The sequence below is a fragment of the Synechococcus sp. R55.4 genome (genome assembly GCF_047461935.1).
GTDB lineage: Bacteria > Cyanobacteriota > Cyanobacteriia > Thermostichales > Thermostichaceae > Thermostichus.
This window is the reverse complement of the sequence record NZ_JANSIF010000010.1, coordinates 1-56,962: the sequence shown is the minus strand read 5'-3', so window position 1 is coordinate 56,962 and position 56,962 is coordinate 1. Positions and strand designations below refer to the sequence as shown.

Sequence of the window (56,962 nt, the reverse complement as noted above, 5' to 3'; positions counted from 1 at the left end):
ATCGGCGATAAAAAGTGCTGTTGTAAAACGAGAGCAAGCCCGCCACCCAGGCTACCCCGTCATTCAGTTTTGGGCTGGCAAAAGCGGTGCGGTGTACACATTCGTGCAAAGCAGCAAACATCGTCGCCAAACTGGCCCCGTAAACCACCAGCGCCGGCAGGGCAATCCAGCCATTGACACCTTTCTGGGTCACCCACAGGCTGCCACTCACCGCCATCACCGCCAAATGTCCCAAAAGCTGCCGGAGCCCGGCTGAATTGGAGCGGACATTCAGTTGTCTGAGGCGCTCGCTCGGGATCAACCGTTGCGGATCCGGCAAAATCGGTGTTGTCTCGACAGCCATGGCCTGTTCTTGTGAGCTACGAGAATGGATAGAAGTTATCCAATATCAAACCGAGGCCAGACCTTTCCGCCTGTGTCCAAGACAACAAAACCCTGGACCAAACTCCTAACCATGACTGCGGGGATCCGGCTGATTGGGGAGGATAGGCCCGCTCCGCTCCAGCGCAGACACTGGCCCGGCATTGGTCAACTGCAGGGGCTGTCCAGTTGCCAGAGCCAACACATTGGCTCGCAGAATCGACGGCGGCTGTTCGCCAATCGCCGATCCCAGCACTTCTCCCTGCCGATCCAAAAACAGAAAATGAGGGATGCCGTTCACCCGGTAGCGGCTCAGCTCCGGCAGCCACTTGGGATTATCCACATTGAGCATGACAAAGTTGACTTGATCGGCAAATTCCTGTTTCAGGCTGGCCAGGAGGGGCGCCATCGCTCGGCAGGTGGTGCACCAATCGGCGTAGAACTCCACCAAAGAAGGCTTGCCATTGGCCTGAGCTTGCTCCCAAGGTATGGCTTCTTGGGCTAGAGCCTCTAGGTTGCTGCCCGCCTGACGCCCTTGGTTAGCCAAAAACAGTCCTGCTGCCAAGAGCACAGCTACTGCGGCAATCAACCCGTTGCGCAACCGTTTTGCCCAGTCTTTCTTCATCCTTCCTCACCTTGCTAGGCGCTGGATCTGACCTCAGCCCTCGCCTTCACTGTTTTAGCATCCCACCCTGTCCCACCGGTTCCGGCCAGAACCGGGTCTATGCCATCCCACGATCTTGGGCCGGGATCCCGGCTGGAGAAGAGGGCCAGGTGAGCGATAATGGGTGCGGCGTTTGCACCGATGGCTCAGCGATGCGCATCTCCTTGAAGTGGCTGCGAGAACTGGTGGATTTCCAACTTTCACCCGAAGAACTGGGGGAGGCCCTCACCCTGGCGGGGTTTGAAGTGGAAGAGATCGAAGACCGCCGCACCTGGGCAGATGGGGTGGTTTTGGGCAGGATCCTGGCTGCCGAGCCTCACCCCAACGCCGACAAGCTGCAGGTTTGCCAGGTGGACTTGGGATCCGATCGGCCTGCCACCATTGTCTGTGGAGCTGCCAACGCCCGCGCCGGGATCCTGGTAGCAGTGGCCACGCCCGGCACCCATTTGCCCGCCCTCTCCCTCACCATTGCCAAAGCCGACAAGCGGGGGGTGATCTCGGAGGGCATGATCTGCTCTCTGGCAGAGCTGGGGCTGGAGAAATCTTCCGAAGGGATCCACGAATTCCCGCCCGACTTGGATCTGGAGGTTCATCCGCTTGGCTCTGATGTGCGCCCCCTTCTAGGCTTGGACGATGTGGTGCTGGATCTCACTTCCACCGCCAACCGGGCCGATGCCCTGAGCATGGTGGGGATCGCCCGCGAAGTGGCTGCCCTCACCCGCAACCCGCTGCGCCTGCCCCCCGTCCAGCCTCTTCAGGCCAAGCCCATCCCCAACTTTCAGTTGCGCATTGCCGACGCCAAAGCCTGCCCCGCCTACAGTGGCGTGTTGATCGAAGGGGTGAAAGTCGGCCCTTCCCCCGACTGGCTAAAACACCGACTGGCCGCTGCCGGCATGCGATCCATCAACAATGTAGTGGATATTACCAATCTGATCCTGCTGGAATGGGGCCAGCCTTTGCACGCCTTCGACTGGGATCGCCTGCTCCAGGTCATGGGCAAGAAAAAACCCACCATCGAGGTGCGCTTGGCCCAGCCGGGAGAAACCTTAAAGACCTTGGACGGCCAAACCCGCACCTTGCAAGCCGACAGTCATCTCATTGTGGCCGGCAGCCAACCGGTAGCTCTGGCCGGGGTCATGGGAGGGGAAGAAACCGAGGTCGGCTCGACCACCACTCGCATTTTCTTGGAAGCAGCCCTATTCGATCCAGCGGTGACGCGGCGCTCGGCCCGGTCTCAAGGTCTGCGCACCGAGGCTTCCACCCGCTATGAGCGAGGGGTTAACTTTGCCACCCTCGATCAGGCCCGGGATCGGGCGGTGCAGTTGATCCTGGAACTGGCAGGGGGAGCAGTGGCCGGCCTCACCACCTTTGACCAGCGGCCCCCCCTGGAACGCACCCTGAAATTGCGGCTGTCGCGGCTGATCGATGTGTTGGGGGACGAGGTGCAGGCGGCGGATGTGGAAGAGATCCTGTCTGCCTTGGGCTTTCAGCTCTCCCGTTGCGAAGAGGCCAGTTCCCAGGATGCTCTCTCCCCCGCTACAGAAACGGCAACTGTGGCCCGCTGCGTCTGGCAGGTCGCCGTTCCCCCCTATCGCCTGCGGGACATTGAGCGGGAGATCGACCTCATCGAGGAGTTTGCCCGTCTCTACGGCTATGACCGCTTCTCGGAAACCCTGCCCACCGAGCCGCAGGTGGGATCCCTTTCGGCGCGGGAAACATTCACCCGCCAGATCCGAGAAGTGCTGCGGGGCATTGGCCTGACAGAGGTATATCACATCTCCCTCTGCCCGGCGGAGGAGGATGGATCTTTGGTGAGGATTGCCAATCCACTTTCGCCTGAATATTCAGCCGTGCGCAATGCGCTACTTCCCGGCCTGGTGGAGGCCTTCCGCTTCAACTGGGATCAAGGCAACGGCCCGCTCCAAGCCTTTGAAATCGGTCGTGTTTTTGCCCATGCCCTTCCCCCCAACCCCCACCCTTACCGGGAAGCTGAGCATATCGGCGGTATCTTGGGCGGGGATCCCAATCCCCACGATTGGCAGCACCGCAACCGACCCATGGACTGGTTCGAGGCCAAGGGACTGCTGGTCTCTGCCCTGGAGCGGCTGGGATTTGGCCCGGAGTTTCGTCTGGATCCCCCTGAAGAGCAATCGCCGCTGCTGCACCCCGGTCGCCAGGCCGGCCTGTGGCTCGAGGGATCCCGCATCGGTTTGTTCGGGCAACTGCACCCCCGCCTCTGTCAGGAAAAGGGGCTGCCAGATCAGGTCTATGGGTTTGAGCTGCAGTTGGATCCCTTGCTGGAAAGCCTGGAGAGACGGGGCATTGTGCAATTTGTCCCCTTTTCACCCTTTCCTGCTGCCGATCGGGATATCGCCTTCTTTGCGCCACTCGACCTTGCCGTTGGTGAGATCGAGAAGGTTATCCGTCGAGCGGGCGGAGAACTTCTCCAATCGGTGCAGCTTTTCGACGAGTACCGGGGCCAAGGAGTACCTGCAGGGCAGCGCAGCCTTGCCTTCCGCCTAGTGTACCGCGCTCCCGATCGCACCCTCACGGATGCGGAGGTAGAAGCTCTGCAAAACCAGGTGAGGGCGCAGTTGACAACACAATTTCCGGTTACCTTGCGCAGCTAGCCGACCACTTTACCCCAGCCGCGGCGGGCTGCCCTTCTCTGGCAGCATCTTCATCAGCAGTTTGGCCCGGCGTTGCTTGCTTCTGTGCCGGACGAATGGCTAGGACGGTTGGTGGGGGTGTCGGGAGATCTGATCCAACGTTGCCGTCGAGAAATGAGGATCCCCGCTGGCGCTTTGGGCTGCGGAGAGCAGAATTGAGACGGGGGGAGCCTCGGAGAGAAACTCGAGCGCTTGTCTCGCCAAAAGACAGGCTGCTGCCGCCTCAACCCCAGCAAAAGGACAGCAAAACACTTGGTCAAAGGAATTGGTGGCTTTCAGGCTGCAGCACGATCTCGCTCGGTACAGCACCGGCGGGCGCTGTGAGGGCAAAGTGGATGGCTTCCGCAGCCGTGGCAGGGCTGAGCATCTTGTCTCGCTGCACCTTCAGGCTGATGGGATCCCAGAAGGGTGAGTCGATGCCCCCGAAGTAAAACAGCGTAAATCTGACTCCAAAGCGCTTCAGCTCATCGGCCATGCACTTGCTAAACCCGACCACCCCAAACTTGGCCGCACAGTAAGCAGAGGCCATCGCCATGGGATGACGTCCAAGGACGCCGGGGAAATTGAGGATGTGGCCGGATTTTTGCTCCCGCATGGGGTTGGCAGCCAGTTGGCTGGTGTAGAAGCTGCCCTTCAGGTTGACCGCTATCATCCGCTCTAGGTCTGCGGGGGTTAGTTGCGGAGCAGGTTTCAGGATCCCGGCCCCGGCCAGGTTGATCAGCACGTCAATGCGCCCATGCGTTTGCACCGTTTGGTTGACCAGTGCCTCTACCTGGGCATAGTCTGTCACATCGGTAGGGATCCCCACTCCAGAGGCAGCCCCCAAAGAGGCTGATTTCTCCACCAGAGCTCGCAGGGGCTCTTCTCGCCGAGCGGCCAACACCAGATGGGATCCGGCCTGAGCCAGCATGGGCACCAGGACGCTGCCGATACCCCCTGTTGCCCCTGTGATCAAAATAACTGCCTGCGATAGCGGAGAAGACACGTTACGTTTCTTAAACTCTTTTTCCCATCATACACAGGGATCCCGACAAGCCAGTCACAGCCCCACTGGATCCCTCGACAGAGGTCATCTGAGCGGTGGAGAAGACAGGAAAGGCTGGTACAGCCACAACCCACTGAACCCCAGGGTTAGGAGAGTGAGGGGCAGGCCAAAGCGCAGATGTTCTCCAAACGAGAGCACGTAGCCTTTTTTGGCCGCTGCCTCGACTGTGATCAAATTGGCCACCGCCCCAAATAGTGTCAAATTGCCTGCCAAAGTGGAGCCAGCAGCCAGCAACAGCCAAGCGGTGGTCTCCTGTCGGGGCAGGAACGATTGCAGCAACAGCACCGCCGGCACATTGGAGATGAGGTTGGATAAAACGGCCACACTGCTCAGCAGGGCAAGAGGGGATCCCGCCAGACTCTCTGCCAAGGATCCCAAGCCCATCCCCCAAGCAGTGACCAGCTCTCCCGTTGCCCGCGTCAGGATAAATAGCCCGGAAAACATCACCAGCAGATTCCAGTCCACCTGCTCCAAAAATCGCTCCGGCTTCAGCCTACGGGTAATCAACAACAGGGCCGCCGCCACCAAGGCCGATTCTGCCAAGGGAAGTCCGGCTACAAAGGCCACAAACAGCCCCCCCGTAATCACCACGCTCTTGCGCAACAGGGGCGGGTAGAGCCGCAGCGGCAGCCAAGGCACCTGGGCAAAGGGTTTCAACGAGCGCACCTCAGGGTAGTACAACCACAGCAACCCCACTTCCAGCAGCAGCCCTACCACGGCAATGGGGGTCATCTGGGCAGCAAACTCCAGATAGCCGATCCCAGAGAAGGAGCCGATCAGGATATTCTGCGGGTTGCCGCTCAGGGTGGCGACGGATCCCAGGTTGGTGGCTGCCGCCAAGCCCAGCAGATAGGGAATCGGGTTTAACCCCAGCACCGTTGTGACCTGCAAAGTCAGGGGAGTAAACACCAGCGCCAGCGTGTCGTTGAGCAGGAAAGCCGAGAGCAGCCCGCTGCCGAACACCAGCATGATCAACAGACCAAAGGGGCTGCGGCTCACCCGAATCAAGCCCAGCAAAGCCAACTGAAAAGCCCCCCCATAGGACAAGCTGGCATTTACCACCATCATGCTCAGGAGAAACACAATCGTGGTCGGGTCAATGGCTTCCCAAGCCTGCCGTAGCGACAAGGTCCCCAAGCCAATCAACAGGGCGGATCCCACCAGGGCGATGGTGGCCCGGTTCATACGCAACCTAGGCAGGGATCCCAGTCCCAGCCCGACATAGCTCAAACCCAACACCAACCAAGACAGCCCCTGCACCCCCCGATCCCTCCCGCACTTCTTTCAGGATCCCTGATGGGTTCAGCCAATGGCAAAGGCTGGAGTTGAAACAGGCCCAACATTCCCGATACTCAATAAGTCACAAATAAGTCACAAGAACCAATCATGGTCAGAAACCTTTCGGGATAGTCCAAAAGCTCCGCTGGATCAGCGCGTTTGCCTCGGCAAGCTGCAGGCTGAGCAGAGGTGGGGAGAATATCCAAGGTTCGGCCATCGTTCGTAGGATAATGGGAGCCCGTAGGCACTAACCCGCAAACATTGAGTTACCCGCCGTTCACTGAGGAGTTGTCCCCTTGGTCAAAGAACGCGTAGAGGTGATCGTCCCGGCCACCACCGCCAATTTGGGGCCAGGGTTCGACTGCATCGGTGCAGCCCTAGAGCTCTACAATCACTTCTATTTTCGCGAGATCCCTTCTGGCCTCAGCATCCACTACCGCGGCAGCGACCACATTAGCCAGAGCAAGGACAACCTGGTGTACCGGGCTTTTTGCCGCGCCTTTGAGCTGCTGAGTAAGCCTGTGCCGGGGGTAGAAATCGAAATCACCCTCAACGTGCCGCTGGCGCGGGGGTTGGGCAGTTCTGCTACCGCCATTGTCGGCGGCTTGCTGGGGGCCAATGCCATTGGGGCGCTTAACTTAGCTCCCGAAACCCTCCTACAACTGGCCATTGCCCTAGAAGGCCATCCAGACAATGTGGTGCCCGCCCTGCAGGGCAGTTGTCAGCTTTGTGTGCAGGGACAGCAGGGGCAGTGGGTGTTCTGTCCGGTGGAGTGGCATGAGAGCATTGGCATCCTGGCTGTGGTGCCCAACTTTAAGCTTTCCACCCAAGCGGCCCGCGAGATCCTGCCCAAATCCGTCAGCTTGGCGGATGCAGTTTTTTCCAGCAGCCATCTGGGCCTACTCATCCGCAGCCTGCAGTCGGGGCGGGTGGACTGGCTGAAGGTGGCCCTGCAGGATCGGCTGCACCAGCCGGCGCGTATGGAGCTGATCACCGGGTTCAAAACGGTTCAAGCTGCAGCCATGGCTGCCGGAGCCTATGGAGTGGTGATCAGCGGAGCCGGGCCTACCCTTTTGGCCCTCTGTGCTCCCGAGAATCGGGAACGGGTGGGATCCGCGATGGTCAGCGCTTGGGCGCAGTTGGATATTGAAGCAGAGGCCAAACTGCTCAATCTGGATCGGCAGGGGGGGCGGGTGGTGATCCACTCCCAGCAATCTGGATAGGAAACTTCCTGTCCAATCGGGGAGCTACCCTGCTGCCGGGAAGCCGTCTTGCAGCAGCAACACCAAAGGCGGAAGAAATAGCCAAGCCGCCACCATCAAGGATGCCGCTGCCGCCATCAACACGGCTGCTGCCGCGCAATCTTTGGCGATCTCGGCCAAGAGGTGATACTTGCTGCCCAGGGTGAGATCCACCACCGCTTCCAGAGCGGTATTGACCAGCTCAAGCGCCATCACCAAGCCGCTGGTCAGGCTGATCAGGGCCATTTCCACAGCGCTCAGCCGCAGGCCCAGCCCAAGGCCAAAGGCTATCACCGCCACCGCCATGTGGATGCGGAAGTTGCGCTGAGTGCAGATGGCATAGACCAAGCCCTTGCCCGCGTAGTAAAAACTTTTGCCCAGGTTGTCAGCCACTTGCCAAGAGGGGGGGCGTCGCCAGGGATCCATCCCCGAAGGCTCGGCAGTTGCTGCGGGATCGGCCTCAGAGATAGGCGCTGGGTCTACACCGGTGGGCCCGGAATGGACGCGCCGCCGGAACACCGCCAGGTGAGAACGCTCCGGCAACCGACTAGGGCTGTTGGCCATGGGCCACCTCCCCATCCAGTTGGATGGCTGCGAGCAACTGTCGCTGTTGCTGCAACATGCGCTGCAGGGACAGTTCATCCGGGTGATCCCACCCCAGCAGATGGAGCAACCCGTGGCTGGCCAACCAGGCCAACTCTTGCGAAAGACGATGCCCCTGCGCCTTGGCTTGTGCGCGGGCGGTGGGCACCGAAATCACAATATCCCCCAGCAGGCGTACCCCCGTTACGTCTTGGATCTCAAAGGGGGCAAACATCTCCTGCGCGGCAAAGGCCAACACATCGGTGGGCTCGTCGAGATGGCGAAACTCGCGGTTGAGCTGGCGGATGTGTTCATCGGAAGTGAGGCAAAGGCTGAGCTCGCATGGCTCCTGGACTCCCAGCTCTTTCAGCCAGATCTCAAACCAATGACGCCAAGTGGCTTCTTCAACCGGGCTGGGGATGTTGAATTGCAGATAGAGATCTAGAGATCCATCCATGCGGGCCTCACTCACACCACGCCCCCTATTCTACTAGTTTGCCCGGGTTGGGCCAGGTTTTGTTTCTCTGCTCCGCAAGCTGCTGCAGCACCTGTCGCAGTCGATTCTCCAACAGATGGCAGCCTGAGTCCAAATCCTCTGTCGGGAACAGATCCCCGGCAATGCCCACTGCCCAGGCCCCTGCTTGCAGGTATTCCGCTGCCTTGGCCAAGGTGACTCCCCCGGTGGGGATCAACGGCAGGGATCCCAGCACCGATTGTAGATGGCGCAGGTAGCGGGATCCCCCCATGCTCTCCACCGGAAACACCTTTACTGCCGTTGCCCCCGCCTGCCACGCCCTCCAGATCTCGCTGGGGGTGAGGGCACCGGGCACGATGGGCAGCCCTACTTCCCGACCCCAACGGATGACTTGCTCATCGGTGAAGGGGCAAACGCAAAACTGGGCTCCTGCCTGCCAAGCCTGCTCCGCCACCTGCCGATCGAGAACAGTGCCCACCCCTATCCAACACTGCGGGTGGTCTTGCCGCAGTTGGGCAATCAACTCCAGGTATTGGGGAACTTGCGTGGTGATTTCAATGTGGCGGATCCCGGCTCGGATGGCCAGCATGGCTCCCTCGAGAGCTTGGGCTGGGCTGGCCCAGAGGCGGATCACGGCAATCAGCGGCTGCTGCCACAGATGGAGTAACCAGGGGTGCTGTGACCCTTTTCTGAAACTGCACTCAGCATCCTCGAATGCCATCTGTAGGAAAATACCCGCTCAGTGTTTTGCAGTTGCTTGGGTTTAGCTTAAGTTTAATTGCAATCCAAAAACGAAAAAGTCAGCCTGCCAATGAAATAATGACAAACCATAAAGCCTAAACGTCTTTTCTTTCAAGGGAAAGCCTAGCAGATGACTCAGGAACAAGCAAAGCCGGTGTTTTATAGGGGCAACTGTTTGCGCGTTCGTGGCCTTTGCCGGAGTGTTTGCTTTTCCCAGCTTTTCACGGCGTTGCTGGTTCCTGCTCTGGCCTTGTTGTCTCCCTAACCGGTGCTGAACTCAGCAGAGAAGAGGAGGAAGATTCCTCAAACCAAAGGTGCCGCAAGGTATCCCGTCTGTATGAGGCAACTTTTTGGTTGGCCTTCTAAGCGTGAGGTTTGCCAGCAGGTGAGCGGCCAGTTTATCGTCATTTCCTAGTTTTTCTAGTCCGTTGAGGTTGCTGCCGCTTGAGTTGCATGCCGTCAGGCCTGTGGGATCCGGAGGTGGAGTCGCTACTGTCTGGCTCTTCTGTTGCTGTTCGGAGTAGCCCTAAATAGCCAGCTCAGGCCCGATTCAGATCCGTGGGGATCTTTGTATCCTTAGGGTCGATGGGTCGGTTGCAGAGGGTGTGAGGAGTGACGAGTCTGAGTCGTGGGGCACGCAGACTGAAAGTGTGGGTGATGCTTGGATTGCTCACCCTCTTGCTGTTGGGGGGACTGGGGGGGGTTGCCCCGTCTCAGGCGCAGAATGTCAACCAATTGCAACAGCGGCAGCAGCAGATCCAGCAACAAATCCAGAGCACTCAGCGCCGCTTGGGAGAACTGCGCCAAGCAGAAGAAGAAGCCCGCCGCCGCATGGGATCCCTGCAGCAAAACCTTCGACAGACCGAATCCAGCCTTCGCGACAATCAGTATCGTCTGGAACAAGCCCAGAAAGCCCTGGAGCAAGCTCAAAAGGAGCTACAGGAGCTGGAAGACCGCCTGAGACGGCAGCAACAGGGCACGGCTGCCCGTTTGCGCTACATGCAGCGACAGGGGGCCGAACATTGGTGGGCTTTGCTGCTCACCAGCCGTGACTTGAACGAGTTTTTCGACCGCCGCCACCAACTGCAACTGTTGATCGAGGCGGATCGGCAGTTGATCCAAGAGCTGCAAGCAATGGCCAAAGAGGTGGATCAACAGCGCATTGCCCTGGAGATGCAGCGCAACGAGATTTCCTTGATTTTGCAGGAGCTGGCCGCCCAGAAGAATCAACTGCAGCAGCAGGCTGCCGCCCAAGAGCAACTGGTGGGCCGCTTGGCCAACGAACGCGCGGCCTATGAAGCAGCCCAACGGCGGTTGGAAGCCGATTCTCGACAGCTCACCAGTCTGATCCAGCAACTGATCGCCCAGCAGGCCCAACAGCAAGGGGGCAGGGATCCCGTTCAAGGGACAGGCCGATTCATTGCTCCGGTGCGCGGGCCGATCACCAGCGGCTTTGGCTGGCGGGTTCACCCCCTCTACCGCAGTCGCCGCTTTCATGCGGGGATCGATTTTGGTGTGCCCACCGGCACCGCAGTCAGAGCTTCAGACCGGGGCACCGTCATCTACGCCGGTTGGTACGGCGGCTACGGCTATACGGTGATTGTGAATCACGGCGGCGGCATCACCACCCTGTACGCCCACAACAGCCGCGTTGCCGTTGGGGTAGGCCAGCAGGTACAGCGGGGGCAAGCAATTGCTGCTTCCGGCTCCACCGGCCTCTCCACCGGGCCCCATGTTCACTTTGAAGTGCGCGTCAATGGCCAACCGGTGGATCCCCGCCGCTACCTGTGAAGCAAAGCCTCCGTCGGCAACAGCTTCAGGGATCCCGCCTGCAATGTCCACCGCACATCGGCAATGGAGGACAGCTCCTCCGGGTCGTGGGAAACCACCAACACCGTCCAGGTGGACTTTAGCCGAGCCAACAGCTCGATCAACTGCCGTCGCACCGACCAATCCAATCCTGCCGTCGGCTCATCCAGCAACAGCAAAAACGGGCCACGGATCAACTGGACGGCCAGGGCCAAGCGCCGCTGTTGCCCGCCGCTGAGGCGGTTTGGGGAGGTATGTAGAGGGATCCCTTCCAATCCCACCTGTCTGAGGGCGTTTTCGATCTCTTTTCTCTGTAGCTCTGGATAACCAAAGCGCATTTCCTCCAGCACCGTCAAGCCGCAAAAGTGGCGCTCTGGAAACTGAAACACCAACCCCGCCATGCTGCGCAAGCGGTTGGGGGAAAGTTCTGCCCCTCCCCAGGTAATCCGTCCTTGGGTGGGCCGCGCCAAGCCAGCCAAAATCTCCAGCAGGGTGCTCTTGCCCGCCCCACTTTTGCCCACGATCAGCCCCAACTGGTTCAGGCCCAACTCAAAGGAAAGATCGTTGAGAATGGGCTGGGAAACGCCTGCCGGATGGTAGGAAAGATGCTGAACTTGCAACATGGGGGGCAAAAGAGGGGGATGCTGTCGTTATTTTGGCACCGGAAGATCCCCGCGCGACAGCTATGGCCCTTCTTCAGCGGGAAGGTCGAAGCTTGGGAAACACCTCTATCCGGAGGAGCAGATTAAGCTAGCCTGAAGGTAGGGTAAATTATCGCTCTGGTTATCCTGATGGCGCAGCCTTCTTCTGCAGATTCTCCTTCGGTTGGGGCGGGATCCCCCCCCCAGCTGAGTTACACCCGCCTGGCCATGCGCAACATGGTGCGCAAAGGCAAGACTTCCCTGCTTCACTTCACCCTGACAGCGGTGGGGTTGGTGGCCCTGCTGGTGGGGCTGGCCTACCTGTTTCACTAAGTTTTCACTGAGTTCCGCGAGAGTGTCCTGGCTATACCCTCTTGCAGTTGTTCCTAGGGCGGGAAAGCCACACCCTGAAAGGTCTTTCTTGTTACACTCCATGTCGCTTCTTAAGCTTTTCCCAAGATTAGGTGTTAGGAAGGAACAAGCAGCAATGGCTCCTACGGTTGGACCTACGGTCCGCTTCCGCGAACGAGCGCACGGCAATCCCGGCTGCTGAAACGCCAACCTTTGGCTTTAATGCTACGCAATGTGCTACGCACCGCTATCGCGAGCGCTAACGCGACTGGACTTTGGCCTATGCAGACTTCGCCAGACCTCACCTCCGCTCGTTCTGTCATTCGCCTGCTGCTGTTCGCCAAGAGTCGAGCTGTTGTTGCCGAGCTTGAGGAGCATCTGCGCCAGCACATCCAGGGGTTGCCCGGCCAATACCCTGCTCAACTGGAAGTGGTGCCGCTGGAGGAGCACCCCTACCTGGCAGAGCATTACAAGCTGGTGGCCACTCCGGCTCTGGTCAAGGCTGAGCCCTTGCCCGCTCAAGTTTTGGCGGGCGCAGACTTGGCGACGCAGTTGGAAGTGTGGTGGCCTCGTTGGCAAGGCCAAGCGGCTTTGGCCGCCCATCAAGAAGGAGCAGGACGGGATCCCGCCTCCCCTCCGACCACCGAGGCACTGTTGCAAATGTCGGAAGAGGTGTTTTTGCTGCGGCAGGAGCGGGCCCAATTGCGGGAGCAGTTGGACTTCAAAGATCGCGTTCTGGCCATGCTGGTGCATGATTTGCGCAGTCCCCTGACGGCCACGGCTCTGGCGGTCGAAACCCTGCAGCAGGGGCGCGAGGGATCCCTGGACAAAGCGCTGGAACGGCAGTTGTTCGACCACGCGCGCCAGCAACTGCGCAAGATGGACAGCATGATCACCGATATCCTGGAGTCGGCCCGTGGCGCTGCCTCGGAGCTGAGGATTCGAGCCGTAGAAACCCAGTTGCCCGGCTTGTGTCAGGCGGTGATCGAGGAGCTATGGCCGCGCATTCAAGGCAAGCGGCTGCAGTTTCAAGCGGATATTCCCGTGGATCTGCCCTCCGTCCATGTGGATCCCGACAAGATCCGCCAAGTTCTGTTCAACCTGCTGGACAACGCCATCAAGTACACCCCTGCCGAGGGATCCATCCGCCTCGATGTCCTCCATCGCACCAGCCAAAAGGTGCAGGTGACCGTCAGCGATACCGGCCCTGGGATCCCGGAAGCCGACCAAGAGAGCATCTTCTCCGATTCCGTCCGCCTGTCCCGGGATCAGCAGCAGGAGGGCTATGGCATCGGCCTTTCCCTCTGCCGACGGATTGTGCGTGCCCACTACGGCCAGATTTGGGTGGAGTCTTCCTTGGGCAAAGGCAGCAGCTTTCATTTCACTTTGCCTGTATATCGGCTCTGCAAGCGCTAGCCGAGAGCTGGCTCCCCAGTGGTGCAAGCCCTCAGAGACTGACGGTTTTCCAGCATCAAGGAGTTGCCAACAGCCGGCAGAATAGGCACGTACGGAGTCCTGGGTTTACTGCTCGCGCTGCGCGACGCTTCCGCGTTGGAGCGGTTCCGTCTTTCAGGTCTTTTGCGTTTGAATGGGTTAAGGATCCCTTGGCTTTTTCCTCTTCATCTTCTTCATCTACAGTAAAGTGCTTCTCGATGAGTGCTTCTGGGATGAGCCCCGTAGAGACGAGTCGTTGTGCCGCTGAGCTGCCCCTACTGCTGGCTCCGGCAGGGGATTGGGAGTGTGCCAAGGCGGCAGTGGAAAACGGAGCCGATGCCATTTACTTTGGGCTGGAGCGCTTCAACGCCCGGATGCGCGCCCGCAACTTTACGGAAGCGGATTTGCCGGAACTGATGGCCTGGCTGCACCGGCGGGGGGTACGGGGCTATGTTACTTTGAATACTCTGGTTTTTCCAAGAGAGCTGACGGAAGCCGAGGGATACATCCGCTCGATGATTGCGGCGGGGGTGGATGCGGTGATTGTGCAGGATATCGGCATCGCCCGCCTGATCCGGCATCTTTCCCCCGATTTCCCCATCCATGCTTCCACGCAAATGACCATCACCAGTGGAGTGGGAGCGGAGTTTGCCGCTGAGCTGGGCTGTGAGGTGGTGGTGCTGGCGCGGGAATGTTCCCTCCAGGAAATCGCCCAGATCCAGGCCTATCTGCAAGAGAAGGGATCCTCCCTATCTCTGGAGGTCTTTGTGCATGGGGCGTTGTGCGTGGCCTACTCGGGGCAATGTCTGACCAGCGAGGCGCTGGGGGGGCGTTCGGCCAATCGGGGGGAATGTGCCCAAGCCTGCCGCATGCCCTATGAGCTGGTGGTAGATGGGATCCGCCGCGACTTAGGCGAAAAGCGGTATCTGCTCAGCCCTCAAGATTTGGCCGGGCTGGAGGTGCTGCCGGAGCTGGTGAAGCTGGGGATCCGCTGTCTGAAAATTGAGGGCCGACTGAAATCCCCAGAATATGTAGCCAATGTAACGCGGGTGTATCGGCAGGCGTTGGATGCGCTGGGAGCGGGGCAGCCGTGGCAGCCTTCGCAGCAGGAACGCTACGAGCTGGAGATGAGCTTTTCTCGCGGGCTTTATACGGGCTGGCTGCGGGGCATCAACAACCAGGAGCTGGTGCACGCGCGGTTTGGCAAGAAACGGGGGGTTTACCTGGGGCAGGTGGTGGGGATCCAACAGGATCAGGTGGTGATCCGGCTGGAGGCACCCCTCAAAGCCGGGGATGGCGTGGTGTTTGACCAGGGGCAGCCGGAGTTGCCGGAGCAGGGGGGACGGGTTTACCGCGTGCAAGAGAAGCAGGGGCTGGCCTGGATCAGCTTTGGAGAGGGGGCCATTGACCTCAAACGTCTGCGGGTGGGGGATCGCCTCTGGAAGACCAGCGACCCGGAACTGGAAAAACGCCTGCGCCAGAGCTACGCCGGGGATCACCCCCGCTTTCAGCGGCCCGTCCACATGGAGGTTCACGGCCAAGTGGGATCCCCGCTGACGTTGATCGTGCGGGATGAGCAGGGACACACGGTGCGGGTGGATTCGCCGCTGCCTCTGGAGGCTGCCCACCACCAACCCCTCACCACGGAAAAACTGCAACAGCAACTGGGCCGTTTGGGCTCCACCCCCTTCAAATTGGAATCTCTGCACAATGCCCTGCAAGGGGAGGTGATGCTGCCGGTGAGCATGCTCAACCAGATGCGCCGACAAGCGGTGGAACGCCTACAAGCTCTGCGGGCCCAGCCCCCGCGCTGGCAACTCAACCCTGAAGCTCGCTGGCAAGATCTGGTGCCTTCTCAGGAGGAGCCCGCAAGGGGATCCCCGCAGTTGGTGGTGTTGGTGCGGGATCCGGCGCAACTGCCGGCGGCGATAGCCAGCGGTATTAGGCAGATCTATCTGGAGTTTGAGGATCCCCGCCGCTATCGGGAGGTGATCCGCACAACCAAAGCCGCCCATCCCGAGGTGGAACTGTGGGTCGCTCCGCCCCGCATCACCAAGCCGGGAGAAACCTGGATCCTAAAGCAAGTGTTGGTCGGCGGAGCCGATGGCTACTTGGTGAGAAATTACGATCATCTCCGTTTCTTTGCCGGGCAGCGCTGCATTGGGGATTTTTCGTTAAATGTGGCCAATCCCATCACAGCCTACTATCTCAAAACCCGCTACAACCTAGAGCGCTTGACGGCTTCCTATGACCTCAACCATGAGCAACTGGGATCCCTGCTGCAAGCCGGCCCCGCCGGTGGGTACGAGGTTACCCTTCATCAACACATGCCCCTGTTCCACATGGAGCACTGCGTCTTTTGCGCCTTTTTATCCAGCGGAACGGATTACACCAATTGTGGTCGCCCATGTGAAAAACACGAGGTGAAGCTGAGGGACAGAGCCAATGTCGAGCACATTTTGAAGGCCGATGCCGGCTGTCGGAATACCCTCTACAACGGCAAGGCCCAAACGGGGGCAGAATATGTGCCGAAATTATTGGCCTTGGGCCTGCGCTATCTGCGCATCGAATTTTTGCATGAATCCCCCGCCGAGATCCAACAAACCCTGCACCGCTATCAGCAACTCCTACAAGGTCAACTCAGCGGATCCCAACTGTGGCAGGAGCTGAAGCTACACAGCCAATTGGGGGTTACGCGCGGGTCTTTGGAGAGTTAACGGCTGCGCTGTCTTTCTCTAGGGCGCCGGCTCTGCAGCTGTGCTCCGACCGGAGCAATGCGAAAAACATTCCGGCAAAGTTGGCGTAAAATTTCCTCAGGGTATTGTTATTCCCAGGTGCTTCCCCAACCTCTTCTCAGCTTTTTCTCTATCCTCTGGTTGCCGTGAAACACACCCTCAGCGCCCTCGTGCAGGATCAGCCTGGCGTTTTAACCCGCATTGCGGGGATGTTTGCCCGTCGCGGCTTCAACATCGACAGCCTTACCGTTGGCCCCACCGAACGACCGGGGATCTCTCGTATCACCATGGTGGTGCAGGGCGATGAACACGATGTGGAGCAGATGACGAAGCAGCTCTACAAGCTCATTGACGTGCTGAAAGTAACCGACATCACCCATGTTCCCTGTGTGGAACGGGAGCTGATGCTGGTCAAAGTTAACGCCAGCCCCGATACCCGCTCCGCCATCATGGATGTGGCCCAAATGTTTCGTGCCCGGATTGTGGATGTGGCAGAGGAGTCTTTGACTCTCGAGGTAACCGGGGATCCCGGCAAAATGGTGGCCATCATCAAGATGTTGACCAGCTTTGGCATCCGCGAGATCGCCCGTACCGGCCTTGTGGCTCTCACCCGCGAGTCCGGTGTGAATACGGAATACTTGAAGCAACACCCCACCCTAGTCACCATCTGATGGCCCCAGGAGAAGCGATGCCGAAGTCGGGGTGGAGGGGCCAGGGATCGGTTGTGCGCGGCGCACTCAGCCTTGTGGCTATTGTGCTGGTGGGGCTGCTGGTCGGCTGTGGCCCCAGGCCGCCAAAACCGATTGTGCAGCAGGCCCTTGCCTATCAGATCGCTCATGTGTCCGGGCCGGTGGGATCCTTAGTGGGCAGCGACCGGTTGTCGGCACATCTGGAATTGCAGGATGTGAAAATCCGCCAAGATCGCCGTGAACCTTTGCTGTTAGTCTCAGGAGAAACCCTGGAAGGCCATCACCTCAGCGGTACCTACACCCTAATCGTGCATCCGCCGGGATCCCGCCGCCCCTATCGCCGCAAAGGGGATCCCTTCCAGATCACCCTGGCTCACCAAAAGCCACGAACTGCTGCTACCCAGCGCTCGCGGGATCAGGAGCCCGACCGCGTTGAAACCGCGCCCGAACGGTGGCTGCTGGCCTACAGCTCACCGGATTCCAAGACTTGGGAGGTCATCGACTTTCTGCCTCAGCCCGCACCGGCACCGGAGTTGCCTCCTGCCGGGCCAGAACCTACACTGCCGGCAACTGCACCTGCTGCCGCCGACGTTGGCAGGACGGAGTCCGATGGAGCTCCCAGCCCTACCAATACTTCTACTCCCACCTGAAGCAGAGTTATGGGGATGTCCCAGCTCACCGCAGCAGAGCTGCCCCCCAGCCAAATAGCCCATCCACCAACAGGGTATTCAGCACTGCTCCCGCAAATGCCCAATGGTGCAAGCGGCGGGATCCCTGGACTCTCCACAATCCAACACCCAGCAACAGAAGGCCCAAGCCGATGCCCCAACCCAGGCCCCAGGGGGTAGCCATTTTGTCGAGGGCCGCCCTAAAAGGGACAACCGCCTGCTCCAACCGGTCAAACTGCATCGCCTGCCGCCACTCAGGCAGCAGCCCCACCGAGTGAATGTAGAGATCTGTAACCGCCGTACCCCACAGGGAGCCGAGATAAAACCAGGTACCGATGCGGGCAAACCGTCGCCGTGTCCCCCACCAGACAATCGGGATCCCCAAGGCTTCCATGGGCATGTGCCAAAGAGGCTCAAAGCGCAGCCATCCCCAATACAGGGATCCTGCCAGCCAAGTCAGGGTAAAGCCGTACAGCAAATCTCCCCACAGGCGGGTACGGGGCTGGGAGTAGAGATGCAAGCTAAGGCCCAGCCAGCCCAAAGACATCACCAAGCTGACCCAAGGGGCATACCGCACCAGGGGCGCTTGCACAAAAACCGGCAGGCACACCAGCAGAGCTGCCATTCCCCCAATAACATGGTGGGATCGGAAACGCCTTTGAACTGGGAAAGGATCCAGCCCGGCCAAACGCTCAGAGGACAGCCAAGGCTCATCTTGGAGAGGGGGTAAAAAAGGTGTAGAAGACAAAATGCAATATTAAAAACCTTTACATCAGTTAACATAGCACTTTTTCGCCCTTCTTTCTTCTCGGCAGCGGATGTTCGTTTGCAGAAGGGAGGAAGCCCTGGGATCCCTTGGGGGCTGAAATTGGCATTCCCTCTCCAGAAATGCCAGGGTGGGAAGGAGGTGCTGGCCGGAGGAAACCGTATGGACTTGCTTTTGGCAGGAGATATCGGGGGCACCAAAACCAGCCTCAGCCTTGTCAATGCCGAGGATCCCGAGCACAGCCTTTACCACTGCCGCTATGCCAGCCAAGATTACGCCAACCTCGCCTCAATGGTGGGAGAGTTTCTGGCCCAGGCTCGGCGGGAGCTGGGGCGAGATCCACAGCCTGCTGCCGCCTGTTTTGCAGTGGCCGGCCCCGTCATGGAAACAAGGGGCTCAGGGTCTGAGGGACAGACTGCCAAAGTGACCAACTTGCCCTGGGATCTGCAGTCGAGCCAATTGGCCGCAGAGCTGGGGATCCCGCGCGTAGCCTTGATCAACGACTTCAGCGCTGTGGGGTATGGCGTGCTTGCCCTCGGCGACCAGGATCTGGACACCTTGCAAGTGGGTGAGCGTCAACCGCGGGCTCCGATTGGCGTGATGGGAGCAGGCACGGGTTTGGGGCAGGCTTACCTTACCTGGGGAGAAGGGGGTTACCAGGTTCATGCCAGCGAGGGAGGACACGTGGACTTTTCCCCGCGCACCCCTCTGGAGTGGGAGCTCTTGAGGTATTTGCAAAAACGGCACGGACGTGTCTCCACCGAGCGGGTGGTCTCGGGGCAGGGGATCGTTGCCATTTATCAATTTTTGCGGGATAGCCAGTGGGGCTCAGGAGAAGAACAGCTGCTGGCCCAAATTGAGGCTTGGGAAAAGGGAGCTAAGCATATTGACCCGGCAGCCCAAATTGCCAATGCTGCCATGGAAGCACGGGATCCTCTGGCGGTGGAGTGTCTGCGGCTTTTCATCAGCCTGTACGGGGCTGCAGTCGGGAACTTTGCCCTACACCTATTGCCGCGCGGGGGCCTGTTCATCGCTGGGGGGATCGCGCCCAAGCTCTTGCGCCTACTGCATCAAGGGGAGTTTTTGTCCTCGTTTTTGGATAAGGGGCGGATGCGTCCTCTTCTGGAGCAACTGTCGGTGCAGGTGGTGGTGAATGCGCAGGTAGGGCTGAGGGGAGCTGCTCGCTACGCCGCCAACCTTTGGTAGGGAGCAGCCGCTGCTACTGAGGTTGCCGCCCCGGCCCAGCAGGCGATCGCAGCAATCCCAATGGGTGCTGGAAAATCTCGCCCAGCTGCCCTTTGCCGGGATCCCAGACTTCTTCCTTGAGCCAGCAGATGGGTCAAGATGGGATTGCGCCTTTGCTTGGCTGGCCCCATACCGGAAAGCACTCCGCCTGGGGCTGCGCTATCCAACCGACAATGATTGCCACCACGCAGAGGGACTTCATAGAAACTTCATGGTTGATCCGATGAATCCAATCTTTTGGGCTTTGGGCATAGCTGTGCTGCTGGCCGTGGGCTTGGCAGCCTATCTGTTGACTGCTCGCAAATACGAGTCTCCCGCCTCTGTGGCCAAGTCTTACGACGAGTGGACTCGGGATGGGATCCTAGAGTTTTACTGGGGCGAACACATTCACCTAGGACACTACGGCTCTCCTCCCCAACGAAAAAATTTTCTGCAGGCCAAGCACGACTTTGTCCACGAGATGGTGCGCTGGGGGGGGTTGGATCGACTGCCTGCAGGGACAACCGTGTTGGATGTGGGCTGCGGCATTGGTGGGAGCTGCCGCATCTTGGCCCGCGACTACGGCTTTGTTGTAACCGGTATCACCATCAGTCCTCAGCAGGTGAAGCGGGCCCAGGAGCTCACCCCCCCTGATCTGCCTGTCCAGTTTCAGGTGGCAGATGCCCTCGACCTGCCCTTCCCCGATGCCAGCTTCGATGTGGTGTGGTCCATTGAGGCAGGGCCTCACATGCCGGACAAGGCCCGCTATGCCCAAGAGATGCTGCGGGTGCTGAAGCCAGGGGGGATCCTGGTGGTGGCCGACTGGAACCAGCGGGACGACCGGCAAAAGCCCCTGAACTTTTGGGAGCGGCTGGTGATGCGGCAACTGTTGGATCAATGGTCACACCCTTCCTTCTCCAGCATCGAAGGCTTTGCCGAGCAGTTGGAGGCTACTGGCCTGGTGGCGGGACGGGTAGAAACCGCCGACTGGACTCAGGAGACCCTTCCCTCTTGGCTGGATTCCATCTGGCAGGGCATTGTCCGTCCCGAAGGGTTGCTGAAGTTTGGCTTGGTGGGCCTGATTAAGTCGCTACGGGAGGTGCCCACTTTCTTGCTCATGCGCCTGGCCTTCGGCACAGGGCTGTGTCGCTTTGGCATGTTCCGAGCGGTGCGGGCAGCTTGTGCTCACAGCCCCAGCTCGGACTTAGCCTGTTGGGCGGCCAGGAGCACCTCCGCATCCTCAGCCTGAGACCAGTCAGGATCGGCAATTTCGGCGTAGAACCGCTGGTCGTAGGGGCGGGTTTGCACCACCACCGGCATGGGCACGGCATGGCCCAGAATTAGGGCTTGCTGTTTGGAGTCCAACTTGGCCAGCACCGTTTTCAAGTTCTGGCTGCCCGCCACCCCTGTGAACACCGCCTCGATATCTTGGTCGTCGTTGAGGAGTGCCGTAATGCGAGTGCCCAACTGCGACATCACTTCGCTATCGATGCTGGAAGGGCGTTGATCCACCACCAGCAGCGTGACAAAGTACTTGCGCATCTCGCGGGCAATGGTGCCGAAAATGGTCTGCTTGGCTGCCCGCGGATTCAAAAAGCGATGGGCCTCCTCAATGGTGATGCATAGTTGACGGGGCTTGTCGAGGGGATTTTTGGATTGCAAGTACCGCTCCGTCTGGTGCACGTAGGCCTGGTGAATGCGGCGGGTGATGACGTTGGCCGCCAACATGTAGGAGAGCAGGTTGGACTGGGATCCAAACTCGATAACCACGTGAATGCCGCGGCTGAGGGCATCCAAAATCTGGCCGATGTAGTTGTGGGGCAGGGTGCTGCGGATGTACTTGAGGTTGTCAAGGCGGGTGAGCTTGCGCTGCAGGGCCATCATCGAGGCTTTGTTGCCCATTTTCTGTTCGCAAAACTCTTGAATCTCGGTGTTGGAAAGGCTCAAGAGGCGGCTGATCCAGTCGCGGCCAAACTCGTTGCGCAGGATGATGGCATTTTCCAAGCTGGCTTCCGATAGGTTCAGCTCATCTGCCAACAGGGCCAGATCCTCCACTTCGATTTGGTTGTAGGCAATAAACAGCTCCTGCGCATCCCGCACCCCTCGCCGCCGGGTGGAATCGGGATCCAGGGTGTAGATTTGCACCTGACCGGGAAAGAGCTGCCGCAAGCCTTTCACAGTAGTGGCGTGCTTGTCTTCGCTGGCTGCCTCCCAGCCGTACTCGGAGTGCATGTCAAAGATCAGGTTCACCGCCGCCCGTTTGCGGATGATACCGGCCAGGATCAGGCGGGCCAGAAAGGACTTTCCGGTGCCCGATTTGCCGAAAATGCCGTTGCTGCGCTCCACCCAGCGATCCAAGTCCAAACAGATGGGCACAGCCATGTCGAGGGGCTGGCCGATGGCAAAGTTGCGCCGCTCCGGGTCGTCTTCCCAGCCGAAGACGGTGCGAAAGTCCAGTTCCCGTGCCTCATACACCTGTGAAAAATGGGCGGGCACCGTTTTCACGGGCAGCAGCTCCATCGCGTAAGCGGGACGGAGTTCTCGGCTGGGGGTGGTGGAAGCCGTTTGAGTCTCTGCCAAGTCAGGATGGATCGGAGGATACTCCCCCTCCATCTCCCGCGGCACCAACATCAACATCGGGGTGAGGGCAATGATGCCGTAGGTGCCGGTACCGGCCAGCACTTCCCGCAGCAGGGTCTCTTCAGGACGGGGGGGGTTGACCAGGATCTGGGGGTTGCTGGTTTCTAGGGTAACGTCGGTGAGCAGGCCGAAGAAGCGGTTGCGCTGCCCCTGGATCACCACGAATTTGCCCACCCGCAAGTCTTCTACCGAGACGCCGGGATTGAGGCGAGCCTCCAGTCCCCGACTCAGGGATCCCTGGATCACGGTGGCCAAGGGTTGAGGAGGGGTCATGGCGTTGGGGCTTGAGTTCCAGATGCCTTGTCAGTTGCCCATCTGTAAGCGGGCGCTGGTGCGAGGGGCGCCATCCTGCACAATCCAGGTGCGAACGATCTCCACTTCTTCAGGTGTCCAAAAACCCAGACGGGATAGGGGCAGCCCACGGGCCTGAATGTAAGCAATCTCAGGGGATCCGCCGCGAGCTTGGGGGCGGTTGGGGTTATTGGCGTTGAGGATGTAGGCGTGGCGGCTCGTCCACCGGGGATTGATCAACTCGCTATTGGGATCCCCGGGCCTGACATAGGCCATCGTGGCCTCATAACTGTCCAGCAACTGGGTGCGCTGCCGTCCTGCCGGCTGATGGCAACCCACACAACTGGCTTCTAGCAGCAGTTTGACATCCCGTTCGTAGGTAAATTGCGGTTCGGTGCGAAAACTCAGCTGAATGGCCTGCTCGAGGGGCAGCCCCTCTTGGGGAGAAAGCGTGAGGGTGTAACGGGTGCTAAAGCGCAAGGGATCCCGAGGCTTAAGCAACAACTCGTCTCCCTGCACATCAAAAATAACCGCTGCCGGCGGATCCAACTGAACCGCCAGACGTTGTAGATTGGGATCCAGTGGCCGATTGAATTGCAGCCGAATGACTCCATCCACAAAAACATCCTGCTGTTCGGGAGTAGGCTGGGAAGACACCCACTCCAAAAATGCCTGACTTTGAGAAGCATTCGACTGAGGCCAAACTTGCCGATGAGACTCGATGACAAAGAACGCTGCTGCCAACAACAACAGCCCCGCCCAAGTTCGCCACCGCCGCCAATGGCGAAAGACATTTGGCACGGTCGGAGTGTTCATTGTTGCAGACTCAATTCAACTGTTGTCAGAATAGCGAGCTTGCCCACACTTCAGCCATTGATGAGGTACAAACTGCCAGGGATCCCCAGCGGATCATGAGGATCCCTTGTTCTGAAAAGTAGAAAGACAATGAGCACCGGAGCGAAAGGAAGAAGTCGCTGCTCCCAAGCCCCTAGAGGCCGAAAGGAATACCAAAGGCTTTACCCAAGCTGAGATGAACTCACCAGCAGGGAAAAGCATCCAGGGAGATAGCAAATCAGTTGACCCGCTCCAGCTTGATGTTGTGGTGGCCCAGCTTGATCTCGAACTCATCTCCGGGCTTGAGGCCCATCTTCTTGGTGTAGGCAGCTCCGATCAGGAGATTGCCATTCTTATGAACCGAAACCCGGAAGGTAGGAGCGCGGCCACGGGATCCATTTTCGTCACTAGCGCCGAGATCCACGCCAACGGCCTTCAACAGGGCGTTGTTAAACTGCATCAGATTCACTCGCTCCTGACCATTCTTGGTGTAGGTGACATAACCACAGGCGCGAGCTTTTTCCTTGCGATCCGCATTTCCCATTGAAGTTACCTTGTCGAGGAGCTCTTGGCCAGTGAGTGGTTTTGGTTTACTGGTTGTAGCCATATCGAGATGGTTTTAGGGACAACTGTTAGTGTAGCCAGAAACAAACAGGGATTGCAACAGAGTTTGATCCAATTCCTTCTTGTTACAGGGAATAAGTCAGCGACCGCAATGGGATCTGAGGGCTGGTTGCGCAAAACAGCAGTGGGGAATTCCCTCTAAAGGCCAGAACCTGTGGGGGAGACTTTGGCTGAAATTGGGTAATGACAGATCCTCAGGCCCTATTCTCGACAGGGTCAAAAGTATCTTTGGACGAGGGATCCCCGCTTTGCCGCCGGAATTGAGCAAAAGCAGGGAAACTGGAAACAAGGCTGTTTGCGTGTCACTCAATATGGATCCCTTTTGGTCGGGGCGGCGTCTCCTCATTGGGGTGAGCGGGGGGATTGCTGCTTACAAAACGGCAGCTTTGGTGTCTGCTCTGGCGCAGCAGGGAGCAGAGCTCAAGGTGGTTTTGACAAAAGCTGCGGAACATTTTATTTCTCCTTTGACTTTTGCCACCTTGTCCCGCCAGCCGGCTTTTACGGATGCCGCCTTTTGGCAAGCAACACGAGGACGACCGCTGCACATCGAGTTGGGGGAATGGGCGGAGGCTCTCCTCATTGCACCCTTGTCGGCCAACACCTTGGGCAAGTTGGCTCATGGGCTGGCGGATAACTTGCTCACCAATGTGGTTTTGGCTTCCCGGTGTCCGGTGGCGGTGGCACCGGCTATGAATACGCAGATGTGGAAGGCGGAGAAGGTGGCCGAGAATTGGCAGCGGCTACACCAGGATCCCCGTTTTTGGGCCTTGCCGACGGCCAGTGGCCGCCTGGCCTGTGATGCGGTGGGGGAAGGGCGCATGTTGGAGCCGGAGGCCCTGCAGGAGTATGTGCGGGCTTTGCTCTGGACAGGGGGGAAAAAAGATTGGCAGGGCAAGCGGGTGTTAGTGACGGCGGGGGGTACACGGGAGCCCATCGACGCGGTGCGTTTTATCGGCAACCCGGCCAGTGGTCGGATGGGAGTGGCGCTGGCGGTGGCGGCAGCCTGCCGGGGGGCGACAGTGACGCTGGTCCATGGGCCGTTGGGGATCCCCTTTGATCCAGCGCCCTTCGCCATTCGGGCCATTCCGGTGGAGACGGCAGCCCAACTGGAGGCGGCTTTGCAGGCGGAATTTCCCCAGGCGGATCTCTTGTGGATGGCTGCTGCTGTGGGGGATGTGCGCCCCTCTCAGGTTTACGCGGGGAAGCTGCCCAAAGCCGATCTACCCCAGATGTTGCCGTTGGAGCCGATCCCTGACCTGCTGGCAGCTCTGGCCCGCCACAAACGTCCTGGCCAACGCCTCATCGGCTTTGCCGCCCAAAGTGGGGATCCCTTGCCGCCGGCCAGAGAAAAGCTCCGCCAAAAGGGCTTGGATGCCATTGTGGCCAACCCCATCGACCAGCCGGACAGCGGCTTCGGCAGCAGCCACAACCAAGGCTATTGGATCCCCCAGCAGGGAAGTCCAGAGCGGATCCCATTGGCGACCAAGTCAACCCTGGCCCACCGACTGCTGGATCTGGCCCTGCACTTGGAGTTGGGCTGACTTCGACACCAAGACTAACGATCTTGCCAAAGATCAGGTACCTTTGAGGCTAAGCGCAGAGGGATCCCATGGCGATCATCGTCCTGAAAGCCTGGTATTTGGATTCGGTGTTGTCTGCTTCCCAAGTCCAACAGAGGGCCCCCGACCTGCGCCTGAGCCGTACCGGCCTCTTGAAGACGGCGATGCGGGCCGACTTTCTCGACGATGTGGAGCAGGTGAAGGCTTCCGTATGGTGGCAGCGCTACCTGGAAGGAGAGCTGGTGGAGTTTTACATCGAGGGCAGCGGCGCCTACAGCATCTCCAACCTCGATTTGATCAGCCGTGAGATCTACTTTAATAAGCGGGCCACTCTGAACATGACCGAGCCCGTCATCTACTTCTGCGGCCAATCGGATTACCCCAACTCCAGCGCCACTCTGTACCGGGCATTGCAAGCCGTGGTGGAGGCTCTCAATCGCGACCACAGACCGGTCGTGCCCCTGCAGCTGCAGGGATCCCTTCCCGCTGAGGCTGAGACCCTGCTCATCGATGCGGCCTTGATTCGCAAGCTCAAGCACGCGCTGCTGGTGGTGGCCGATGTAACCCCTGTGCAGGTGAATGGTCGGGGGCGTCCCCTACCCAGCTCCCAGGTCTGTCTGGAGTTGGGCTATGCCCTGCAATCGAAGCGCCCCGAACAATTGCTGCTGGTACAACTCCCCCGCGACGGCATCGAGGGATCCTTTCCCTTTGAGGTAGAGGGCAGCAGTTTTTTGAAAATCGCCGATCCCCAGCATCTGTCCGATCAATTGGGAGCCGAGATCGCCCGGCAGTTGCAGCGCAACCGGGTTATCTCCCTCTAGCCAGCAGCACCTATCCAACCTCCCCTCGCAGCCGTTAGACTCTTGGAGATGGTCACTCCTGGCCATGGGGGATCTGGCTCCCCGAAACCCAAACAGCCTCCATCGTCGCTACCTTTTCTCCCCTTGTGAACCATGACCCTGGCTAATGCAAATCCTTTGATTTCCCCGGATCGCTCTGCGGCAGGTTGGCAGAGAGGTCTGAACAGCATAATGTTCCTGCTGCTGTTGGGGGTTCCCCTATCTTGGGTGGGGCACTTCCGGAGCTGGGATCCCAACCTGGTCTTCCTCTGTGCGGCTTTGGCGGTGGTGGCCTTGGCGAAGTTTATGGGTCAGGCCACGGAAGAGATCGCGGCCTTGACAGGGCCGACAGTCGGGGGGCTGATCAACGCCACCTTTGGCAATGCAGCGGAGTTGATCATCGGCTTGGTGGCACTGCGGGCGGGGTTGGTGGATGTGGTGAAAGCCTCCATCACCGGCGCGATCATCAGCAACCTGCTCTTGGTGGCCGGCTTGGCCATGTTTTTGGGCGGGATCAAGTTTCGAGAGCAGAGCTTTCGACCCGAGGTGGCCCGCATGAATGCCTCGGTGATGAACCTGGCGGTGGTGGCCTTGATCTTGCCCAGCGTGGTCACCTATGCCGATGCCAACTTGGGGGAGATCTCCATCCAAGAGCTATCCACGGCGGTAGCCCTGGTGCTGATCGGAGTTTACGGTCTTACTTTGCTGTTTTCCCTCAAAACCCACAGCTACCTCTACGCCCTTCACGAAGCAGAAGCCGCAGAAGATGAGGCGGCCAATCGCCTGGCCCCCAATCCGGTTTTGCAGGCGGAGGGATCCATTCCCCAGGTGTTGACGGCTCCGCCCGAGGGAGCCGGTTTGGGGTTTTGGGTGCTGATCCTCTTGGGGTTGACGGTGCTGGTGGCGCTGGAGTCGGAACTGTTGGTGAGCACTCTAGAGGATACGCTGGAACACTTTCACATGACGCCGCTGTTTATGGGGGTGATTTTGTTGCCGATCATCGGCAACGCGGCAGAGCATGCGACGGCGATCACGGTGGCCATGAAAGACAAGATGGATCTCTCCTTCTCGGTGGCGCTGGGCTCGACGATGCAAATTGCCCTGTTTGTGGCACCTCTGCTGGTGCTGGCCGGGGATGTGCTGCATCAGCCCATGAACTTTAACTTCGGCATGGTGGAGTTGGTGGCCATTGCAGTCTCGGTGCTGCTGATCAATTCCGTTAGCAGCGATGGGCGATCCAACTGGCTGGAAGGGCTACTGCTCTTGGCCACCTACGCCATCCTTGGGATTGCCTTCTTCTTTCTGGAGTGAGGCGTTAAAGTGTTCTGCACCGCTGACGCAAACGGCTCATGCTGCGAAGCTGCGAATGGTGCCCCGCACCGCTGACGGGAACGGTAGGCAGGCCGAAGCCGAGGAAAACGGGATCCCTGTTGTGGCCTCTCCTTTTCGGTGCATCTTTTGCCCTATCCCCCATAGGCGGGCCCGCATGGGGGCAGGAAACTGCTGAAAACAACGGCACCGCCCCCAACCTGCCTTTGCTCAACCGTTTGGATGCCCTAGAAGAGCTGCGGCAAGCGCTTAGCCTCCCCACCTCTTCTATCCAGGCGGAGGCCGTGACGCTGGATGGGCGGCGTTTGTTCGTGGTTACCGCACCGCAGGGGGATCCCGGCAGCCTGCCGCCGGTGTTGCAGCGGGTACGCTCCATTGAACAAACTCTGCACCAGTTGGCCAGCGCCGGATTCGATCCAGAGGCGCTGCAGGTTGAAGTCACCCTAGACGGCCAGACCAACCAGCCTGTTATCCGGGTGAATGGGCGACATTTGCTGACCATCACCTCCCTCGATGCCCAATTCCAGGGCGCCCAACCCATGGACTGGGCTGAGCAAGTAGCCGGCATTGTCGAGGAAGCGCTGCGCACCTCGCAACGGGAGCGGCAGCCTCAATTTTTGCGCCGCCAAGCGGTGATTGCCCTCGGCATCCTGGCTGTGGTAGGGAGCCTGAGCCAGCTCTGCCAGCGAAAACGGCGACGGCTGCAGCAAAAACGCGATGCCCTGCAGACGGAATACCAGACCATCCAAGCAGAGATTCAGGAGCGCCTAGCGGGGGAAGAGCAGTCGGGTGTGGATCCCGTCTTAGTCGAACAACAGGCCGGACGCAAACGGCAGGAATCCTACTTGGAGCTGCAAATTCGCCTGCTACGCCTGGTGCAAATTAGCCTGTGGGTGGGCGGAGTCGGGGTGAGCTTGGGCCTTTTCCCACAAACGCGACCCCTGCAAAGGTTTTTCCTGGTTTCCCTGCGCGGCCCTCTGTTGCGGTTGGTAGGGGTGGGTCTGGCCACCTATGGCAGTGTCTGGCTGAGTGGACTGGTACTGGATAACCTCTTTGCTGCCCTGCGCCAAGAGCAAAATGCCCCCACCTATCGCCTCAGCAAACGCCTCAGCACCTTTGCCAGCGTCTCTAAAGGAGCTGCAGCCACGACCCTGGTTTTGCTTGGATCCCTGGCCGGACTGGCCTCAGTGGGGGTAGACATCGGCCCCTTGGTGGCCAGCCTGGGCTTTATTGGGCTGGGGATTTCCTTGGCTGCTCAGGATCTGATTAAAGATGTGATCAATGGGCTGTTGATTTTAATTGAAGATCAATTTGCCGAAGGGGATGTGATCGTGGTGGACGGGCGGGGCGGCCTTGTGGAACACATGGATCTGCGGCTAACCCAGTTGCGCAACACCGAAGGCAGCTTGATCTCTATCCCCAACAGTGCCATCCGGGTGGTGGAGAACCTCTCCAACGGCTGGTCACGGGTGGATCTGGGGATTGTGATCGCCTATGAAAACGATCTGGAACAGGCAATACGCATCACCGAGCAGGTGGCTCTGCAGATGTACCGGGAGCCGGCTTGGCGGGAACAAATTCTCGAGCCCCCCGAAATGCACGGTGTCGATGATCTGGGGGAGCGGGGGATCACGTTGCGCATTTGGATCAAGGTGCAGCCCCTGCAGCAGTGGAGGGTGGCGCGGGAATACCGCCGTCGCCTCAAGCACGCCTTCGACCAAGCAGGGATCCAGATTCCTTTCCCGCAGCAGACCCTCTGGTTCCACAGCCCCTTGGAGATGCGCATCCAGGGTCTCAGCCCAGAGGAGACCCACCGCTTGCTGCACCTGATGGAATCGCGGCTCGAGGCTCGCCTGCGGGAAAGGGATCCCGTTGCAAACGACTTGACAAATTGACAAAATAGGCGGCTGCCGAAAGCTTCTACCCTTAGCCGCTCAGCCGGCTAGCAGTTTCAACAGGGCGGTCGCGCCAGCAGGCCGCAAGTCTAGTGACTACTCATCGCCGATGATTTCCGGCTCAGTCAGTTCATCCGACATTTCGATGACAGCGCGGCGGATTGGCTTCATCCAGCCATCTTCTATATCATCCGGATCCTCGTAGCGGCGGCGCTTGGCGCGGTTGGCCACCTGTACCGTGATGCGATAGCGATTTTTGGAAGCGTTGATCAGAGCCTCTACCCGACGCATCAGCTCGTCATTGTCAATGGCCAGTTGATTCTTGCGGGAAGCCATAATCGCAGTCTTAAATCTTGATATCTTGTTGCCACCAGGATCCCAAGGGGACTCCGTCCCGCTACCGCGAAAGGACTCCGTCCCGCTACCGCGATCGTAGCAGAGAACCTTCCAGTTCTTGCATTCCTGTAGCGTTGCATGGCAATAGGGTGGGACTTTTGCCAAGAACTCATTTGTCAAGATTTGTCAAGAACTCATTTGTAGAGCAGCTTGCTCTGCTCTTGTACAACTCACAGGGGCTGCTAATCCAGCAAAAACTGTACCCACTTCGGCGGGGGTGGCAGCGGGCAACGAAAGTGCTCCATCACCAGGGCGGCCACCAAATGCACCGTGAATACGTAGATGAGGGAATTGAAGGCAATAAATCCCACCACCACCACCTGAACCATCCAGGGTTCTGCCACCCAGTAGACGCCCCATCGGCTGAGGGACACATCCAGGAGCCAGTTGGTTAGGCCGGTAAGTTGAATGGTTACGTAGATCCAGAGGTTTTCCCCCACCAGTAGGGAGGAAAGCACCAACTGAAAGATCAAGCCCAGGGCGCTGAGCACAGCCCCGCTCACCACCGAGACGTACCAGGAAAGACGCTGCTGCCACAGGCGGGCACACCAATAGCCCAGCAGACCATAGGGAATGACATAGAGAATGCTGCGCGTGGGCCCTATCAGCACCGTCAGCAACAGGCCGGAGACCACCAGGGCCATTGCCCCTGTGCGGGGATCCCAGCGCATCACCGCCAGCGCCACCGGAATGGGGAAAAACAGACGTATAAAGGGGGCCAGCGGCGTGTAGCTCAGGATCCAGATCAAGGCCGCGGTACTGGCCAAAAAAGCCGTTTCCACCACCCTCAAAGCCGGAGAACGGGGAGGTGGGGGGGGTAAGGGAGGAAAGTCATCCTGCACAGAAGGCTGAGGCGGCGGGGGCACATCCAGAAAAGCACAACTTTTCCCAGCTTAGGCCACCGGTTGCCGGGCTGGGCGCAATTGTTGCTTGGAGGTGTGGATTTGGACTGCAAACCGACCCCCATCGGCCAGTCTCTCCTGACCCTACCCATCAACTTGTCTTGAAACGACTAGGGCGTTCTGATAAAGTTGAGGCGGGATTTGCCCTGAGAGAGCGGGTCCCTTCTGGACAAGTCTAGGGTCAATGCTATGGCAGTGCGGGTGGGCATCAACGGTTTTGGCCGCATCGGACGGCTGGTGTTGCGGGCTGCTTGGGGCTGGGAAGAGCTGGAATTCGCCCACATCAACGAGATCAAAGGGGGAGCTGCGACGGCGGCCCACCTGTTGAAGTTTGACTCGGTGCAGGGCCGCTGGGCTATCGACATTGAGGGATCCGATAACCGGCTGCGCATTCAGGACAAAACCCTCACCTTTAGCGAACACAAGTCTCCTGGTGAAGTGCCCTGGGCAGAGTTGGGGATCGAGCTGGTGCTGGAATGCTCGGGCAAATTTGTCAAGGCAGCGGAGCTGGATGCCTACTTCAAAGCGGGGGTGCGCAAGGTGATTGTGGCTGCCCCTGTCAAGGACGAAGAGGCCCTCAACATTGTTATGGGCGTCAACGATCACCTGTACGACCCGGCCCGGCACCATTTGCTCACGGCGGCTTCCTGCACCACCAACTGCCTGGCTCCTTTGGTGAAGGTCATCCACGAGGGGATCGGCATTGTTCACGGGGTGATCACCACCATCCATGACGTCACCAATACCCAAACCATGGTGGATGCCCCCCACAAAGATCTGCGGCGGGCCCGCTCCGCTCTGCTGTCTTTGGTGCCCACCACCACCGGCTCGGCCACGGCCATTGGGCTGATTTACCCCGAACTCAACGGCAAGTTGAACGGCATTGCCGTGCGCGTGCCCCTCTTGAACGCTTCCCTGACCGATGCGGTGTTCGAAGTCAGGCGGCCCACCACCGTGGAAGAAGTCAATCACCTCTTAAAAACTGCAGCCGAGGGCGAACTCAAGGGGATCCTCGGCTACGAGGAGCTGCCCCTGGTCTCGGTGGATTTCAAAGGGGATCCCCGTTCCAGCATTGTGGATGCGCCCTCGACGATGGTGGTGGACGGCACCCAGGTAAAGGTTCTGGCCTGGTACGACAACGAATGGGGCTACGCCAACCGCATGGCGGAATTGGCCCGCAAGGTGGCCCTTAGTCTGTAAGTCCTTTGGAGACCTGCCCATGACTGCTGCCTCAAGCGCCCAAGCTGCTGCTGTGCGCAACTACGCCCTGGTAACCGCTGCCTACTGGGGTTTTACCATCACCGACGGCGCCATCCGCATGTTGGTGCTGCTCCACTTCCACAAGTTGGGCTTCACCCCGATTCAGATTGCCATGCTGTTCCTCTTCTACGAGATCTTCGGGGTGATCACCAACTTCCTGGGCGGCTGGATTGGATCCCTCTTTGGCCTGCGGCTGACCCTCTACGGCGGCATTGCCATTCAGATCTTTGGCCTGGTGATGCTGGGGGTGATCAACCTGCAGTGGCCGGTCTGGGGCCAGGTGGCCTACGTGATGACGGCCCAAGCTCTGGCCGGGATCGCCAAAGACCTCACCAAGATGAGCTCCAAAAGCGCCATCCGCCTGGTGGTGCCCAAAGAAGCGGAATCCCGCCTGTTTCGTTGGGTGGCTATGCTCACCGGATCCAAAAACGCCCTCAAGGGGGTGGGGTTCTTTGTGGGAGCGGCCCTGCTGCAGATCTTCACCGAAATCTACGGGGATCCCATGGGCTTCCGCATGGCCAACTTTGTCCAGGCGGGGGCGTTGGCTTTGATCTTCTGTTCGGGGGCGCTGCTGCCTGCAGACATGGGCAAAATCAAGGCCAAGATCCCCTTCAAGCGGCTGTTTTCCAAGAGCAGAGAGATCAACATCCTCTCGGCAGCTCGCTTTTTCCTGTTTGGGTCGCGGGATGTGTGGTTTGTGGTGGCCCTGCCGGTGTTTCTCTACGACGAGCTGGGCTGGACTTTTATGCAGGTGGGCAGTTACATGGCCATCTGGGTGATTGGCTATGGGTTCATTCAGTTTGTAGCGCCGCAACTGCTGGGTGGGGGTCGCCCTGGCCGTGCTCCCAAGGCCCGCACCATCCAGATTTGGACCTTCGTGCTGACGGCGGTGCCGGCGATCATTGCCACAGCCTTCATGGCCGGGCTGGCACCGGAGCTGGTGATCACCGGCGGCTTGATCCTGTTCGGGATCGTCTTTGCCTTCAATTCGGCGGTGCATTCCTACCTGGTGCTGGCCTACACGGAAGACGACGACGTAGCCCTCAATGTGGGCTTTTATTACATGGCTAATTCCGGCGGGCGGCTGTTGGGGACGGTAACTTCTGGCATCCTCTTCCAGTTCTACGGGTTGGAGGGCTGCCTTTGGTTTTCCACCCTTTTGATCTTGGCGGCGGGGCTGTTCTCGTTGAAATTGCCGGATCCCAGCAAAACCCCGGTGGAGTGGGTGGTTAAGCCAGGGGATTGAGGATGGAGGGCTACCAGCGGAGATCGATGCATCCATTCAACCCATCCACAAATGGGTGGAGGGGAAAGAACTCTGCTCAGCACAAACGAGAGGCCCAACGATGAGATAGTAGAGGAGCAAGCAGCTTTTCCGGCAGCCTATGAGCCTGCGCATTGTTCCCACGACGCCCTTCCCTGGCCAGAGACCCGGCACCTCTGGCCTGCGCAAGCCGGTATCGGTATTTCAGCAGCCCCACTACCTGGAAAACTTCGTCCAATCCATTTTTGATGTCCTAGAGGGATCCGCCGGCCAAACCCTGGTGGTGGGGGGAGATGGCCGCTACTACAACCGCGAGGCCATTCAGATCCTGCTCAAGATGGCGGCGGCCAACGGCATCGGGCGAGTCCTAGTGGGGCAGGGAGGGATCCTCTCCACGCCGGCGGTCTCCTGTCTCATCCGCAAGTACGGCGCCTACGGGGGGATCATCTTCTCTGCCAGCCACAACCCCGGTGGCCCCCAGGGGGATTTTGGCATTAAGTACAACATCGGCAACGGCGGCCCTGCCCCGGAGAAGGTGACTGAGGCCATTTACGCCCGCACCCAGCGGATCCAGGAGTACCGCATCTGGGAAGCTCCCGATGTCGATCTGGATCGCTTGGGCGAGCAACGGCTGGGGTCCCTCACGGTGTCCGTCATCGACCCGGTGGCCGATTACTTGGGCCTGATGCAGCGTCTGTTCGATTTCGAGGCCATCCGCGACTACCTGGCTTCCGGGATCCGCATTGCCTTCGACGCCATGCACGCCGTCACCGGCCCCTATGCCCACGCCATTTTCCAGGGATCCCTGGGAGCGCCAGAGGGCAGTGTGCTCAACGGGCAGCCCCTGCCGGATTTTGGCGGCGGACACCCGGATCCTAACCTGGTGCATGCCCGCTCGTTGGTGGAACTGTTGTTTCGGGAAGATGGGCCGGACTTTGGTGCCGCTTCCGATGGGGATGGGGATCGCAATCTGATCCTGGGCCGCCAATTTTACGTGACCCCCAGCGACAGCTTGGCAGTCTTGGCTGCCAATGCCCACCTGGTACCCGGCTACCGAGAAGGTCTGGCGGGAATTGCCCGCTCCATGCCCACCAGCCAGGCAGCGGATCGGGTGGCGGCCAAGCTGGGGATCCCTTGCTACGAGACCCCCACCGGCTGGAAATTCTTCGGCAACCTGCTGGATGCCGGCAAGGTCACCCTCTGCGGGGAAGAGAGCTTCGGCACCGGATCTCACCACATCCGGGAAAAAGACGGGCTCTGGGCCGTCCTGTTTTGGCTGAACATTTTGGCCGCTCGACGGCAGCCGGTGCGGCAGATCGTGGAAGAACACTGGCGCACTTATGGGCGCAACGTCTACTCCCGTCACGACTACGAGGGACTGCCGGTGGAGGTGGCCGAGGCGCTGATGGAAGACTTGCGACGCTCCCTGCCTGGGTGGGTGGGCCAGCGCTTGGGATCCCACACAGTGGCTTATGCCGATGACTTCAGCTACACCGATCCCGTGGACGGCAGCACCACCAGCCACCAAGGGATCCGCATTGGCTTTGAGGATGGATCCCGCATCATCTACCGGCTTTCGGGAACCGGCACCCACGGAGCCACCCTGCGGGTGTACTTGGAGCGGCTGGAGCCGGATCCGGCCCGACATGGCCTGGAGCCCCAAGCGGCCTTGGCCGAACAGATTCAACTGGCCGATCACCTTGCCCAGATTCGCGCCCGCACCGGTCGGCAGCAGCCAGACGTCATCACCTAACCCGCCGCAACAGTGGACAGGGAGCCTTCCCAGGGAAGCGGGGATCAGGGCCTGAGGCCATCCCAGCCGGTCGCGTCGGCGTCGCGGAGCAAAAAGGTGCCGATAGGGGAGGTGATGGGAGAGGTCAGTTGAAAATCTCCCCGCTCTTGGGTGAGGCCCACCGGGCGACTGGGGAAAGCCACCAGGATCCCTTCCAAGCGCAGTGACTCTGCCACCGGATCGTAGGCAAAGCGCAGCTCAAAATCCCGCAGGTCACGGCGGACTTCCACCCGGCGGATCCCTTCTTCCGTCAGGCCCAAGCGCAGCCGCCAGTGATTTTGCCATCGCGTGCCGAGGGTGGCATCCAGCTCCAGACCATAGGTAGAGATCTGGCCCAACCGGGGATCGTAAACCGCCTGCAGCGCATAGCTGATCCCCGGCTCATACACATCCAGGCCAGAGCGTTGATCCCGGTTAAATGTGGTGCTGCTGCGTCCCCGATACTCCAGACGAACGGGTTGGAGCTGTCCCTGGTTCAGGTCGTAGGCCGTCTGCAACTGAATGTTGAACAGATCAGGGGCGGTGCTCCAGGTGAAGTTGGCGTTGAGGGTATCCCACTTCTGGGTGATGAAGTCGTAGCCAAGGCTGGTGTCCAGGCGTACCAGGTTTTTCACCTCTGCCTGCAGCTCCTGCAAGTTGCGGGAGGCAATCGCTGCCAAATCCTCCGGGGTATCATCGGGGAAGGTCAGGGCTATCGGCAGCTCGCCGGGCAGGTCATCTTCAAAGGCAATGTAGCCTGGGGGCACATCGGGTAGGGGATCGCGGGGCGTAAAGAAGCTGATGTTGGCATTGATGCGATCCACATCTTTAGGGCTGGTGGAGAGGGTTTGGAAGGGCACAGAATTGTTGCCGTAGAAGGTGCGGCTGTAGCGCAGGTCGATGGTATTCCAGTCGGCAGGTCTGAGACTGAGGCGAGGGTTGAGGCTGACGGTAGACTCCTGGTCAGGAGTGGAGTAGAGGACTTGGGTGTAATCGATAGAACCCGGCATGAAGGTGATCCAGGGAGCCGGTTGAATATCGTTGAACTGGAGGCTGGAGCGCAGCTCGTAGCGATTGAAAAAGTGGAGACCTGCCCCCACCTCTTGATCCGGCTGTTGCTCTTGAGTCAGGGTGAGGGCGCTGCTGAGGGCAATATCGGGCGTGATGCGAATGAGGTCGGGGTTAAAGGCCAGCTCGAAGTTGCGACGCGGCTCGTTGTCGCCATTGGAACTGCTGTAGGCACGGTAGGCCAGGCGATAGGTACCTCCCCAACCGGGTGGGGTCAGTTGAGTGCCCAGCGTCAACCGCGCATCGGCAAAGTCGGGGCCATCTTTGACGCTCACCCGCTGGTTGTAGTCCAAGCGCAGATCCGATTGCAGCCAATGCACGCCCCCGTAGCGCTGAGTGTGGCTGAGGGTGAGGGGGAAGCTGTAGATGCCCCGCTCCTGGGATCCGGTGCGGCTGATGTTGAGGGTGGTGGTGGAGAGATCCCCCTGAAAGGTGGCGTTGAGGCGGAGATCGGCGTTGTCGTTGCGTCCGCCGGCAGGACGGTAGGTGTTGTCCAGGTTGAGGTTGAGCTGCCCCCGCAGTTGGCCTTCCTGCCCAAAGAGGTTGGCAGCGTAAAAGTCGAAGTTGTGGTCGATGCGGAAACGGCTGGAGAAGCGCTGTTGGTCAGCTTCGGTCACCAAGTAAAACTGGGCTCGCCCGTAGTTGACGCTGTCCGGGATGGGCAGGATGTAGTCATGCAAGAAACCAATGCCCACCCCTTTTTTCTGGATGGCATCCAGCCGCAGGCCGCCGAAGTTGTATTCGTCGAAGCGGTAGGCCCAACTGGATTTGACAAACACCCCCTCTGTCTCGCTGCGCCCCGGCAGCACCCATTGGTGATCTCGCAGGCTGTAGATGAACAGGGGGAAATAGGCGATCTGAAGGCCCGCCCGCAGATCCCCTGCTTCTGTCAGCTCGCCGCCGGCAAACACGCGGGCGTCGTAGACGATCACCCGGTCATCGGGAAACACCTCCACCCGATCCCCTTGCACGTAGTGGGTGATGGGCGGCTCTGGCGAGGTGGTGACGGTGGCTTTCTCGAAAAAGATCTGATCCCCCAAAATGGCGGTGGTCTCTTGGCTGCGCACAAAAACCTTGGTGCCCGGCTCCTCCCCCGGCAGAATGACCAGCGAGCTCTCAAATTGGGCGGTGCGACCGGGGATATCCAGATCCAAATTTCGCCCTTCGATTTGCCGGATCCCGCGCCCTTGGGGGCCAGGGGGCTGCTCCATGCGAAAAGGGCCCTCGCTGCGCAGGCGTCGCTCCCGCCGATAAAACAGCAGCCGGTCGCCGGTGATGCGGGTGCCGTCGGCCAGTTGGATCAAGGCGTTCCCCTCGGCAATGCCCAGGTCTTGTTCGGCGATGTAGCTGAGCACATCCCCACTCACGTTGATTTGATCCGGGTCAAGGGGAATTTGCCGCTGCGCGGTGGCCGAGAGCTGCTGGCGGATTTGGGATCCCTGGCTAACGTTCCCTGTCGCCGAGACGGCATCTGCCCCGGTGCCCAGATCCCGCAAAAGGGGGAACTGCTCCAGCAGTTGAGGAGCCAGGGGTGAGCCAGCGGTGGGGATAAAGGCTTCCGTTCCCCTTGGAGGGGATCCCGTCAGCCCCGACCCAGGGGTGGCCTCTGCCAACAGGACACCGCCCAAATCCAAGCTCCCACCGGCTTGGGAGATCAGGGGAGGAATGGTCTTGGGGGAAGCTGGGATCCGATTTAACCTTGCCTCTGAACCGGCTCCACCTTGCAGTTGGGCCGTAGCCCGGTTTTCGCCATTGGATTCCGATCGCGTCAGCGGGACGGAGTCCTTGGTGGGGCGCAGCCAGGGTTGCTCTTCCACCTGCAGGGCTTCAGCCTGAGAAGTCATGGGCTGGGAAAGCCGAAGGGAGTTCAGGCTGGGAACTGCCGCGGTGGGCGTCGCCGGTGAAGGGGGTTGGGGAGAAGGTGTTGCCTGGGCCTGCTGCGCCTGTCGCCGAGCATGGGCTGCTGCCCCTTCGGCCAACAGCCGTTGTAGCCGCTGTCGGTTCAGTTCTTCTGGCGTGAGGGGCTTTTCAGGAGAGTTGGCAAGGGGAGGGGATCCAAAGTCTGAAACCGGGGCCGTAGGGGGTGGGGTTGCCGCAGTCAAGGCTGTAGCAGGCAGAGAAGATTGCGCCTCGGCCAAGGTGATGGGCTCCTCATCGGCGGCAGCCATCGGTTCTGGGCTGGAAGCCCGGCGGGCCAGTTGCAGGCGCTGAGCAAGTGTTTGCGCTGCCCGAAAGCGCTGGTAGCCCTCCAGAGAGAACTCCGTCCCGCCGACGCCAACAGTGGGCAGGGGGTCCAACTGGGCGAAGACGGCCTCCCCCGTCCCCAACCACAGGGAGCCGCCCCAGCAAAGAGCCAACCACTTTGCCCAAGGGCTGAAGTCAGGGGGGAAGCTGCAGGATTTCACCGTAAAAACCGCCACAGTAAAGAAAGGCCTACCCCACCGAAAATCATATTCGGCAACCAGGCAGCCAGCCAGGGATCGATGTGCTCCACTCGACCCATCGCTCGTCCCAGGCTCATCAGTACATAGTAAATAAACACCAGAACAATCGCTAGCGCCACGCCGCCGTAGCGCCCCGTTTGCCGCACCGTTTGCAGGCCCAAGGGGGCAGCCACCAAGATGGCGAAAAAGCTGGCCAAAGGAATGGCGAACTTGAGGTGGTATTCCGTCAGGCAGCGAGCCACATCGGCAGAAGGGCGTTGCTCCGCTCGATATCGCTGGCACTGCTCCCACAGCTCCCCCGCCCGTTGCTCTTGGGGCACTTTTTCCGCGTACACCAGGCCCACCAGTTTGTTGACGATGTTTAACTCCATTTCTTCTACCTGGCCTTCGTAGTAGGTGCGCCCCTGCTCATCGTAACGACGGATCACCACATCTCGCAGTTGCCACGATTGGCCCACCTGCTGCGCGGTTTGAGCGGAGATCACCTGCGGATAGCGCAGGTGGCCGGTCTCAGCTTTGCGATCCAGGATCAACAAATCCTGCATCAAGCCGGTCTTCGGGTCAATCGATCCGACATGAAACCAGAGATCATCATCCACCCGCACGATCTCTTCTGGATTAAACAAAAGAGCATCTTGAGCCAAGATGAGGTTCTTGTTCAGGATTTTCACCTTTTGGTTGGTTTCCGGCACAATCACTTCATTGGTCAACAGTGCCAAGCCGCTGATCAGCAGGCCAATACAGAGCACGGGGATAAACACTTTGCGATAGGGGATCCCAGCAGCACGCAGGGCGGTGATCTCGCTGTCGGCTCCCATTTTGCCCAGGGTGAGCAAGGTGGCAAAGAGGCCGGCAATGGGAAAGGTGACCACCAAAATGGCGGGCAAATTGAGGAGGAGAATGTGCAAAATGGTCAGGGGAGGGGCGCCCTTTTTCACCAGCAGATCGGTGTAGATAAACAGCTGGTTGCCCAGCATCATCACCGTGCCCCCGGCCACCCCCAGAAAGAAGGGGCGGATCATCTCTTTGAAGAGATAAAACTCCAAAAAGGCAGCTCCCAATCTCAGGGATCCCCAAAAGCTGCCCGCTTGAGCAGGGGTTCTGCGCAGTTTGCCCTCGGCGAGTGGAGCCGTCATGACATCACCTCGGATCACAACCTCAGCCAAACCTGGACGATCAAAAACCACAGATGGCTCCCCGAGGGGGGATCCCATCAGAGGGCGTCGGTGATGCGAAACTGAAACATGCCCTGCTGTTGCCCGTCCCCTTCGACGGTGTATTCATCTTGTTTTATGTTCAGGGTAACCAGCTTGCCACTGAGGCGATTGGCGCCCCGGCACATCTGATCCAGCGCGTTGCGGCCCGGCAGAGCTTGGGTGCTCTCCCCGGGAAGGCGGCCGACCTCTCCCCGATCGCAGAGCACCACAGGAGCCTGTTCGGCGCTGATTTTGAAAATTTGTTCTCGGTCAAAGTAATCGGCGCGATCCCCTTCGATGGCGCGGTTGGCCTGCACAATAACCACATTGCCAAAGAAGCGGGCATCGCCGCTGGCTTGGTCGATCTCCACCCGGTCGGCGTAGATCACCGTCGGCTGATCCACATCGGCCTGGGTCTCCGGGTTTTGTAGCCGCCGCGCCAGCCACTCCCCCTCGATCTGCTCGATCACCACCTCTCCCCGCAGCTCCACTTTCTCAGGGGTGATGGTGGCCTGGTTGGCCTTGGCCCTACGTCCCCGCTGGATAAACTCGACGGCATCGCTAAACTCGGAAGTACCGGTGCGGGAGTTGTAAACCAGGCGGGCAGCCCGCACTTCGGTTTCGGCTTGGCGCAGTTCTTCCGTCAGGGATCCCCCGCCGGGCGTGGGGGTAGAGGCAGCCATCTGCCGGTAAAGGACGTTGTCTTCAAAGAGGAAGATCTTGTCGCGGTGGTTGCCCTCCAGGCGGGCGGAGGTGAGCACCCGTCCGGGTTCTTCCAGGGTAACTCCTCCCGTCAACAGACTTTGGGATTCGCGGCGGCGGTAGGTGCCCTGGGCCGACCGGATGATGGTTTCCCCCTGGCGGATCTCCAGGTTGCCTTCCCCTTGGGCAATTTGTGTGTTGCGGTCGTACGTGAGGCGGTCGGCAATGATGGTGACTTCTTGATCCTGTTGGTCTGGGGTCGCCTCCGGGCCGGGGGAAGCCTGGGCCAAGCGCAGATCGGCCAATAAGGGATCCCGGCTGCTGTCGCCGGCCACCTCTTGCAACACCACACCGCCGGAGAGAATGCTTTGGGCCTGCTGGCGCAGGTAGGTGCCTTGGGGAGCGCGAATCTCGATGCCGCGTTCGCGAATGCGCAGGTTCCCTTTCCCCTCGGCCACCTGGTTGGTGCGGTCGTAGGTGATCTGGTCGGCGGTGATGGTGGTGGAGGTGGGTGCCGAGCCGTTTGGGGGCAACACTATCAGCTTGCCCTGCTGAGCGCTGAGAAGGGCAAATTGAAAGTTAAACGAACCGGAGCGGCCCTGCAGCACCATTTCCCGGCCTTTGAGGGTGAACTCCGCCGGCACCTCGATGCGCTCTTCAGGGGTGACTCTCAAGGCGCTGGTCAAGAGCAGGCTGCCGTCGCCGCTCCTCACCTCCACCTCCTCATCCAAATACAGCTCATCGGCGGTGGCATTGTAGCGGGCTCGCTTGGCCCGCCAAGTCATCTGCTCGCTGCTATCAAAAAAGGGATCCGGCACCCCTTTTTGCCGGTCGGCACCTTCTCCGTAGAAGTAGCCGTGTGCCCCCTGTTCAAATACCTGTTGCCCGGCTGCCAGATCCACCTGCTCGGCGATCAGTCGCCAACGCTGATGGCCTCCCCGACGACCCAAGATGTCTACCCTGCGGCTGACCGAGAGGGGCTGATCGGGGGAAGGAGACTCCACCTTCACTTCCTCGATGTCGATCGACAAGGCCCAGCCCACCAAAGCAGCCAAGATGCTGCTCCCCAACAGCGCCACTCCCAGGTTGGAATTGAAGAATCGCCCCATCCTATTCTTGCTGCCGCCTCACCTCGACCCGAACTGACCACTCCCCTTGGAGCCAACGCTCTGAGCTAGCACTCTAGGCTGTAGCTTATCCCATTTTGCCGGCTGCACCGGAGGGATCCCGCGCACACCTAGCCTTAAGCCGACTTTTCAGCCTTCAGCCATAGCGGCTGAGGATGAACCCTAGCCCCAGAAACAGCCCCAGCCAAAAATGGAGACTGACGGCGATGAACTTGGAGTGGCTAATCCGCTGCGGCTGATCGTGATAGGTACCCAGCAGGCGGGAAAGCCGCACTGCAAACGGGATCCCCGCCAAACTCAGCAGTGTCCAAGCCGGAAAGATCCCCAGCCCCACAAACAGCAGCATCAAGGCAAAAAGGCTGCCGCAGAGCCAGGGGATGAGGCGGGCCGAGCGCAAGGTTCCCAGGCGGGCCACCGGCGAGCGCTTGCCACAGGCTAAGTCATCCTGCACTTGATGGAAATGGGAACAAAACAAGATCAAGCTGGTCGCCATCCCCACCACCAGTGAGGCTGCCAACCCCGGCAGCGACCAGGTCTGGCTTTGGCTGTAGTGGGCAGCCGAGACCGCCAGCGGCCCAAAGCTGAAAAAGCAGAGGATCTCCCCCAGGCCCTGGTAGCCCAGGCGCAGGGGCGGCCCTTGGTAGGCATAGCCCAGCCCACAGGCCACCAGCACCAACAGCAGCACCGTCGGATCCCATTGCCGCCAGCTCAGCCACAGGATCCCCAGCAGCCCCAGAGCCAAAAAGGCATTCCCCACCCAAAACACCCGCCCCGGCTTGCCTGTCAGGTTAACCAGGGAGTGGAGTTTGTTTTTGTCCACCCCTGTCTGGGCATCGAACACGTCGTTGCTGATGTTGACCCAGGCCAAGATGCAGATGGCGGCTCCCCAAAACACCCCCAAAACCCCCAAGTCCAGCACCCCTGACTGGGCATAGGCAATGGCGGATCCCACCCAGATGGGCATGATCGCCACACTGTACATGGGGGGCTTGAGGGCAGCCATCCACAATTGCCGGCGGGAGGGGTCACTCCATGCGACCTCTGCTGGTGGCTGCACTTGGCCGACATCTGGATTCATGGGAGTTCTCCTTGGGAAGCAAGCCTGCTCTGGGGCCTGTCTCTGGATCTGTCTACAACCATCTGCTCTGTAGGGTAGAGCGCCTGAGAAAGCATCCCCCAGGATGCTAAGAAACTTTGCAGTCCGTGAAGAAGCTCCTCAGATCTGGCCCCCAGAAGCTCAGGCTGCCGGCCCTTCTCCTAATCTCTTATCCTAAAGTCATCTTCTGCCGGTCTCCATCGACAGGTGTCCTGTTTTCGGCCAAGGTGGGATCGTCTTCTTTTTCTTGCGCATGACCTCTTCTCTTTCCCCTTGGAATGCCCACGGTACGCTTGAGTGCCTGGAGTGGCCGAGAGCATGGCCGCCGACTCGCACTTCTACCTGGACGGACGAGGCGAGGGATCGGCGCCACTGGGATCCCTTCCTAACCGCCTGCCAACAGATGGCGCGGGCGCGGGGCGTGCCCCAAATCCTCAGCTTGTCCCAGCCCATCCCAGAGCTGGATCCGCTGGCGGTGCTGGCCCAGAAGCTGGGTTCTCTCCCCACGAACCGATTCCCGAGCTACTGTTATTTCTCCCACAAGGCCCGCGGGGAAAGGGTGCGGGTGCTGGGGTGGGGATCCCTGCGGCGGGTCGATCTCTCGGGAGAAGGGGGCTTGCAGGCGGCGCGGATTTTTGTGGAAGAGCTGCAGCCCCATGTCCATACCGCTTGCGTCGGCAGAATGGAGCCCTCTGAGGTGGGGGGATCCCCAGGCAGCCGGCAGGAACGCCCTCTGTGTTTCTGTCGCCTCAGTTTCAGCCCCAGGAGCAAAGGGGGGGCAGCGCTGGTGCTGCCACGTTGGCAACTGTTGCAGGTGCCAGACTCCTGGGGATCCCTGACGGTAGCGCGGCTCAATCTGGAAATTGCTCCCGAAAGTGACCTAGCAGCTTTGGCCGGGCAGATCACCGCCTTTTTTGCCCAAATGGAGCGCCTTTCTCGATCCCCCTTGCCCTTGTGGGAATTGCAAGCTCCCGTGCCGGTGGAGGTGGAGGAAGCTGCCCTCTTGGGGCGCATCCAAAAAGCCCTGCAGGCGATTCGGGCGGGATTCTTAGAAAAGGTGGTGCTGGCAGAGGCTGTGGATCTGCACTTGCCTGCCTCGCCATCGATCCCGCCTCTGCTGGCTTATCTGGAAAAGCATCATCCCGATTGCAGCATCTTTGCCTTCGCCGCTCGCGCTACTCGGACGGAGTCCCTGGGGGCAGACAGGCGGGGGAGTTCGCCGGCCAGTCCTCTCCCTCTGACCCAAGAGGGGATCTCTCCCCAGGTTTTCTTGGGGGCCACTCCGGAGCGCCTGCTCTCTGTGTGGCAAGGTCGGGCACAGATCGATGCCTTAGCCGGCTCTGCAGCCCGTGGAGCCACCAGCCACCAGGATCAGGTGCTGGCCGAGAGGTTGCTTTGCAGCGCCAAAGACCGCCGAGAACATGAGTGGGTGGTGCGCTCGATCCAGGAGGCTCTGGGTCGGTTGGGGATGGATCCCTGCATTTCCCCTCAGCCTCGGCTGCTCCGTTTGGCCAACATCCAGCATCTGCAAACTTTGATCGAGGCCGAGCTCCCCGCCGATGTGCATCTGTTCGACCTGCTGGCCCAGCTCCACCCGACGGCGGCAGTGGGAGGGTATCCCCAGCAGGCGGCGCTGCAGTGGCTGGAGCGGTTGGAACCCTTTGATCGCTCTAGCTATGCTGCTCCTTTGGGCTGGGTAGATTTACAGGGCAATGGCGAGTTTGTGGTGGGGATCCGCTCCGCCCTGATTCGGGGGGATCGAGCCCGTCTGTATGCCGGTGCCGGGATTGTGGCCGACTCCAACCCAGAGCAGGAGCTGGCCGAGATTCGTCTGAAGCTGCGCTCTCTGGTGCAGGCTCTGGCCCTACGCCCTGCGGCTCTCCCGCTCCCAAGCCTCTGAGAGAGGGGATCGAGAGGGTGTTTCTGCCGCCACTGCGCGAGGTTGATACGAACCGCTCCACGAACCGCTACAGTGAGAAAGCTGGTCTTTAGATTGGCCTCGGTGTTCTCTGCGGCATGGCGACCCTAAATCCCACCCATCCCCCTCGTATGGCCGGATCCCGCGCGCAAGTGGGGCTTTGGCCCGGCCTGATCCAGCACTATCGGGAATGGCTCCCCGTCAGCGCTAGCACGCCTGTGGTCACGCTACATGAGGGCAACACGCCCCTGGTGCCTTCCCCGGCTTTGAGCCAACGGCTGGGGCGAGACTGCCAAGTTTACCTGAAGCTGGAGGGCCTCAACCCCACCGGTAGTTTTAAGGATCGGGGTATGACGATGGCGGTGTCCAAGGCCAAAGAGGCCGGAGCAGAGGCCGTGATCTGCGCCAGTACCGGCAACACCTCGGCGGCTGCCGCTGCCTTTGCAGCCAAAGGGGGTCTGCGGGCCTATGTGCTGATCCCAGATGGCTATGTGGCCAAGGGCAAACTGGCCCAAACCCTGATGTATGGGGCGGAGATCATCGCCATTCAGGGCAACTTCGACCAAGCGCTGGCCATGGTGCGGCAACTGGCGGAAACCTACCCAGTGGCTTTGGTGAACTCGGTTAACCGCTTCCGCTTAGAAGGGCAAAAAACCGCCGCCTTCGAGGTGGTGGATGCTTTGGGGGATGCCCCCGATTGGCTCTGTATCCCGGTGGGCAACGCGGGCAACATCACCGCCTACTGGATGGGGTTTTGCCAGTATCGCCAGCAGGGCAAGGCTACCCGTCGCCCTCGTCTCTACGGCTTCGAGGCTGCCGGTGCTGCTCCCATGGTGTTAAACCGGGTGGTGGAACACCCAGAGACGGTGGCCACAGCCATTCGCATCGGCAACCCTGCCAGTTGGGTGAAGGCCAAGGCGGCAGTGCAGGTGAGCGGCGGCCAGGTGGATAGCGTCACCGATGAGGAAATTCTGGCGGCCTATCGTCTCCTGGCCGCAGAGGAAGGGATCTTTTGCGAGCCGGCCAGTGCAGCCTCGGTGGCAGGATTGCTGAAATGGCGAGAGCAGGTGCCTGCCGGGGCACAGGTGGTGTGTGTGCTGACGGGCCATGGCCTCAAGGATCCCGACACGGCTACCCACCAGGGATCCACCCCCATCCACACCGGCGTTGTCCCTGAGCTGTCCGCTGTTGCCCGTCTGATGGGTTTTTAGGAGAGTCGATAAGTCGATACCGGTCAGGCAGCCTGCGACTTCATGGGCTCCGAGCAGGCCAAAATGAACTGGTCGATCTCCAGCAGGATGCGTTCTGCCTCGGCCAGAGAGGCCGGTACGCTTGCCAGCACCTGGGCATCTACTTCCGCAGCCTGCTCCGCTTCTTGCAAGAGGTTCATCGAGTCATGGCCGAGCAGGAGCTCCAGCTCGTTCAGGGTTACCATGGCCAGTTGCTGTTCGGCTTGATGGAGCTTATTTCGTAAAGTCTGAACTTGTTCGGTTTGCGCCTTCAGCCCGACTTCCGCCTGCTCCGCGCGAGACATAGCCAGTTGTGCAGCCTGCTGGGCCTCATCCCGCTGAGCTTTCAAGAAGGCCATCTCTTGCTCCAATTGGGCCAATCGCTCCTGCAGGCTGTAAATGTGCTGATCCCGGTCTCCCAAAGCTCGCTCTAGCTCGCGATTTCGAACTTCCATCTGCTGACGAGCTTCGTTCGCTTGGGCTAGCTGTTCCGCCAAGTTTGCCATTTCCTCTTCCACGTTGGTAAGCCGACTCAAGCGTTCCAAAACCTGAGCATTTTCCGCTTCAAGTTTCTCAATCAGCGCTTGAGCGCTCAACAGTTCTGCTTTGGTGGAGTCCAGCTCGCCACAGACTTGATCGTAGTTGGCGATTAGCTCGCCAAGCCGGGCTTCTTTGGCTTGCAGTTCTTCTCGCAAGGAGTTCATCCAGCGGTCGCTCTGCTCAATCCGCTGTTGCAAGAGCGGCAGTTGAACCAGAGCTTGTTGGGCAGCACTGAAATAGCCAAGGAGTCGTTTGAAGTGGCGCTGTAGGTGGCTGTGGGACTGATCCAATTTGTCGAAGGCTTCGTTGAGAGAGAGATAGGCCTCGCACAGTTTCATGTAGCGCCGAGCCACAGAATCAGGATGATCCATAGGGTTATAGAGTCCAGGTGGGGGTGCCGTGTCTATTTTATGCTGTTCATTCTATTGGCCAAGCCTGGAGAAGGAGGCATTTGATACAACAACTGGGGGCTTAATTTTACTTTAATATCCGGTGCCCCAATCTCTCTTGCGAGCCAAGGCCAAAGATTCTGCCCCAATACAGCTTCAGACGTTACCCACAGGCTACACAGAGACTAAAGCAGCTCCTCAAAAGCAATTGAAATCTTGTCTTGACCACACAACCGGTTCATCTACATATTTAGTGTTCATGAGAAGATGCCCACGAGCTCTAGCGCTAGATGTGCTGCAAAAGTAGGGCTCTTCATGGCTCAAACCGGCTGCGCATTGGGGATCCCTAGCTTCTCCAAATAGGCGGCTGCCCGCAGCAGTTTGGCTTCTTGATAGGGGGCGGCCACCAGTTGTACGCCAAAGGGCAGGGATCCGCTCTCGCGCAACGGCACTGAAAGCACCGGCAGGCCGATAAACGAGAGGGGCTGAGTGTAGAGGCCGAGGTTGGGCCGAGTGAGAACCTCTACCCCATCGATCACCATCTTCTCTTGGCCGAGCAAGGGGGCAAAGCAGGGGGTGGTGGGGGCGATGAACAGATCGATCTCCTGAAAAATGGCCTGCACCTGCTGGCGATACCAGCGGCGAAAGCGCTGCGCCTGCAAGATCCAACTGGCAGGCAACAGGGCTCCGGCCAAAAAGCGATCCCGGGTGGCCGGGTCAAAGTCGTGGGGGCGAGTTCGCAGGTTGGGCAAGTGCAGGTTGGCTCCCTCAGCAGCCGTGATCAGGAAGGCGGCGGCACGGGCGCGCTGGGCTTCCGGGATCCGCACAGTCTGGCCGACCCCCAAGGCTTGGGCCACCTTTTCTACCCCGGCCAAGATGGGGGGCTCTGCCCCTCGGGCAAAGTAATCATCCGCCACCGCGATGCGCAAGCCCTCGATCCCCTGCCCCAACTGCCCAAAGGTGGGATCCACAGGACGCCGGGTACAGACGGGATCTTGGGGATCCGGCCCTTGCATAACATCGAAGCTGAGGGCAATATCGGCCACCGAACGGGCCAAGGGGCCCACGTGGTCGAAGCTGGCGGCAAACAGAGCCACCCCTGCCCGCGACAGACGGCCATAGGTGGGCTTGAGGCCGTAGACGCCACACAAAGAGGCCGGTACCCGAATCGAGCCGTTGGTGTCGCTGCCCAGGGCAAGGGGCACCAAACCTCCTGCCACCGCTGCTGCCGAGCCGCCAGAGGATCCCCCCGCACTGCGGTTGAGATCGTGGGGGTTGTGGGTGGGGCCGTAGTGGCTGTTTTCGGTGACGAAGCCATAGGCATACTCGTCCATATTGAGGGTGCCCACCAAGATCGCCCCTGCCTGCTTGAGACGAGCCACCACTGTTGCATCTTGGATGGCCGGGGGGTTCTCGCGGTTGATTACAGAGCCAGCTAGGGTGGTGAGGCCGGCCACGTCAAACAAGTTCTTGACGGCAAAGGGCACCCCTGCCAGCGGGCCCACCGGGATCCCTTGAGCCACCTGTCGATCCACCTGCTCCGCTGCTTGCAGAGCCGATTCCTCCAGCACGGCTGTGAAGGCATTGAGCTGGGGATCCCGCCGGCGAATCCGCTCCAGACAGGCGGCCACCACCGCTTGGGCACTCACGGATCCCTGGCGGACAGCCCTGGCAATGGAGACCGCGTCGGCGCTGCCGAGAAGATGGGGATCGCCGGTCATACTTGCGAGTCAAAGGTGGGAGCTGGCTCAACCGTCGGCGGCAGTGGGAACTCCAGCACCTGCTGAGCAATGGGCAAAAAGCGGGCAAAGTTTTCGATCACCCCTGCTCGGTGGTCGGGATGCAGGGGCAGTTGCAGCAGTTGGGCCATCTGGTCGACGTAGGTTTCCGGATCCCAGGGTTGCATGGTTCTAGGGTCAGCAGGCCGGTTGCGGCAAAGATACCACAAGCTCGCCTGCGAACACCACCAGGCAGCCTCCAACAACAAGACCGTCGTTGGCTAGGGAGCGGCCATCTGCACAGCGTTGCCCTGCAGCGACCAGAAGCGCTCGTTGGGCAAGACAGGACGGGTTACCGCTTGCCGTTCCAGCTCCTCCAGAGCGACGCGGCGGCTACTTGCAGAGCTATTGGCGGCAGCGCTGGCCTGTAGGCGTTTTCGGAATAGGCGCAACTGCTGCTGCTCCGCGGCGGGAGAGACATGCTGGGCAAAGAGGGGATGCAAGACCTTCTCTTCCTGCTCAAACTGGGCCCGCAGTTTCCGATAGAAGTGAAGGGCAGCAGAGGGATCCACCTGCTGGGGAGTGCGCTCTGATTGGTGCAAAAAGCGCGTCAGCTCCGGGATCTGATCCCGCAGATGTTGCTCCAGCCGCTCAATTTGGTCGCTAAGGTGGGGATCCGCCTGGAGAGCCGACCTGAGCAGGGGGTAGAGAACATGGCGCTCCAGTTGAATGTGGCGGGAGAGGCGCTGTCGCAACCTTTGTACACAGAGGCGTCGCTGCTCCAGATCCAACTCCGGCGCTCGAGACAGGCGAGTCAAAAACTGCAGGATGACGCGGTGCTGTTCAGCACAAAGGGCAACCAGCGTACCGGCAGAGGCTGAAGAGGACATGGCATTCACAGCAGAAAAGTTTCATCCTAGCTTAACTTTGTCAAGAAATGGTGGCTTGCGTAAGGGTACGGGAATAGCGCAGGTGTCTTGGATACACTCGGGCAGCAATCCTGGGAAAAGTTGTCCAGATCTAAACTCCGGCAACGCCACTCTCTAGGCTTGCACAGGCCAGCGGCGTTTCCAAGCAGAAGTGGGCTCCAAAGGGGATCCCTGCTGTTCCCGTTGGCGTTGCAGACGGATTTGCGCTCTATCTCCTTTCAAGGTGGGATCCCGGTAGGGCACGGCAGCGCGAGTTTTCAGGTGCTCCCACTCCATGGGGGAAAGAGGCGGCAGGTGGTCAGGTTGGGGCGAGGCCACTGTCCCCGGCCAAGGACGACCTACCGGGGGGGTAGAGCCGATGAAAAGCCCTGCTTCCAACAGAGCCGCTCGCACCGCCGCTGCACAGGAATAGGTGGCCAAAATGCCGGTTGGTCGCATCCGTTCAGCCACGGCCCGCAGGAAATCCACCGTCCACAGCTCTGGGCAAACAGAAGGCGAGAAGGGATCCAAAAACACCGCATCTGCCCACCCCAGCGGCACCTGCAACACCGTTTGCCGGGCATCGCCCCACAGCAGCGTTCCGCGCCAGCGCTCCGATTGCCAGGATCCCTGTTCAATCCAGTGTTGCCATTCTTGCCCAAAGCTCCAGGTGGATCCCACCCCCGCCTGCCAAGCCTGGCGAGGCACTTCCGGGGATCGCTCTAGGCCGATTACTTCTACAGAACAGTGGGGCCGGATTTGCCAAATGGTTTCTAGGGCAAGGCCGGAGTTGTAGCCCAAGCCAAAGCAAATATCCAAAAGGCGAATGGGCTGGGCGGGATCCCGCTCCAAAGGCAGCCGATCCAGCCGGCAAGGGCGGACAAACTTCTCCAGAGCCTCCTGAGCGGCACCACTGACGTTGTGAAAAGCCTGTCCAAACTCTTCCGAGAAAAAGGTCAGGGATCCATCCCCTGTGGTCAGCACCTGCCACCGAGTCTCCATTGCCTGCTGTTGTCTCTATTTTCAGTTGGGCGATTCTTTGATAGCTTGAGAACGTTGAGATGTGTTTCGCAGCTCACCGGCAGGGCTCTCGACATCCCTGAGTAGGGAGGATATTTCAACAGCTATGTCTCTACTGGATTGGTTTGCGGAACGGCGCAGACAAACCTCTCTAAACCTGACAGGTAGCAGCCCCTTCGACAAAGAGCGTCAGGTGAGAGAAATTGCCGATGGCCTCTGGCAAAAGTGTCCTGCCTGTGACACCCTGACCTACACCAAGGATCTGCAGCAAAACTGGCAAGTTTGCCCCAGCTGTGGGCATCACCACCGCATTACAGCCCCAGAGCGTCTGGAACAGCTTTTGGATCCCGGATCCTGGCAGCCCCTGGACGAACACCTGGCTCCCACGGATCCCCTGCACTTTTTCGACCAAAAGCCCTACTCCGAGCGCTTGGCCACCTACCAGGAGCGCACCCAGCTCAAGGATGCCGTCCTGACAGGGTTGGGAAGCCTGGAAGGGATCCCGGTGGCGATTGGGGTGATGGACTTTCGCTTTATGGGCGGCAGCATGGGCTCGGTGGTGGGAGAGAAGATCGCCCGCCTCACGGAACGGGCCACCTGCGATCACCTGCCCTTGATCCTCTTTTCGGCTTCGGGGGGGGCCCGCATGCAGGAAGGGATCCTCAGCCTGATGCAGATGGCCAAGACCTCAGCCGCCCTACAAAGGCACCGCGACGCCAGACAATTGTTCATCTCCGTGCTCACCCATCCCACCTATGGCGGGGTAACTGCCAGCTTTGCCATGCTGGGAGATTTGATCCTGGCCGAGCCGGGCGCGCAGGTGGGGTTTGCCGGGCCCAACGTAATCGAGCAAACCATCGGCAAGGGCAAGCTGCCAGAAGGCTTCCAAACCGCCGAGTACCTGCTGGCCCAAGGGCTCATCGACGCGATTGTGCCCCGTACTGAGCTGCGCAAGCGGCTGGCCCAGTTGCTCTCTATGCACCGTCCCCGTTTGCACATGTCCCTTCCCTCCATAGACTCGGAGGCTTTAACCCTGCAACCTATGCTGTAGGTAGATCCGCCTAAGATGCGGAATTTGTGGCCGAGGCCGGATCCCTTCCCTGCGGAGGGTGTAGTCATTAGTGGAGAGATATTGGGTTCCATCAGACTTCTCTCCGGCTCCTGGGGTGGGGGGGCAGGTGTTCTGGGATGGAGCCGTACTGTCCCCTGCGGATCTTCCAAGATTTCCTGGTGCGAGGCAGCGGATGGTGTTAAGGTGGGGCATGAGGTCTTGACCGGAAACGATGAATTTTAAGCCGCGCATCCGTACTGCTGAGACTCCACAAGGGCAAAAACTGGCGATTGTGCCGCTGGAGGGTCGTTTTGATGCCAAGGCTGCTTCAGAAGCTCGGCAGTTGCTCCAGCAAGTTATAGATTTCGGTTACACCAATATGTTGATCGATATGTCGTCGGTCACTTTTATGGACAGCTCTGGGCTGGGGGTGTTGATCTCTGCTTTGCGCAAGTGCCGTGCTGCTGGGGGCAACCTCAGCCTCTGTTGCGTGCCGGAAAATGTGGCCCTCGTCCTCAACCTCACCTCTATGGAAAAGGTATTGACCTGCTTTAGCGACCTGGAGACCGGCATTGCCAACTTTTCCAGCGCTCCCACTGCTCGTTAGGCCGACATTAGGCCTTACTTTTGGGGATCCCCCGATGCTCTTTTCAGCCCATCAGCGAATTCTGGTGATCCCTCTAGCAATTTTCTCAACAATCTTCAGCCATGCCCCAGACCGGCCTCGATACCTTTCAGCTTCTCTACCAGCACCACCGTGGCCCCAGCTTCTGCGAGCGCATGCTGGCAACAGCTCCTGGGCGCTTTAACGAGGCGTTTTGGCAGTTCTGGCAGATGCACATCGAGCCCTGTCTGCCTCCTGCACCGCGCTTGTTGGATCTGGGAACCGGGCCGGGGTTTGCTCTGGGTCAGTGGGCGCAACGCTATCCCGGAGGACACTTCATCGGGGTGGATGTGATGCCCTACATGTTGGAGCGAGCGGCGGCAGATTTGAAGGGGATCCCTGGAGTCCATTTGCTGCAGGCCGACCTGCACGACCCTCACTTGCCGCTTGAGGCCAACAGCGTCGATGCGGCTCAGGCAGTGGTGGTGTTGCACGAGATGGTTCAGCCCTTGCGCCTGTTGCAGGAGGTGCTGCGTCTGCTCAAGCCGGGGGGGCGATTTTTGCTGGTGGATTGGGTGCGCGCTCCTCTCAGCCTCTACTTCGACGCCGATACAGAGGCCCAACTCTTCCAGCCCGATACCCCTTTGGAAACACTGCTGGATCAGTTCACCCACTTCTGCGAGCACAATCGCTTTAGCGCCGAAGACCTGGCGTGGTTGTTGGAGAGGGTGGGTTTTGCGGTGGTGGCTCAGCAGCTCTACAACCAAGATCGCTTTGTGCGACTTGTGGCCGAAAAGCCTATCTCCTGAATGTCTGTGCTGACATTTTCCCCACCGCTAAAGCCGGGAGATTCTTTCTTGCCGCTCCACGCTCCTCGCGCTTCATTGCAACTTGCTTTCACTATTTTCGCTCATGGCTGCAGGGATCCAATGGGCAGGCTGCGCCTGGGCAAACACCTGCACTTCAGTGCTCATTTTGCGCAGTTGGCGGGCTAACTTGATTGCCTTGTCGCGGGGAAGGGGTGGGCTCACCACCGCCGGCAGACAGCCCAATAGGGGTTTCAGGGCCGTTTTGGGCAGGCGTGCGTAGAACGATAAAGCCGAGAGGATCTCCTCTTCAAAATAGGGGTTGCGATACTCTAGGAGGCGCACCTGATACAGCTCTGGGGGAAGAGGCCGTCCTTGGGTTAAGCGAATCAGGGATTCCACCGTTCCCATCACATAGAGTTGATCGCCTTCTTTCAACGGGGTCTTGCCCTCTTTTTGCCAGATCTTGGGAAAAACACAGGGTTTCTCCGGTCGGGAGCGATGCAGCAAGATCACCAGGTCATAGTCCTGGGCCAGTTGGCGCAAGGATAGCCCCAGGTAGTGGCAATCGGCCGAGACCTCCAGCAGCGTCACCAGCAGAGTTTCCCCCTGCCAAGCCAGGGTGCCGTAGACGGATCCCACCAGTGCTGCTGTGGCAAAAGCCCGTGCCCCCAACCCGGTAGCGCTGTAGCTGATCCCCAGGGTCTGCATGTGGCGCTGCATGCGAGCCGCCAATTCGGGATCGGTAACCCGCAAAATGGTGCGGATCCCCGGCTGCAGGCTGTGGGCCGTCAGGGCCGTCTCCAGGTTGGTGAGATCGTCAGGGGTGGTGCAGATCAGGCAGCGGCTGCCTTGAATGCGAGCCTGCTGCAGCGTGCTTGCCAGGGCATAATCCCCACGAACCACCACCGCTCCCTCCCGTTCCGCTGCCTCCAAGAGAGGGTTCTCGCTATTGGGATCCACCACCACCACCTCGTAGCCCATCTGCCGCAACAACTGCAGCACCAAATAGCTCAGCCGCCCCAACCCTGCGATCACCACATGATCCTCTTTGGGCATACGGGCAGCCCGACCCAAGCCAAAGCGACTGCTCACCAATTTGTCGGTCACCAAGCCGTAAATCAACCCCACCAGGGCAGCCCCCACCAAGGTCATCATCACCGCCAGCACCTTCACCCCCAGCGGTGTTTCCGGCTGTTGAAAAGCCTCAATATCCCCGTAGCCCCCTGTCAGCACCACGATCGTCAGCAAAAGCCCCTCGATGAGGGGTTTGCCGATCATCCTGAAGTTGATCACCCCCAGCACCAGCATGGCCCCCAAGGTGAAGGTGAGGGTGCGCACGATGGGCTTGACCTGTAGGAGTCCCTGCACTCCTCTGCGCAGCCAAGACCCAAGGGATCCCCGCCCCAACGACCTGCCTTGCCGTTGTTGTCGCTTGTCCTGCATCTGGCCGCTGGCCCAGCGCTGTGCCCGTGAGGAGCCCCGTCGCCCGTTGCGTTCCAACAGTTGCAGGTAGGCTCTGGGATCGCAAATGACCAAAACGCGATCCCCCTCCAGCAGCTCTGCCTCGTGGTCAAAGTCGTCGAAAACTCGCTGTTTGGAAAAGTTAGAAAGCCCATCCACCGGGTAATGAAACAGCACCCGCGCCCCAAAAGTTTCCTCCAGCTCCGAGAGGGGCATATGCAGCAGGCGGGAGTTGTATCCGATGGTCAGCTCTACCACGTTCCAGAGGGTGGTCTCTCGGTCTGAGACAAAGTAAGCCGGATCTGCCAGCTCTGGCGGAAGCGTGGCCGGCTGGGCTTCCAGCTGGGGCAGCTCAAAGTAGCCAACAAATTCGTCGGAAACAGCCTTAAGGGCAAAAGCCGGGGCAGCCAAAGCCGCCACCGATAGGGAAAAATGCTGCGGCAAAGCCGAGTCGAGATAGCGGGCAAGGCTGTGGTTGAACAGACGGGAGACGACACGCACCTGTGGATTGAGATCTCGAATCAGCAAAGCCAGCTCGAAATTGGCTTGGTCGCTGTCCTCCAGGAGCAGCGCCACCCTAATCTGCTCGATCCCAGCCCGCTGCAACACCCCCGGCTGGCGGGGATCCGCCTGTAGGTATTGCCACTGCTCTTCCAAATGAGGGGGCAGATCGGGAGCAACTACTACAGCGCGATGTCCAAAAGCTTCTAGGGCTTGGAGAGTGAGCTCCACCAAATCGTTGTAGCCGCAGACCAGGATAGAGACACCTGGATCCCTGCTATTCTCTTGCACCTGTGCATGAGGCGATCTCGAAAGGGAGCTCACCATAGCTCTGTCATCTACCCTGCTCCCTTTATACCCGAAGCCTCTTCAGCTTTCGCGAGTGCTGTCAATACCGCTGACCGCAAAGCCCTGGGTAGAGACCCGTTGCTCAACAAGACCGGCTGCGTTGCTGGCCATCTCGAGTGCTGTCGAGAACAGGGGGAAGTTGGCCAGTTCCATCCCAAAGGGTGAGAGATGAGAAAAACTTCTAAGAGCTTGACCCGGTACTTGAGATCCTCTATCATTGCCCCAAGGCGAGGTTCTTGAATAAAAGTCTCAATAAAGCTGGCCTAAGATGAGGGTCAACAGAGTGAGATTTGCGGGAACCGCCTTTGTCCTTTGGGCGTAGCTTTCAGGTTTTTTCTCAGAGAGAGGCATGGCCAGCTTGGCCGGTGGAGCTGTGTCTCTTGAGATGTTTTTGAACTTAGGAGTTGGGTATGCGCTTATCGCGACGGCAATTTGTCAGTGGAGCCACGCTAGGTTCTGCGGCTCTGGCAGCAGGGTCTCTTCTGCGTCCGGCCCATGGCGCCAATCGGGAAGTGAACCTCTACACCTCGCGGCACTACGGCACAGACGAAAAGTTGTACGATCTCTTCAAGGAAAAAACAGGCATTACGGTCAACTGGGTGCAGGGCAACGCCGACGAGATCGCCCAGCGCATCCGCAGCGAGGGATCCAACAGCCCCGCCGACATCTTCATGACGGTGGATATTGCCCGGCTGTGGCGGGCTCAGAACGAGGGCCTGTTTCAGCCCATCCAGTCCGAGACGCTCTCCAAAAATATTCCCGAGTCTCTGCGGGATCCAGAGGGGTACTGGTTTGGCCTCACCAAACGAGCCCGGGTGATCATGTACAACAAAGACAAGGTGGATCCCAAGGAGTTGTCCACCTATGAGGACTTGGCAAACCCCAAATGGCGGGGCAAGGTGCTCACCCGCTCCTCCAGCAACGTCTACAGCCAATCCTTGACGGCCTCGATCATCTTGGCCCACGGGATCCCGGAAACAGAGCAATGGGCACGGGGTTTAGTAGCCAATTTTGCTCGTCCGCCGGAAGGGGGAGACACGGATCAGATCAAGGCCGTGGCCGCCGGAGTGGGAGATGTGGCTCTGGCCAACACCTACTATTTGCCCCGTTTGATCAAATCCGACAATCCAGAAGATCGCGCCGTAGCCGAGAAAATCGGCGTCTTCTTCCCCAACCAAGAGGATCGCGGCACCCACGTCAACATCAGCGGGGCCGGCATTCTGAAAACAGCTCCCAACAAAGAAGCGGCCATCCAATTTTTGGAGTTTCTCTCCGGGCCAGAGGCGCAGGCCATTTTTGCCCAGAGCAACAACGAGTATCCAGTGCTGCCAGGGGCCGAGATCGACTCGGTGGTGGCCAGCTTTGGCACCTTTAAGGAAGACACGATCAACGCTGCCAGCATTGGCCGTGTCACCCCTGATGCGTTAAGAGTCATGGATCGGGCAGGTTGGCGATAGGGGTTGGGATCGCCCAGAGCGCCGGGGTGGCCGAGAGTCTTCTTCATTGGCTCCCCGGCATGGCTTATGGCTCGGCCATAGATCAAAGCCAAGCCTCAGATTTTGGTCTTGAGACGTGACATACTCCCGCACTCATGCTGACGTATAGATAGAGAGCGGGCTTTCGGTAGCCCTGTAGTTGGCAAGCCAACCACGTTCGCGAAGCCAGCCGTAGGCTTAGCCTCTGGGCTGGTTTACAGCAGCCCCCAAAAGCGCGATCATATTTGCCCCATTCAAGTCCGCATTCCCTTCCCATCCACAATGCTCACACTCAAACTTCTTCTCACTGCGATAGGATCGCGCAGGGTCGGGATGGATGTGCAGACACCGGTGGCAAGTTTGGGATGTATAGGCAGGCGGA

The 56,962-nt window shown here is 59.6% G+C and carries 49 protein-coding genes (1 of these 49 cut by a window edge); 23 read left to right on the top strand and 26 right to left on the bottom strand.

Annotated elements, in window-relative coordinates:
• A protein-coding gene (locus NW842_RS04070) for a fatty acid desaturase family protein (RefSeq protein WP_011434450.1) crosses the window boundary here: on the bottom strand, positions 1 to 343 show its 5' portion. Its footprint begins 584 nt before the window's first position; only the first 343 of its 927 coding nucleotides appear in the window; the start codon lies at positions 341 to 343; its stop codon lies beyond the left edge, outside the window.
• Between the two features lie 105 nt (positions 344 to 448).
• On the bottom strand, positions 449 to 985 hold the full coding sequence (locus NW842_RS04065) for a thioredoxin domain-containing protein (protein WP_414417521.1): 537 nt from the start codon (positions 983 to 985) through the stop codon (positions 449 to 451).
• Between the two features lie 191 nt (positions 986 to 1,176).
• Between NW842_RS04065 and pheT the strand changes: the two genes are divergently transcribed.
• Positions 1,177 to 3,654, top strand: coding sequence for a phenylalanine--tRNA ligase subunit beta (pheT, locus tag NW842_RS04060; protein WP_414417528.1), 2,478 nt, complete (start codon positions 1,177 to 1,179; stop codon positions 3,652 to 3,654).
• 295 nt (positions 3,655 to 3,949) lie between these two features.
• Here the strand turns inward: pheT and NW842_RS04055 are convergent, their stop codons facing one another.
• Both NW842_RS04055 and NW842_RS04050 read right to left on the bottom strand, forming a co-directional pair.
• Entirely contained in the window at positions 3,950 to 4,678 is a 729-nt protein-coding gene (locus tag NW842_RS04055) for an SDR family oxidoreductase (protein WP_414417520.1), read from the bottom strand.
• 84 nt (positions 4,679 to 4,762) lie between these two features.
• Positions 4,763 to 5,998 (bottom strand): anion transporter, encoded by a 1,236-nt coding sequence (locus NW842_RS04050; protein ID WP_414343561.1) that lies wholly within the window; start codon positions 5,996 to 5,998, stop codon positions 4,763 to 4,765.
• A gap of 314 nt (positions 5,999 to 6,312) precedes the next feature.
• Between NW842_RS04050 and thrB the strand changes: the two genes are divergently transcribed.
• Positions 6,313 to 7,239, top strand: coding sequence for a homoserine kinase (gene thrB / locus NW842_RS04045; RefSeq protein ID WP_414355493.1), 927 nt, complete (start codon positions 6,313 to 6,315; stop codon positions 7,237 to 7,239).
• A 24-nt stretch (positions 7,240 to 7,263) separates the two neighbouring features.
• Here the strand turns inward: thrB and NW842_RS04040 are convergent, their stop codons facing one another.
• The 3 genes from NW842_RS04040 to eda are packed head-to-tail and all read right to left on the bottom strand — an operon-like array spanning position 7,264 to position 9,035.
• On the bottom strand, positions 7,264 to 7,821 hold the full coding sequence (locus NW842_RS04040) for a diacylglycerol kinase family protein (protein ID WP_414375609.1): 558 nt from the start codon (positions 7,819 to 7,821) through the stop codon (positions 7,264 to 7,266).
• Positions 7,805 to 8,296 (bottom strand): rRNA maturation RNase YbeY, encoded by a 492-nt coding sequence (gene ybeY / locus NW842_RS04035; RefSeq protein WP_414417519.1) that lies wholly within the window; start codon positions 8,294 to 8,296, stop codon positions 7,805 to 7,807. The genes NW842_RS04040 and ybeY overlap by 17 nt, the downstream gene beginning before the upstream one ends.
• Before the next feature lie 25 nt (positions 8,297 to 8,321).
• The gene (eda, locus tag NW842_RS04030) at positions 8,322 to 9,035 is read right to left on the bottom strand and encodes a bifunctional 4-hydroxy-2-oxoglutarate aldolase/2-dehydro-3-deoxy-phosphogluconate aldolase (protein ID WP_414389148.1); all 714 of its coding nucleotides are present in this window, start codon (positions 9,033 to 9,035) and stop codon (positions 8,322 to 8,324) included.
• Positions 9,036 to 9,712: 677 nt separating this feature from the next.
• Between eda and NW842_RS04025 the strand changes: the two genes are divergently transcribed.
• Complete coding sequence (locus NW842_RS04025) at positions 9,713 to 10,846, top strand: murein hydrolase activator EnvC family protein (protein WP_414417527.1); 1,134 nt, start codon at positions 9,713 to 9,715, stop codon at positions 10,844 to 10,846.
• Here the strand turns inward: NW842_RS04025 and NW842_RS04020 are convergent.
• On the bottom strand, positions 10,837 to 11,487 hold the full coding sequence (locus NW842_RS04020; RefSeq protein ID WP_011433492.1) for an ABC transporter ATP-binding protein: 651 nt from the start codon (positions 11,485 to 11,487) through the stop codon (positions 10,837 to 10,839). The two genes, NW842_RS04025 and NW842_RS04020, sit on opposite strands and share 10 nt — an antisense overlap.
• Positions 11,488 to 11,655: 168 nt before the next feature.
• On the opposite strand from NW842_RS04020, the gene NW842_RS04015 reads away from it, so the two are divergent.
• The 5 genes from NW842_RS04015 (at position 11,656) to NW842_RS03995 (ending at position 17,364) form a co-directional block, all read left to right on the top strand.
• On the top strand, positions 11,656 to 11,838 hold the full coding sequence (locus NW842_RS04015; protein WP_414352125.1) for a DUF3285 domain-containing protein: 183 nt from the start codon (positions 11,656 to 11,658) through the stop codon (positions 11,836 to 11,838).
• Between the two features lie 300 nt (positions 11,839 to 12,138).
• On the top strand, positions 12,139 to 13,272 hold the full coding sequence (locus tag NW842_RS04010; protein ID WP_414417518.1) for a histidine kinase: 1,134 nt from the start codon (positions 12,139 to 12,141) through the stop codon (positions 13,270 to 13,272).
• A 236-nt stretch (positions 13,273 to 13,508) separates the two neighbouring features.
• Positions 13,509 to 16,007 (top strand): peptidase U32 family protein, encoded by a 2,499-nt coding sequence (locus tag NW842_RS04005; RefSeq protein WP_414417517.1) that lies wholly within the window; start codon positions 13,509 to 13,511, stop codon positions 16,005 to 16,007.
• A 164-nt stretch (positions 16,008 to 16,171) separates the two neighbouring features.
• Entirely contained in the window at positions 16,172 to 16,696 is a 525-nt protein-coding gene (gene ilvN / locus NW842_RS04000) for an acetolactate synthase small subunit (protein WP_414374441.1), read from the top strand.
• A 53-nt stretch (positions 16,697 to 16,749) separates the two neighbouring features.
• Entirely contained in the window at positions 16,750 to 17,364 is a 615-nt protein-coding gene (locus NW842_RS03995; protein WP_414374442.1) for a hypothetical protein, read from the top strand.
• A gap of 25 nt (positions 17,365 to 17,389) precedes the next feature.
• Here the strand turns inward: NW842_RS03995 and NW842_RS03990 are convergent, their stop codons facing one another.
• Entirely contained in the window at positions 17,390 to 18,130 is a 741-nt protein-coding gene (locus NW842_RS03990; protein WP_414374444.1) for a DUF3120 domain-containing protein, read from the bottom strand.
• 180 nt (positions 18,131 to 18,310) lie between these two features.
• Here NW842_RS03990 and NW842_RS03985 point away from each other — a divergent pair, with 180 nt between their 5' ends.
• Positions 18,311 to 19,354 (top strand): glucokinase, encoded by a 1,044-nt coding sequence (locus tag NW842_RS03985; protein ID WP_414374446.1) that lies wholly within the window; start codon positions 18,311 to 18,313, stop codon positions 19,352 to 19,354.
• A 262-nt stretch (positions 19,355 to 19,616) separates the two neighbouring features.
• Positions 19,617 to 20,621 carry a methyltransferase domain-containing protein gene (locus NW842_RS03980; protein ID WP_414355484.1) on the top strand — a complete coding sequence of 335 codons (1,005 nt, stop codon included), beginning with the start codon at positions 19,617 to 19,619 and terminating at the stop codon, positions 20,619 to 20,621.
• On the opposite strand, the gene NW842_RS03975 is transcribed toward NW842_RS03980, so the two are convergent.
• The 3 genes from NW842_RS03975 to NW842_RS03965 all read right to left on the bottom strand — a co-directional run bounded on the left by NW842_RS03975 (position 20,558) and on the right by NW842_RS03965 (position 23,744).
• A complete protein-coding gene (locus NW842_RS03975; RefSeq protein ID WP_414374447.1) occupies positions 20,558 to 22,285 on the bottom strand; it encodes a helicase HerA domain-containing protein in 1,728 nt (575 codons plus the stop codon). The two genes, NW842_RS03980 and NW842_RS03975, sit on opposite strands and share 64 nt — an antisense overlap.
• A 30-nt stretch (positions 22,286 to 22,315) precedes the next feature.
• The gene (locus tag NW842_RS03970) at positions 22,316 to 23,119 is read right to left on the bottom strand and encodes an Ig-like domain-containing protein (RefSeq protein ID WP_414374449.1); all 804 of its coding nucleotides are present in this window, start codon (positions 23,117 to 23,119) and stop codon (positions 22,316 to 22,318) included.
• A gap of 256 nt (positions 23,120 to 23,375) precedes the next feature.
• The gene (locus NW842_RS03965) at positions 23,376 to 23,744 is read right to left on the bottom strand and encodes an AbrB family transcriptional regulator (RefSeq protein WP_011432615.1); all 369 of its coding nucleotides are present in this window, start codon (positions 23,742 to 23,744) and stop codon (positions 23,376 to 23,378) included.
• 328 nt (positions 23,745 to 24,072) lie between these two features.
• Between NW842_RS03965 and coaBC the strand changes: the two genes are divergently transcribed.
• From coaBC to NW842_RS03945, 4 genes are all read left to right on the top strand, one after another.
• Positions 24,073 to 25,302 carry a bifunctional phosphopantothenoylcysteine decarboxylase/phosphopantothenate--cysteine ligase CoaBC gene (coaBC, locus tag NW842_RS03960; RefSeq protein WP_414374474.1) on the top strand — a complete coding sequence of 410 codons (1,230 nt, stop codon included), beginning with the start codon at positions 24,073 to 24,075 and terminating at the stop codon, positions 25,300 to 25,302.
• 68 nt (positions 25,303 to 25,370) lie between these two features.
• Complete coding sequence (locus NW842_RS03955) at positions 25,371 to 26,141, top strand: hypothetical protein (RefSeq protein WP_414374451.1); 771 nt, start codon at positions 25,371 to 25,373, stop codon at positions 26,139 to 26,141.
• 210 nt (positions 26,142 to 26,351) lie between these two features.
• Entirely contained in the window at positions 26,352 to 27,470 is a 1,119-nt protein-coding gene (gene cax / locus NW842_RS03950) for a calcium/proton exchanger (protein WP_414374452.1), read from the top strand.
• A 38-nt stretch (positions 27,471 to 27,508) separates the two neighbouring features.
• Positions 27,509 to 29,383, top strand: a complete 1,875-nt coding sequence (locus tag NW842_RS03945) for a mechanosensitive ion channel family protein (protein ID WP_414374454.1) — start codon at positions 27,509 to 27,511, stop codon at positions 29,381 to 29,383.
• A 96-nt stretch (positions 29,384 to 29,479) separates the two neighbouring features.
• Here the strand turns inward: NW842_RS03945 and NW842_RS03940 are convergent, their stop codons facing one another.
• Both NW842_RS03940 and NW842_RS03935 read right to left on the bottom strand, forming a co-directional pair.
• Positions 29,480 to 29,719, bottom strand: coding sequence for a DNA-directed RNA polymerase subunit omega (locus tag NW842_RS03940; RefSeq protein WP_011433877.1), 240 nt, complete (start codon positions 29,717 to 29,719; stop codon positions 29,480 to 29,482).
• 242 nt (positions 29,720 to 29,961) lie between these two features.
• The gene (locus NW842_RS03935) at positions 29,962 to 30,645 is read right to left on the bottom strand and encodes a DUF2232 domain-containing protein (protein WP_011433876.1); all 684 of its coding nucleotides are present in this window, start codon (positions 30,643 to 30,645) and stop codon (positions 29,962 to 29,964) included.
• Positions 30,646 to 30,870: 225 nt separating this feature from the next.
• Between NW842_RS03935 and NW842_RS03930 the strand changes: the two genes are divergently transcribed.
• From NW842_RS03930 to NW842_RS03920, 3 genes are all read left to right on the top strand, one after another.
• Positions 30,871 to 31,881 carry an ArsJ-associated glyceraldehyde-3-phosphate dehydrogenase gene (locus tag NW842_RS03930; protein ID WP_414417516.1) on the top strand — a complete coding sequence of 337 codons (1,011 nt, stop codon included), beginning with the start codon at positions 30,871 to 30,873 and terminating at the stop codon, positions 31,879 to 31,881.
• 19 nt (positions 31,882 to 31,900) lie between these two features.
• Positions 31,901 to 33,187: an organoarsenical effux MFS transporter ArsJ gene (gene arsJ, locus NW842_RS03925; protein WP_414374456.1), complete on the top strand. Its 1,287-nt coding sequence runs from the start codon at positions 31,901 to 31,903 to the stop codon at positions 33,185 to 33,187.
• Positions 33,188 to 33,326: 139 nt separating this feature from the next.
• Positions 33,327 to 34,958, top strand: a complete 1,632-nt coding sequence (locus tag NW842_RS03920; RefSeq protein WP_414417515.1) for an alpha-D-glucose phosphate-specific phosphoglucomutase — start codon at positions 33,327 to 33,329, stop codon at positions 34,956 to 34,958.
• Positions 34,959 to 35,002: 44 nt separating this feature from the next.
• Here the strand turns inward: NW842_RS03920 and NW842_RS03915 are convergent, their stop codons facing one another.
• The 4 genes from NW842_RS03915 to menA all read right to left on the bottom strand — a co-directional run bounded on the left by NW842_RS03915 (position 35,003) and on the right by menA (position 42,591).
• Complete coding sequence (locus NW842_RS03915) at positions 35,003 to 38,464, bottom strand: hypothetical protein (protein ID WP_414417514.1); 3,462 nt, start codon at positions 38,462 to 38,464, stop codon at positions 35,003 to 35,005.
• Positions 38,446 to 39,624 carry an LptF/LptG family permease gene (locus tag NW842_RS03910; protein ID WP_414417513.1) on the bottom strand — a complete coding sequence of 393 codons (1,179 nt, stop codon included), beginning with the start codon at positions 39,622 to 39,624 and terminating at the stop codon, positions 38,446 to 38,448. Before NW842_RS03910 ends, NW842_RS03915 begins: the two co-directional genes overlap by 19 nt.
• 77 nt (positions 39,625 to 39,701) lie before the next feature.
• Positions 39,702 to 41,495, bottom strand: a complete 1,794-nt coding sequence (locus NW842_RS03905) for an LptA/OstA family protein (protein ID WP_414417512.1) — start codon at positions 41,493 to 41,495, stop codon at positions 39,702 to 39,704.
• A gap of 154 nt (positions 41,496 to 41,649) precedes the next feature.
• Positions 41,650 to 42,591, bottom strand: a complete 942-nt coding sequence (menA, locus tag NW842_RS03900) for a 2-carboxy-1,4-naphthoquinone phytyltransferase (RefSeq protein WP_414374463.1) — start codon at positions 42,589 to 42,591, stop codon at positions 41,650 to 41,652.
• Between the two features lie 271 nt (positions 42,592 to 42,862).
• Between menA and NW842_RS03895 the strand changes: the two genes are divergently transcribed.
• Positions 42,863 to 44,509 carry an isochorismate synthase gene (locus NW842_RS03895; RefSeq protein ID WP_414355473.1) on the top strand — a complete coding sequence of 549 codons (1,647 nt, stop codon included), beginning with the start codon at positions 42,863 to 42,865 and terminating at the stop codon, positions 44,507 to 44,509.
• Between the two features lie 149 nt (positions 44,510 to 44,658).
• Positions 44,659 to 45,738 (top strand): threonine synthase, encoded by a 1,080-nt coding sequence (thrC, locus tag NW842_RS03890; protein WP_414355507.1) that lies wholly within the window; start codon positions 44,659 to 44,661, stop codon positions 45,736 to 45,738.
• Positions 45,739 to 45,761: 23 nt separating this feature from the next.
• Here thrC and NW842_RS03885 read toward each other — a convergent pair whose 3' ends face one another.
• The 5 genes from NW842_RS03885 to NW842_RS03865 form a co-directional block, all read right to left on the bottom strand.
• Entirely contained in the window at positions 45,762 to 46,667 is a 906-nt protein-coding gene (locus NW842_RS03885; protein ID WP_414355472.1) for a hypothetical protein, read from the bottom strand.
• A 338-nt stretch (positions 46,668 to 47,005) separates the two neighbouring features.
• On the bottom strand, positions 47,006 to 48,406 hold the full coding sequence (locus tag NW842_RS03880) for an AtzE family amidohydrolase (RefSeq protein WP_414417511.1): 1,401 nt from the start codon (positions 48,404 to 48,406) through the stop codon (positions 47,006 to 47,008).
• Positions 48,403 to 48,591 carry a DUF4089 domain-containing protein gene (locus NW842_RS03875; RefSeq protein WP_414355470.1) on the bottom strand — a complete coding sequence of 63 codons (189 nt, stop codon included), beginning with the start codon at positions 48,589 to 48,591 and terminating at the stop codon, positions 48,403 to 48,405. The genes NW842_RS03880 and NW842_RS03875 overlap by 4 nt, the downstream gene beginning before the upstream one ends.
• 93 nt (positions 48,592 to 48,684) lie before the next feature.
• Positions 48,685 to 49,293, bottom strand: coding sequence for a hemerythrin domain-containing protein (locus NW842_RS03870; RefSeq protein ID WP_414355469.1), 609 nt, complete (start codon positions 49,291 to 49,293; stop codon positions 48,685 to 48,687).
• A gap of 153 nt (positions 49,294 to 49,446) precedes the next feature.
• Positions 49,447 to 50,313, bottom strand: coding sequence for a tRNA (5-methylaminomethyl-2-thiouridine)(34)-methyltransferase MnmD (locus NW842_RS03865; RefSeq protein ID WP_414355468.1), 867 nt, complete (start codon positions 50,311 to 50,313; stop codon positions 49,447 to 49,449).
• A gap of 124 nt (positions 50,314 to 50,437) precedes the next feature.
• On the opposite strand from NW842_RS03865, the gene accD reads away from it, so the two are divergent.
• The 3 genes from accD to NW842_RS03850 all read left to right on the top strand — a co-directional run bounded on the left by accD (position 50,438) and on the right by NW842_RS03850 (position 52,795).
• Complete coding sequence (accD, locus tag NW842_RS03860; RefSeq protein ID WP_414344447.1) at positions 50,438 to 51,382, top strand: acetyl-CoA carboxylase, carboxyltransferase subunit beta; 945 nt, start codon at positions 50,438 to 50,440, stop codon at positions 51,380 to 51,382.
• A 232-nt stretch (positions 51,383 to 51,614) separates the two neighbouring features.
• On the top strand, positions 51,615 to 51,989 hold the full coding sequence (locus NW842_RS03855) for an STAS domain-containing protein (RefSeq protein WP_414355467.1): 375 nt from the start codon (positions 51,615 to 51,617) through the stop codon (positions 51,987 to 51,989).
• Positions 51,990 to 52,090: 101 nt separating this feature from the next.
• Positions 52,091 to 52,795 (top strand): class I SAM-dependent methyltransferase, encoded by a 705-nt coding sequence (locus tag NW842_RS03850; RefSeq protein WP_414355466.1) that lies wholly within the window; start codon positions 52,091 to 52,093, stop codon positions 52,793 to 52,795.
• A 72-nt stretch (positions 52,796 to 52,867) separates the two neighbouring features.
• Here the strand turns inward: NW842_RS03850 and NW842_RS03845 are convergent, their stop codons facing one another.
• Together NW842_RS03845 and NW842_RS03840 are read right to left on the bottom strand one after the other, a co-directional pair.
• Positions 52,868 to 55,048 (bottom strand): NAD-binding protein, encoded by a 2,181-nt coding sequence (locus NW842_RS03845; RefSeq protein ID WP_414417510.1) that lies wholly within the window; start codon positions 55,046 to 55,048, stop codon positions 52,868 to 52,870.
• A 78-nt stretch (positions 55,049 to 55,126) separates the two neighbouring features.
• Positions 55,127 to 55,258, bottom strand: a complete 132-nt coding sequence (locus NW842_RS03840; RefSeq protein ID WP_414413640.1) for a hypothetical protein — start codon at positions 55,256 to 55,258, stop codon at positions 55,127 to 55,129.
• Between the two features lie 251 nt (positions 55,259 to 55,509).
• Between NW842_RS03840 and NW842_RS03835 the strand changes: the two genes are divergently transcribed.
• A complete protein-coding gene (locus NW842_RS03835; RefSeq protein ID WP_414417509.1) occupies positions 55,510 to 56,562 on the top strand; it encodes a Fe(3+) ABC transporter substrate-binding protein in 1,053 nt (350 codons plus the stop codon).
• Positions 56,563 to 56,778: 216 nt separating this feature from the next.
• Here the strand turns inward: NW842_RS03835 and NW842_RS03830 are convergent.
• Positions 56,779 to 56,962: zinc ribbon domain-containing protein (locus tag NW842_RS03830; protein WP_414374473.1), on the bottom strand; the 184-nt coding region annotated here is incomplete at its 5' end.

What these genes read in the sequence shown, in the direction of transcription:
- NW842_RS04065 (WP_414417521.1), bottom strand. Translation starts at nt 985, where the DNA reads ATGAAGAAAGACTGGGCAAAACGGTTGCGCAACGGGTTGATTGCCGCA.
- pheT (WP_414417528.1), top strand. Translation starts at nt 1,177, where the DNA reads ATGCGCATCTCCTTGAAGTGGCTGCGAGAACTGGTGGATTTCCAACTT.
- NW842_RS04040 (WP_414375609.1), bottom strand. Translation starts at nt 7,821, where the DNA reads ATGGCCAACAGCCCTAGTCGGTTGCCGGAGCGTTCTCACCTGGCGGTG.
- ybeY (WP_414417519.1), bottom strand. Translation starts at nt 8,296, where the DNA reads ATGGATGGATCTCTAGATCTCTATCTGCAATTCAACATCCCCAGCCCG.
- eda (WP_414389148.1), bottom strand. Translation starts at nt 9,035, where the DNA reads ATGGCATTCGAGGATGCTGAGTGCAGTTTCAGAAAAGGGTCACAGCAC.
- NW842_RS04025 (WP_414417527.1), top strand. Translation starts at nt 9,713, where the DNA reads ATGCTTGGATTGCTCACCCTCTTGCTGTTGGGGGGACTGGGGGGGGTT.
- NW842_RS04020 (WP_011433492.1), bottom strand. Translation starts at nt 11,487, where the DNA reads ATGTTGCAAGTTCAGCATCTTTCCTACCATCCGGCAGGCGTTTCCCAG.
- NW842_RS04015 (WP_414352125.1), top strand. Translation starts at nt 11,656, where the DNA reads ATGGCGCAGCCTTCTTCTGCAGATTCTCCTTCGGTTGGGGCGGGATCC.
- NW842_RS04010 (WP_414417518.1), top strand. Translation starts at nt 12,139, where the DNA reads ATGCAGACTTCGCCAGACCTCACCTCCGCTCGTTCTGTCATTCGCCTG.
- NW842_RS04005 (WP_414417517.1), top strand. Translation starts at nt 13,509, where the DNA reads ATGAGTGCTTCTGGGATGAGCCCCGTAGAGACGAGTCGTTGTGCCGCT.
- NW842_RS03985 (WP_414374446.1), top strand. Translation starts at nt 18,311, where the DNA reads ATGGACTTGCTTTTGGCAGGAGATATCGGGGGCACCAAAACCAGCCTC.
- NW842_RS03980 (WP_414355484.1), top strand. Translation starts at nt 19,617, where the DNA reads ATGAATCCAATCTTTTGGGCTTTGGGCATAGCTGTGCTGCTGGCCGTG.
- NW842_RS03975 (WP_414374447.1), bottom strand. Translation starts at nt 22,285, where the DNA reads ATGACCCCTCCTCAACCCTTGGCCACCGTGATCCAGGGATCCCTGAGT.
- NW842_RS03970 (WP_414374449.1), bottom strand. Translation starts at nt 23,119, where the DNA reads ATGAACACTCCGACCGTGCCAAATGTCTTTCGCCATTGGCGGCGGTGG.
- NW842_RS03965 (WP_011432615.1), bottom strand. Translation starts at nt 23,744, where the DNA reads ATGGCTACAACCAGTAAACCAAAACCACTCACTGGCCAAGAGCTCCTC.
- coaBC (WP_414374474.1), top strand. Translation starts at nt 24,073, where the DNA reads ATGGATCCCTTTTGGTCGGGGCGGCGTCTCCTCATTGGGGTGAGCGGG.
- NW842_RS03955 (WP_414374451.1), top strand. Translation starts at nt 25,371, where the DNA reads ATGGCGATCATCGTCCTGAAAGCCTGGTATTTGGATTCGGTGTTGTCT.
- cax (WP_414374452.1), top strand. Translation starts at nt 26,352, where the DNA reads ATGTTCCTGCTGCTGTTGGGGGTTCCCCTATCTTGGGTGGGGCACTTC.
- NW842_RS03945 (WP_414374454.1), top strand. Translation starts at nt 27,509, where the DNA reads ATGCTGCGAAGCTGCGAATGGTGCCCCGCACCGCTGACGGGAACGGTA.
- NW842_RS03940 (WP_011433877.1), bottom strand. Translation starts at nt 29,719, where the DNA reads ATGGCTTCCCGCAAGAATCAACTGGCCATTGACAATGACGAGCTGATG.
- NW842_RS03930 (WP_414417516.1), top strand. Translation starts at nt 30,871, where the DNA reads ATGGCAGTGCGGGTGGGCATCAACGGTTTTGGCCGCATCGGACGGCTG.
- arsJ (WP_414374456.1), top strand. Translation starts at nt 31,901, where the DNA reads ATGACTGCTGCCTCAAGCGCCCAAGCTGCTGCTGTGCGCAACTACGCC.
- NW842_RS03920 (WP_414417515.1), top strand. Translation starts at nt 33,327, where the DNA reads ATGAGCCTGCGCATTGTTCCCACGACGCCCTTCCCTGGCCAGAGACCC.
- NW842_RS03910 (WP_414417513.1), bottom strand. Translation starts at nt 39,624, where the DNA reads ATGACGGCTCCACTCGCCGAGGGCAAACTGCGCAGAACCCCTGCTCAA.
- NW842_RS03905 (WP_414417512.1), bottom strand. Translation starts at nt 41,495, where the DNA reads ATGGGGCGATTCTTCAATTCCAACCTGGGAGTGGCGCTGTTGGGGAGC.
- menA (WP_414374463.1), bottom strand. Translation starts at nt 42,591, where the DNA reads ATGAATCCAGATGTCGGCCAAGTGCAGCCACCAGCAGAGGTCGCATGG.
- NW842_RS03895 (WP_414355473.1), top strand. Translation starts at nt 42,863, where the DNA reads ATGACCTCTTCTCTTTCCCCTTGGAATGCCCACGGTACGCTTGAGTGC.
- thrC (WP_414355507.1), top strand. Translation starts at nt 44,659, where the DNA reads ATGGCCGGATCCCGCGCGCAAGTGGGGCTTTGGCCCGGCCTGATCCAG.
- NW842_RS03885 (WP_414355472.1), bottom strand. Translation starts at nt 46,667, where the DNA reads ATGGATCATCCTGATTCTGTGGCTCGGCGCTACATGAAACTGTGCGAG.
- NW842_RS03880 (WP_414417511.1), bottom strand. Translation starts at nt 48,406, where the DNA reads ATGACCGGCGATCCCCATCTTCTCGGCAGCGCCGACGCGGTCTCCATT.
- NW842_RS03875 (WP_414355470.1), bottom strand. Translation starts at nt 48,591, where the DNA reads ATGCAACCCTGGGATCCGGAAACCTACGTCGACCAGATGGCCCAACTG.
- NW842_RS03870 (WP_414355469.1), bottom strand. Translation starts at nt 49,293, where the DNA reads ATGTCCTCTTCAGCCTCTGCCGGTACGCTGGTTGCCCTTTGTGCTGAA.
- NW842_RS03865 (WP_414355468.1), bottom strand. Translation starts at nt 50,313, where the DNA reads ATGGAGACTCGGTGGCAGGTGCTGACCACAGGGGATGGATCCCTGACC.
- accD (WP_414344447.1), top strand. Translation starts at nt 50,438, where the DNA reads ATGTCTCTACTGGATTGGTTTGCGGAACGGCGCAGACAAACCTCTCTA.
- NW842_RS03855 (WP_414355467.1), top strand. Translation starts at nt 51,615, where the DNA reads ATGAATTTTAAGCCGCGCATCCGTACTGCTGAGACTCCACAAGGGCAA.
- NW842_RS03850 (WP_414355466.1), top strand. Translation starts at nt 52,091, where the DNA reads ATGCCCCAGACCGGCCTCGATACCTTTCAGCTTCTCTACCAGCACCAC.
- NW842_RS03840 (WP_414413640.1), bottom strand. Translation starts at nt 55,258, where the DNA reads ATGGAACTGGCCAACTTCCCCCTGTTCTCGACAGCACTCGAGATGGCC.